This window comes from Stenotrophomonas sp. 2YAF26 (assembly GCF_052114625.1).
In the GTDB taxonomy this organism is placed as follows: Bacteria; Pseudomonadota; Gammaproteobacteria; order Xanthomonadales; family Xanthomonadaceae; genus Stenotrophomonas; species Stenotrophomonas indicatrix.
The window spans coordinates 113,028-169,221 of sequence record NZ_JBFRFC010000024.1; the positions used below are offsets into that span (position 1 = coordinate 113,028).

Sequence of the window (56,194 nt, forward strand, 5' to 3'; positions counted from 1 at the left end):
GTGCTGGTGCTGGGCGCGGGCGGCCTGGGCGCGCCGGCCGGGTTCTACCTGGCGGCCGCCGGGGTAGGGCACCTGCGTTTTGCCGACCACGACCGTGTCGAGCGCAGCAACCTGCACCGGCAGATCGTGCATACCGAGGCCAGCGTCGGCCAGCTGAAGGTTGATTCGGCACGTGAGCGGCTGCTGGCGTTGAACCCGTCCATCGAGGTCGAGGCCGTGCCCGAGCGGGTCACCTCGGAGAACGTGGACCGCCTGCTGCAGGACGTTGACGTGGTGCTGGATGGTTCGGACAACTTCCCGTTGCGCTACCTGCTCAACGACGCCTGCATCAAGCACGCCACGCCGATGGTCTACGCCGCCATCGAGCGTTTCGATGGCCAGGTGAGCGTGTTCGATGCCGGCCGCCAGCGTGGCGTGGCGCCGTGCTACCGCTGCCTGTTCCCGGAGCCGCCGCCGCCGGAATTCGCGCCCAACTGTTCCGAGGCCGGCGTGCTGGGCGTGCTGCCCGGCCTGGCAGGTGTGCTGCAGGCCACCGAGGTGCTGAAGCTGCTGCTCGGCATCGGCGAACCGTTGGTGGGCCGCCTGCTGCGCTTTGACGCGCTGGGCATGCGCTTCCGCGAGACCCGCATCAGCCCCGACCCGCAGTGCGCGGTGTGCGCGCCGGGCGTGCCGTTCCCGGGGTATATCGATTACGCCGCGTTCTGCCGGGGCGGGTGAACCGGTCGGCGCGTCATCCACGCATGGCGTGGATCTACTAATGCGTTGGTAGATCCACGCCATGTATGGATGGATGCGTCCGGTTTCGGGATGATGCCCAGGGCCACTCCCGCTATCGTTCCATCTCCAAGACAATAAAACGCAACACACGTGCTATTGCCGTCATCGGTGTTGCTCTATCGTTGAGGCCGATTTCGATTTCCGGGGAACCCACCGCATGGCGGTAGAAGCAGCGACCAGCGAGCTGGTCAAGGTCGTCGCCCTGTTGGGCGCAGCGGTGGTGATGGTGCCGCTGTTCCGTCGGCTCGGCCTGGGCTCGGTGCTGGGCTACTTCGCCGCCGGCCTGGCGATCGGCCCGTTCGGGCTGGGCTGGTTCTCCGACCCGCAGGCGATCCTGCATACCGCCGAACTCGGCGTGGTCATGTTCCTGTTCGTCATCGGCCTGGAAATGCGGCCCTCGCACCTGTGGAGCCTGCGCAAGGAAATCTTCGGGCTGGGCACGCTGCAGATCGTCACCTGCGCGCTGGTGCTGACCAGCATCGCCAAGCTGTTCGGGCTGCCGTGGCAGATCGCCTTCATCGGCGCCACCGGTTTCGTGCTGACTTCCACTGCGGTGGTGATGCAACTGCTGGCCGAGCGCGGCGACATCGCGCTGCCGTCGGGGCAGAAGATCGTCTCGATCCTGTTGTTCGAGGACCTGCTGATCGTGCCGTTGCTGGCGCTTGTCGCGTGGATGGCACCGGCTGCCGGCAGTGCCGATGGCGAGGGCTCACGCTGGATGTCGGTGGCGATCGGCGTGGGTGCCATCGTCGGCCTGGTGCTGGTGGGCCGCTTCCTGCTCAATCCGCTGTTCCGCGTGCTGGCCGAATCGAAGGCGCGCGAAGTGATGACCGCTGCCGCACTGCTGGTGGTGCTGGGCGCGGCGCTGCTGATGCAGCTGTCCGGGTTGTCGATGGCGATGGGCGCGTTCCTGGCCGGCGTGCTGCTGAGCGAATCGACCTTCCGCCACCAGATCGAAGCAGACATCGAACCGTTCCGCGGCATCCTGCTGGGCCTGTTCTTCCTCAGCGTGGGCATGGCGCTGGACCTGGGCGTGGTGGCCGGCAACTGGCCGATGATCCTCGGCCTGGTGGTCGCGCTGATGGCGGCCAAGGCGCTGTGCATCTACGTGGTGGCGCGCCTGATGGGCAGCGACCACGCGCAGGCACTGGACCGTGGCGTGCTGATGGCGCAGGGCGGCGAGTTCGCCTTCGTGCTGTTCTCGGCCGCAGCCAGTGCCGGGGTGATCAGCCTGGACATCAATGCCAACTTCACCGCCGTGGTGGTGCTGTCGATGGCGCTGACGCCGCTGGTGGTGCTGGTCTACAAGCGCGTGGCGCCCACGCCGACCGTCAGCCTGGAAGGCGTGGATACCGCCGATGGCCTGTCCGGCAGCGTGCTGCTGATCGGCTTCGGCCGCTTCGGCCAGGTGGCCAGCCAGTCGCTGCTGGCCCGCGACGTGGACGTGACCATCATCGACAACGATGTGGAGATGATCCACAACGCCGAGCGCTTCGGTTTCAAGATCTATTACGGCGACGGCACCCGCCTGGACGTACTGCATGCCTCCGGCGCGGGCAGTGCGCGGGCGATTGCGGTGTGCGTGAACAATGCCGAGGACGCCGACCGCATCGTCGAACTGGTGGCCCATCAGTTCCCGCAGGCCAAGCTGCTGGTGCGCTCGTTCGACCGCGAACATTCGCTGCGGCTGATCCATGCCGGCGTGGATTTCCAGATCCGCGAAACCTTCGAGTCGGCGCTGCTGTTCGGGCAGGCGGCACTGGTGGAGCTGGGCGCGGACGAAGACGATGCGCGCGAGATCGCCGAGCAGATCCGCGAGCGCGATGCCGAGCGCTTCGAGCTGGAAATGGCCGGTGGCAGCCTGAGGGCCGGCGCGCACATGGTGTTCGGCAGCGCGCTGCCGGGTGTGCCGACGCCGACGCCGTTTACCGCGCCCAAGCGCAAGGCGCGCACGCTCAATGCGGATGAAGTGCCGGAAGAAGAAGAGGAATGATCTGAAGCATGGTAGTGCCGGCCGCTGGCCGGCAACTGCACGGTGCTTCCTGCGCTCATGAGGTGGGTCAGAGCCCTTTGCCTTTGGCAAAGGGATCCGACCCCGTCCGTGCCGGTGGGCGAGGGGGCGTGAATCGGGGACAATAGCGTCCCCGCCGCCCCACGCCCGCACCCGATGACCGACTCCGCCCCCCAGCTTCCTGCCCGCATCCTCGATGGCCGCCGTATCGCCGAGGACCTGCTCGACAGCCTGAAGGTGCGGGTCGATGCCCGTGTCGCCGCCGGTGGCAGCCGCCCTGGCCTGGCCGTGGTGCTGGTGGGGGGCGACCCGGCCTCGACCGTGTACGTGCGCAACAAGCGCCGCGCAGCCGAGAAGGTGGGCATCGAAGCCTATGACTACGACCTGCCGGCCGGCACCACCGAGGCCGAGCTGCTCGACCTGATCGACCAGCTCAACGCCGACCCGAAGATCAACGGCATCCTGATCCAGCTGCCGCTGCCGGGCATTCCCGATGCGCGCCGGTTGATCCAGCGCATCGACCCGCGCAAGGACGTGGATGGTTTCCATCCGGAAAACGTCGGCCACCTGGCCCTGCGCGAGTTCGGCCTGCGCCCGTGCACCCCGCGTGGCATCACCACGCTGCTGGGCCACACCGACCAGCCGGTGCGCGGCCGCAACGCCACCATCGTCGGCGTCAGCAACCACGTCGGCCGGCCGATGGGCCTGGAGCTGCTGATCGCCGGCTGTACCGTGACCAGCTGCCACAAGTTCACGCCCAAGGACGTGCTGGAACAGGCCGTGCGCAACGCCGACATCCTGGTGGTGGCGGTGGGCCGCCCGGGTATCGTGCCGGGCGAGTGGGTGAAGCCGGGTGCGGTGGTGATCGACGTGGGCATCAACCGCTTGGATGACGGCCGGTTGGTGGGCGATGTCGGGTTCGAGGCCGCAGCGCAGCGGGCGAGCTGGATCACCCCTGTGCCGGGTGGCGTGGGCCCGATGACCGTGGCCACGCTGATGCAGAACACGTTGGAAGCGGCGGAAGCTGGGGTTTGACGGTAGTGCCGGCCGCTGGCCGGCAACCCGGTATGCCATCCGAAGGTTCATGAGGCAGGGTAAAATGTCGCGCTTCCCCACATCTCGGGTATGCCGATGCTGCGCATCCAGGCTGAAGCTCTCACCTACGACGACGTCTCGCTCGTCCCCGCTCATTCGACCATCCTGCCCAAGGACGTCAACCTCGAAACGCGGTTGACGCGCGACCTGAAGCTCAAGCTTCCGATCCTGTCCGCCGCCATGGATACCGTCACCGAAGCACGCCTGGCCATCGCCATGGCACAGCTGGGCGGCATGGGCATCATCCACAAGAACCTGAGCGTGGAGCAGCAGGCCGCTGAAGTGGCCAAGGTCAAGAAGTTCGAGGCCGGTGTCATCCGCGACCCGATCACCGTCGGCCCGGAAACCACCATCCGCGACGTGCTGGCCCTGACCCAGGCGCACAACATCTCCGGCGTGCCGGTGGTGGGCAGCGACGGCCTGCTGGCCGGCATCGTGACCCATCGCGACATGCGCTTCGAGACCGAGCTGGACGATCCGGTCCGCCACATCATGACCAAGAAGGATCGCCTGATCACGGTCAAGGAAGGCGCCGCGTCTGATGAAGTGCTGCAGCTGCTGCACCGCAACCGCATCGAAAAGGTGCTGGTGGTCAACGATGATTTCGCCCTGCGTGGCCTGATCACCGTCAAGGACATCCAGAAGAACACCGACTTCCCGAACGCTGCCAAGGACATCGCCACCCGCCTGCTGGTCGGCGCCGCCGTCGGCGTGGGTGGCGACACCGATCGCCGCGTTGAAGCGCTGGTCGCTGCCGGCGTGGACGTGATCGTGGTTGATACCGCGCACGGCCATTCGCAGGGCGTGCTGGACCGCGTCAGCTGGGTCAAGAAGAACTTCCCGAACGTGCAGGTCATCGGCGGCAACATCTGCACCGGTGAAGCCGCGCTGGCGCTGCTGGACAGCGGCGCGGACGCAGTGAAGGTGGGCATCGGCCCGGGCTCGATCTGCACCACTCGCGTGGTGGCTGGCGTGGGCGTGCCGCAGATCACCGCGATCGACCTGGTAGCCGAAGCGCTGCAGGACCGCATCCCGCTGATCGCCGACGGTGGCATCCGCTACTCCGGCGACATCGGCAAGGCGCTGGCCGCCGGTGCCTCGACCATCATGATTGGTGGCCTGCTGGCCGGTACCGAGGAATCGCCGGGCGAAACCGAGCTGTTCCAGGGCCGTTCGTACAAGAGCTACCGCGGCATGGGCTCGCTGGCTGCGATGGAGAAGGGGTCCAAGGACCGCTACTTCCAGGACGCCGCCACCGCCGACAAGCTGGTGCCCGAAGGCATCGAAGGCCGCGTGCCGTACCGCGGCCCGGTGGGCGGCATCATCCACCAGCTGATGGGCGGCCTGCGCGCCACCATGGGCTACGTGGGTTGCGCCACCGTCGAGGACATGCGCAGCAAGCCCAAGTTCGTGAAGATCAGCGGCGCCGGCCAGCGCGAGAGCCACGTCCATGACGTGACGATCACCAAAGAGCCGCCGAACTACCGCTCCTGATGCGGGACGAGCAAAGAGGAACGAGGAAGCTGATTCCCGTTCCTCTTTCTCCATCTGCCGCTGAAAAATTCTGACGTTTTCGTTTTCCCTACTGCATTGCCGGGGCGCCATGACCAACATCCATAACGACAAGATCCTCATCCTTGATTTCGGCGCGCAGTACACGCAGCTGATCGCCCGCCGCATCCGCGAGCTGGGCGTCTACTGCGAAATCTGGGCGTGGGACCACAACCCGGGCGAGATCGCCGCGTTCGGCGCCAAGGGCATCATCCTGTCCGGTGGCCCGGAATCGACCACGCTGCCGGGTGCGCCGGCCGCGCCGCAGGAAGTGTTCGACAGCGGCCTGCCGATCTTCGGCATCTGCTACGGCATGCAGACCMTGGCCGYCCAGCTGGGCGGTGCCACCGAAGCCGCTGACCAGCGCGAATTCGGCCACGCCGAAGTGAACGTGATCAACCCCGATGCACTGTTCAAGGGCCTGAGCGACCACGGCGGCGAGCCGAAGTTGAATGTCTGGATGAGCCACGGCGACCACGTCTCCGTTGCACCGCCGGGCTTCACCATCACCGCCACCACCGACCGCATTCCGGTGGCCGCCATGGCCAACGAAGAAAAGCGCTGGTATGGCGTGCAGTTCCACCCGGAAGTGACCCACACCCTGCAGGGCCAGGCGCTGCTGCGCCGCTTCGTGGTGGACGTGTGCGGCTGCCAGACCCTGTGGACCGCCGCCAACATCATCGACGACCAGATCGCCCGCGTGCGCGAACAGGTGGGCGATGACGAAGTGATCCTGGGCCTGTCCGGCGGCGTCGACTCGTCCGTGGTGGCTGCACTGCTGCACAAGGCCATCGGCGAGAAGCTGACCTGCGTGTTCGTGGATACCGGCCTGCTGCGCTGGCAGGAAGGCGACCAGGTGATGGCGATGTTCGCCGAGCACATGGGCGTAAAGGTCGTTCGTGTGAATGCCGCCGACCGATACTTCGCCGCGCTGGAAGGCGTGAGCGACCCGGAAGCCAAGCGCAAGATCATCGGCAACCTGTTTGTTGAGATCTTCGACGAAGAGTCGAACAAGCTGAAGAACGCCAAGTGGCTGGCGCAGGGCACCATCTACCCGGACGTGATCGAGTCGGCCGGCAGCAAGACCGGCAAGGCGCATGTGATCAAGAGCCACCACAACGTGGGCGGCCTGCCGGAGCACATGAAGCTGGGCCTGGTGGAGCCGCTGCGCGAGCTGTTCAAGGACGAAGTGCGCCGCCTGGGTGTTGAGCTGGGCCTGCCGCGCACCATGGTCTACCGCCACCCGTTCCCGGGCCCGGGCCTGGGCGTGCGTATCCTGGGTGAAGTGAAGCGCGAATACGCCGAGCTGCTGGCCAAGGCTGATGCCATCTTCATTGATGAGCTGCGCAAGGCGGATCTGTACGACAAGACCAGCCAGGCGTTTGCCGTGTTCCTGCCGGTGAAGTCGGTGGGCGTGGTGGGCGATGCGCGCGCTTATGAGTGGGTGATTGCGCTGCGGGCCGTGGAGACGATTGACTTCATGACGGCGCATTGGGCGCATCTGCCGTATGAGTTCCTGGGTACGGTGAGTAACCGGATCATCAATGAGTTGCGGGGGGTTTCAAGGGTTGTCTATGACATCTCGGGGAAGCCGCCGGCGACTATTGAGTGGGAGTGAGTTGAGGGAATGAGGGCGCCGAGAGGCGCCCTTTTTGTTTGTGATGGCTTTCGCTGATGCCCACTCAAAGGAGCGAGGCGTGGTGAGAGTTCTGTGAGCTACAGGCCGGCTCAATATGATCATCAGGCGTCTAGGTTGTAATTGGTGGCGGTAGTATGGTTGCTTGGTATGAAGCTATTCTTTGCGGTGCGTTATCGTGATCAACTATCTTGATGATCTGGCTGTCGTATCCGATTGATCGCTCAAAGAGATTCTCCGCAACGCGCTGCAAGTTGAGTATCATGAAAATCTTAAGTCGCCCTTGCTGATCTGGAGGTCAGTTGGAGATTCTAAGGCGGCGAACTGCATTTTTGCGTCCTGCTTCAATATTTGCGTAATTCACGAACTTCATGGCTAGACTGAGGATCAGATTAAATCATGGCAGATATTCTAATTTCTCATCTGAAGGCGAAGTCTGATGAGCATGGGGCTCTCAGGACCTTGGTGAGCCAATGGGACTTCGATGTGAAGCTCATTCCTAAGGCACTTCAGGCGGTCGGTAATCTTTTCCCGCACTATAGTCGCCATGACGAGTCCCATAGCCGACAAATTCTTGTGAATATTGAAAGGTTGCTGGGGGAGTCCGTGTCTCTGCTGACGGCGACCGATACTTGGCTTATCCTTGAGGCGGCCTACTGGCATGACATTGGGATGGTGGTGCCCAAGGAAGACATTATTAAGGAGCTCCAGAGCGACGATTTTAAGGACTTTATTGCATCGTTGAGGCAGTCGCCTCATCATGATCTTTTTCGTTTCGCATCATCGTTCGACCCATCAAGTCTCGCGAACTGCTTTACTGGTGCTGATAGCCCTGCAGATGCTGTAAGCCGCTTTAATGAGCTGATGGCCGAATGGTTTCGGCGGAAACATCCTGTGCGAGCAGAAGCTATGGTTAGGGAGCCGTGGTCTACTGCTGGCATTTCTTCGCCGCGCACCGAGCTTATGCCTGCCCGACTTTTTCGTGTGCTAGGGCGAATCTGCCAGATGCATGGCGCATCGTTTGAAGACCTATTGTCAGTTGACGGCTTGCCTTTTAAGGAGGCAGGAATGGCCAACGAAGACTGTCATCCACGCTTTGTAGCCTGTCTTTTGAGAATGGGTGACCTACTGGACCTGGATGACAATAGATTCTGTCCAGTACTTCAGCGCATGGCTGGCAATGATCGTTCTTCAATGAGTAAAGCTCATGAAGATAAGCATCAGGCAATCCGTCATCTGCGTATTGATCGAGATCGAATCGAAGTTAGTGCCGAGTGCCGAACAATCCCCGGCTACCTGGAGACATTTCGCTGGTTTGACTGGCTAAAAGAAGAAACTCAGAATCAGATGGCACATTGGCAGGAGATCGCGCCGAGTCGTGAGCTTGGACTGCTGCCAACGCTGGGGAATCTTTCCGTGAGCCTTAGCGGGGACCTTCAGATTCTGCAGAAAGGGGAGCGCCCGCAATTCGGTGTTGACGAGAAAAGTGTGGTCAGCTTGCTGCAGGGCAGCAACTTATATGGCAGCGCCTTTCCCTGCGTTCGTGAATTGCTGCAGAACGCGGTAGATGCCACGCTCCTCAGTTTATGGGCGAAAGAGTCGCAAAACACAACTGTAGATGATTGGGAATCACCAGTGTCATGTGGTCAACTCCGCGCTGCCCCGCCGGTAAGAATTGAGCTCATTGAGAGAGAGGAGGCTGTCGGCGAGGGTGGGAAGGCCGGATGGTTGTTGCGGATTATCGATGGTGGCACAGGTATTAGCAGCGCTGATTTATTGCATATGCTCCGTATTGGCGGCTCCCAAAAGAACGCATCACGGCAGCGACTGATACGGGCTATGCCAGAGTGGATGAAACCTTCAGGCGCATTTGGGATTGGGTTTCAAAGTGCTTTTCTCCTTAGCGACTGCATTCGCATAGTAACGAAAAGCATTTTCAGTAACGAGACGTTGGAGCTTGAGCTGCATAGCCCGCTGGGGCCTAATGAGGGGCTTGTCTTGGTGCGTCGCATGCCGAATAATGTCGCCCAAACCTACGGCACCACGGTCGAGGTTGAATTTGAGCTAGATCGATTCTCCAAGAGTTGGAAAGCTCATCCTTTTCGGGATGACGGCAAAAGCGTTGCTGCTAAATTGGCTATGTCCATGGACCCGCTCTTGGATGATGCCTTTCCATACGAGGCGGGGAGGATCGTTGATGAGGCAGTGGCTTTTGGTAGGAACTCGCCAATTCGTGTGGCATGCTCATTTCTGCCGCTGAGTAAAGAGCGCGTGTCAGTATTGGTAGAGCGTGAGGCTGAAGATGGCTGGCACTTTCTGCCGAACGTCTTGGGGCATTGCGTAGATTTTAGGTACCGGCCGCATCGTGATCAGTTTATGGGTCACCAGTCCCGATTCTTATATCGGGGGCAGCACTTCAAATGCGACGCTGCTTATCTTCCACATGTAATAATTGAAATTAATCTGTTGTCAGGAGGGGCTGGTACTTGGCTGTCTGCGAATCGAGACGGACTGGCGCCAAAGGCGGAGGTGGAGATTAGGGCTGTTGTGCAGGAGGCGCTGAGGCAGGTGGTCGAGGCTGACATGAAATCTTATGGTGAGATCGTTTCAGGTTCTGCGGAATATCTCGCTGACCTTTCGCTCTTTCTTCATGCTATGGCTCTTAGCGCAGGCGAGCCTTGGAATAGATTTGCGTCACAAACTGGCGATGCTTGGAAGGATGTGGAAGTGATCGGCTCCTCCATCCGTGAGTGTTTCGAAAAGTCAGAGTGGCTTTTTGGAAAAGGGTTGGAAACAAGTAGAGAAGTACTTCAGCAATGCGATGTGTCCATTGGTGGTCGTCATGCTGAGGCCCTCTTGGTACTGGCGCTGCTCGCTTGGAGAAAGGAAAAGAACGGTTCTGTTCAAGTTCTCTCCGTAGACGATCTCGGACGACCATCCCTGATCGAAGCTGAAGGCGTGGTTCCACTCGAGGGAGGGCCTCAGCGGCCGCTTGACACTCAAAGACGAAATCCGGTGCTGAAGTTCTCTCTCGACTCTCAGCCTCGCTACAGCAAGGCAGCATTCCTGGAGCACCTCATCCAAGCCACCAATTCGTATCAAACCTGTCGATATCTCGTGACAATTGAAGACGAAAAGTGGCAAAACTTGGCGCTTCGGAAAGACTTCCAGTTGCAAGCAAGATGGTTAATATCGCCGTGTGAAGATGGTCCGTCAGTGATGCTTTTGCCTTATCTATTTTCAAATGGACGAGCGCAGGCAACGGAAAGTCAGATTGATCGAATTTCTGAATGTATGCAGCCACTACTTGCAAAATATTTGCCCGTTGACGAGGTCAAGGGGTTGTATAGGGAGCTAATTTCGAATATTGACGACGAGATGTTTGCCTCCTCTTCTGAATATAAAGATAGATGGCATGCGGCGCGGACGATGTAGCTTTTAGCAATTGCTGACGGAGTGCGTATCCATCCAGTGCTAGGTGCGCTCTCCAGTCTTGGTGTGGGTGTGGGTCGGAATCAGTGGCAAATTGGTATTTGGTATCTGGTGGTAAGGATCCGAGTATTGGTTTGGCCAGAGATGGTCATTCAGACCTCAGCTTCCGTCAGGCACATTGAATTGGCGTGCGGCAAACCAGTAACAATCCGTCAACACCTCCCCACACATCCAAATGCCGCTCCGGGTCCACTCCTATTAGGGATCGGTCCGGCGAATACAGCAATCTCTGCGCTGTCAGTAGCCCCGCTGAGGAAAAAAGTATGACGACCAAGTTTGACCTTGATGCCATTGTACAGATGAACCATCTTCTCCAGGGGTTGGAAACGGTCGATCAGATCGGCATGGTGCTGAGGCTTCATCTTCAGATTGAGCAAAGCCTAGAGGTTTACTTAAAGGGGATGCTGACTGATGAAATGTTGGAAGTTTTTAAGATTCCACAGAATTTTACGCATAAAGTGATGCTTGCGACGGCGTTGGGTTTTCCAAAGGAACTCGCAATCGCATCCCTGGCAATGAATTCTTTGCGAAACAAGTTTGCGCACGAGGCAGGGAAGACGCTGGCACCGGAGGATGTAAAGCTGCTCGAACAGAAGTACGAGGCAGCCAGAGTGGTGGTCGATCCGACTCTTTATGCCTTACAGGGATCGGCCATACGGGTTGCCTCCCTTTCTGAGGACAAGTTTGAGTATGGAAAGGCAGGGCCCGAGTGGGACCTGAAGATGGTCGGCGGCGCATTGAGTGGACTGATGTTGCGGTACCTTCTGAGCTTGAACTCACATTACGTGGCGATTGCTGTCGCAGCGAAAGAGGGGGCTCCTGATTGCTGAATGCGGTCCATGATCTGCGCTTTGCACGGTTGGCACCGGTATTGACGAGCTAGCTGCAGTGTTCTCCGGCCTCCGGCGGGAGCATACGCTGGAGCTGCAAAATGGTACATACGGCTTCAGAGGGGAGAGTATTAGAGTTACTCCGGCCGAACTTCATGACAGGCCCACTCAACCAACCCCCGGCAAGCCAGAAATAACCCATCAACCACTCCCTCATCCAGATGTCGCTCCGGCTCCGCTGCCACCCGGCAGCGGTCTGCCGCGTGCAACACCTCCAGCACTGTAAGCGCCCTCACCATCGCGCGTTCGCTCTTCGCCAGGCTCACGCGGCGGCCGGGTGAGACGTCGTTCTCCGGCCAGGGCAGTCCATCGGCGCCCTCGCAGCCGCGTATGCGCTCGAGGATGCCGAGCAGGGAATTCAGGTCGGGCAGGGGGGTGTCGTCATTGATGGGTTCAACAACGGTGTACGAAGAGAAGGTGTCGGATTCGTTCATGGCGTCGGCTTCCGTGGCTGTGCTTAACAGCGCCACCGCGAGGAGGTGGCGGACGATGCGTGGCTGCAAACCGGTTGATGCAGCGCTATTGGCCGGTGAGTCCGAAGACTCCCACGCACCGCCCGCCAGAAAGGCCGACGGATTGCCCGCCGGCACCGGTTAAGGACGGTGCCGACGGGCAAGCGTAAACAACTTGCGCGTGCATCAAACGGGTTTGCAGACCCGGAGCCACCCGTTGTCGGTGGCACGTCATGGTGTTTACGCAGCCGCTTCGAATGCCAATAGAAATTCGCGAAGGAATCGCGGAATCCGAGAGCGAAGAACTATTGTTGCACGCACCATTCGTGCAACACGCGACGCCATCAGACGCATTCGCGCAGCTGCTCTGTCAATTGCGATTCAAAGTGGCGCAATCGTCCATGCCACAAGCGAATAGCGCGATGGCCTTCTTTGCAACAGTTCTTATTCCGCCTCGCCAAGCAACGGCGCGCGATCAGCCGCACACCCCGAAAAGCGGTTCAAACCCGACACCGTTAACAAGCTCGCGGCTTCAACCAACGCCATCCTCAGCCGCATTCCCCACCAGCAACTCAATCATCGCCCGCGCCGCCGCCGACTGCCGCCGATGCGGCGCATAGATCACCGAGAACTGCCGCGATCTACCCCGCAGCTGCGGCAGCACTTCCACCAGCTGCCCACGCTGCAACCGCTCACGCACGATGAACTCATAGCTCTGGCAGATGCCGATCCCCTGTTCTGCCAGCGACACCACGCCCAGCACATCGTCGGAGGTCTCGATGGACGAACGCGGCAGCCAGTCCACGTCGTGCCCGCCGTCGTGGAAGATCCACGGCGCCAGCCGCCCGGTACGCGGCATCACGAACGGCAGGCACAGGTGCTGCTGCAGGTCGTCCAGCGTCTGCGGCGTGCCACGGCGTTGCAGGTAGTCCGGCGCGGCCACCAGCAGCAACCGGGCGTCTTCCAGTTTGCGCGCCACCAGTCCGCTGTCCGGCAGCTGGCCCAGGCGGATGGCTAGGTCGAAGCCTTCGGCCACCAGGTCCACGTTGCGGTTGGTGATGTTCAGTTCCACCTGCACCTGCGGGTACTGCTGCGCAAACCGCGCCAGCACGGGCGGCAGCCGGTAGTGGCCATAGGTGGTGGGCACGCTCAGGCGCACGCGGCCGGCCAGCGCGCCTTCCTGGGCCAGTACGTCGCGCTCGGCGTCGTCCAGCAGGCCGAAGGCGGTGCGCACCTGTTCCAGATAGAGCCGCCCAGCATCGGTCAGGCCCACGCGGCGGGTGGTCCGCTGCAGCAGCTGTCGGCCCAGCCGCGCTTCCAGACGGGTGACCGCGCGGCTCAGCACCGAGGGTGTGGTGGATAGCGCCACGGCGCCGGCGGTGAACGAGCCGTGCTCGACCACCGCCAGGAACACCTCCACATCGCCCAGGTAGTCGAACTTGCGGCTCATTTGGCTCTCCGGGGAACAGATGTTTTGCGATGGGGCCAATTTATCGCCGCTGGGGCGATGAATAAAGTGGCGGACATTCCCCGAATAGGAGCTCCCCATGAACCTGATGACCCGGCTGGCCGCAGCGCTGGCCCTGACCCTGGCCGCGACCGGCGCGCATGCCGCCAACGTGCTGGTGGTGCTGTCCGACGAAAACCACCTGGACCTGAAGGACGGCAAGGTGCTGTCCACCGGCTTCTATCTCAACGAGCTGATGCAGCCGGTCAAGCTGCTGCTGGACGCGGGCCACGAGGTGACCTTCGCCACGCCGCAGGGGCGGGCGCCGACGGTGGATGCGTCCTCGGTGACGCCGGCGTACTTCGGTAACGATGCCGCGCAGCTGACGCTGCACAAGGACCTGCTGGAGAAGCTGGCGCTGACCTCGCCGACGGCCTCGCCGGTGGTCAGCCTGGCGCGCGTCGAGCAGCAGGGCTACGCGCGTTTCGATGCCGTCTACATTCCCGGTGGCCACGCACCGATGCAGGACCTGCTGAAGAGCCCGGCACTGGGCCGGCTGCTGGCCGACTTCCACCAGCGCAACAAGACCACCGCGCTGGTCTGCCATGGGCCGATCGCGCTGCTGTCCACGCTGCCGGATGCGGATGGTTTCGTGGCGAAGCTGGAAGCGGGTGCGACGCCGGCTACGCCGAAGTGGATCTACAGCGGCTACCAGATGACGGTGATCAGCAACCAGGAAGAAGAGCAGGCCAAGCCGCTGCTGGGCGGTGGTGAGATGAAGTTCTACCCGCAGACCGCGTTGCAGCGAGCGGGTGCGCGGTTCAGCAGCAATGCCACGCCGTGGACGGGGCATGTGGTGGTGGATCGCGAGCTGATTACCGGGCAGAACCCGGCTTCGGCGCTGGAGGTGGGGCGGCGGTTGGTTGAGCGGTTGAAGTAAGGCGGGTTCTGCATCGCATGCGGCGCCGTGGCACCATGTTGGATCGGCCTCGTTCTTATCGGCGAGGCCGGTTACCCAGGGAAGCCATTCACTACGACATGCGAACGTCCGTCCTCTTCATTCTCTCCGCCTTGTGTCTGACCCTGTTGTCTGGCTGCGCCAGCGGGCCGGAGTATCACCATTACAGTCGCGAGATCACCAGCGCGTTCGTGGCCGACGACGGCAAGCTGTATCTGCTGCCTGTCTATGACGAGCCGATGCGCTTTGATGCAGCACCTTTCCGTGATTACCGCGCTCTGATGGACAGCCCGCTGCGCGAGGCCGTGGTGTGCGCGCAGATTTACATCCGTGAGGACTGGCGCGTGCCGGCTGACCGGACCAAGGTGCATGGCAGCTACGCGCTGCTGCTGCGGCCGGAGCAGGTGACGCCGGAACAGGCGGCGCAGTTCAAGCTGGAGCGGTTGGAGATCAGCCCGCGGGTGGCCAAGGCCATCGACGAGTTGACGCGCCGGCCGTACATCCTTGAAGCCCGGACCCGCTACGAACTGGCGGCCGACCCGGACTGCAATCTTTCCAGGAAGGGCGGCAGCTATTACAGCGCGCTGTTCGAGGGTGACGGCGAGCGGGTGCAATTGCCGGACGCTGCTGCGCTGACCGCGAAGGCGAAGCTGCCGCAGTCGATTACCGCGCGGGCTGAGCGGATTCGGCCGGACGATACGGACAAGCCGGGGGTTGGGACGACGGCCGGGAAGGTGCTGGGGGCTGCGTTGGTGCCTGTGGCCGTTCCGGTGTTTGTGTTGAGCCTGCCGTTTTTGGGGCCGGATCATTGGAAGTGATGGGGCGTTGAAGCCGAAGCATCCACGCGTGGCGTGGATCTACCTGGGCGTCGCCAATGCCTGAAAGTTCATCGTGGAGATCTGTGTGGCAAGCGCATTGGAAGGTGTTTTGAAGACCGTGGGCTTCATTGTCCTTGCGGCGCTTCCGTTGGTGATCCTTTGGTTCATCCTTCGGCGAATGTCAGCGACTGCCCGTTCTACTGTGAAAACAGGGCTGCGTTTGCATCCCCCTCGCCGGATTTCCGGTACGTCCATGACCTTGGTGATGGTGGATGGGAAAGAGGATCGGGAGCACTACTTCTTTGATGCGGAGTCCTTCTACCTGCGGCGTGGCCCGGTGCCCACGGCCGTTCCGCTCTCGCAGATCACCTCCGTCACCCGAACCTCCGATGTCATCTACGGGCGCTATGTCTGGCAGGTGTGCTTCAGTAAAGCATCGGGAAGAAAGTGCGTGACGTTCACCAACAATCTGACGCTGTTCAACCGCGATTTCCTGCTGTTCCTGGAGGCGGTGCGGAAGGCTAGCCCGGTGGCGACCGTTGATCGGGCGAGCGTTCTCTTCTAGAGCGTGTTTGAAGTTTGGTATGAACAGTGTCACTGCAATGGCATGACTGCGCGCAGCCCCTGTTCGACCGATGTGATCGATGAGAGATGGGCGTTTGTTGCGCAATCGACGTGCGGGAGTGGCCCGCGCGCAGGCTATGACGGCAATAAACGCAAGAATGGAAGCAAGGTTCACATTGCCGTGGACACGCTCGGCCATATATTGCCCGCACAGGTGATGCTGGCGAATGAGCAGGAGCGCGCGCAGGTTGGCACTCTGGCTCGGAAGGTCCAGCATGTGACCGGTCAGGCTGTGAAGCCGGCCTGCGTCAGCGAGGGGTATATCTGCTTCAAAGTTCGTAACGCGCTCTAGACGAATATCTCCGCTTGCTTGCGACCCGTTTCCAACCAAGAATCGCAGCCACCTCTCGAGCACGCGTTGACCTCCGTACCCGCATGCATCCATGATGGCGTCATTCAGGATGAACTGCGTATGCGCTGCCTCGACTCAACGAATCCGCCAGAACTGGGTTGGTGAGCGCTATCACGTCGACGCTGACTGCCTCTGTTGGGCAGCGTCAAGATGGAGCTATAACATTGAAGAAGCGCATTGGGATGTTGATCTTGTCGCTAACGATGCTTGTTCATTCAGCGGTCGCAGCAGAGCCTGAGCAAGTGGCGGCCCGCTTGCTCGATCACCTGGAGGCTGGGCGCATCGCTGAAGCCGAAGCAATGTTCACTCCACAAATGGCCCAAGCGGTACCGGCGGAATCTCTCAGCACCCTGTGGAACTCATTGGGGACTTTGAAGAGTCGTGGCCTGGCAGCGATCAGCACTCATGAAGGCATGCAGCTGGTGTTGGTGCCATTGCAGTTCAGCAACGGTCGATTTGTTGCACAAGTTGTGGTCGACAAACAGGAGAAAGTCGCCGGGTTAATGTTGCGGCCCGCCACGCCCGAACAAGCGGCGCCGGCCCCGGCCAATGCCAGCTACCATGAGATCGATTTCGTCGTTCCACAGGCACGCGGTGCGCTTCCAGGCACGCTATCGCTTCCCAAAGGAGAAGGCCCATTTCCCGCCGTTGTGCTGGTGCATGGTTCAGGACCGCAGGATCGTGACGAAACCGTTGGACCCAATCGGCCCTTCCTGGACGTCGCGCGCGGTCTCGCAGCGCAGGGTATCGCCGTACTTCGATACGACAAGCGAAGCCGTGCGCGCCCCCAAGATCTTGATTGCGACTTCAGCATTGATGATGAAACAACCGACGATGCGGTTGCCGCGCTCACGGCGTTGGGCGCTGATCGAAGCATAGATGGCAAGCGTCTATTTGTGCTGGGCCATAGCCAAGGCGCGATGCTGGCGCCGCGCATCGCCCAGCGATCACCTGAAGTGAGAGGGGTTGTCCTATGGGCCGCACCCGCGCGCAGCCTGTTGCAGATTATTCCAGAGCAGACCCGCCGCCTCCTTTCGGTAGACGGGCAGCTTGGGCCGAAAGCGGAAGAGCAGCTGGCCATGCTGGATACACAAATCGCGGCTGCTTTGGGTGATCAGGAAGTTGAGGCCAGCAAGCTCCCGCTGGGTGCACCCCAATCCTTCTGGAAGAGCATCGAAGCAGTTGACGCGCGCGGCGACGCGAGGTCACTCCGGAAACCATTGCTGCTATTGCATGGTGGCCGCGATTTTCAGGTAACAGCGATTGACTGGCGCATGTGGAACGAATCGCTGGAGGGGCAGCAGGAAGTGCAACTGAGAGAGTATCCCGCACTCAACCACCTCGGCATTGCTGGTGATGGCCCGGCTTCCCCCCAGGAATACATGCAGCCCGGAAACGTGGATCCGGTAATGATCAGCGATCTCGCACGTTGGCTTAAAGCCCAGAAGTAATGAGGCTGTCGGGCCATGAAGCGCCCGTAGGGGTTCTCCCGTCAAATATGCAATCGAAGATCTGCGGGGTTTCAATCTTCCGAAATATTCCTTATGGTGGTTCTGCTGTTTGGACCCGCCGTAGTGTCCACAGGCGGCCCGGATTGGCCCTTGCCAGTAACATGGAGAAGCAAAAATGGATTTATGCGCTACCCAGGTGCTATCGCCCAGGACGCTGACGTTTATCACAACCTATCGCTGCACTGCGGCATGCGTTCAGTGCTGTTTCGAGTCGAGCCCGACGGTCAAAGGAAGGCTCAGTCGCGATGAGATGATCACAGCGCTTCATGATGCCAAAAGCTCCTTCCCCTCGCTGTCTGTCATCGTCTTCACTGGCGGCGAGGCGACACTTCTCAAAGACGATTTGATCAGTGTGATAGCCGAAGCGACATCGCTAGGGCTCGGCACGCGGATGGTATCGAATGGCTCCTGGGCGAAGACCCGATCCACCGCGAAGCGTTGGGCTGAAAAGCTTTCAACCGCGGGTTTGAAAGAGCTCAATATCAGCTCCGGCAAAGATCATCAGGAGTGGGTACCTCATTCTTCCGTGGTCAATGCTGCCGAGGCCGGCCTCACTGCGGGGCTGCACGTCCTCGTGACGGTGGAGGCAGACACGGAAGACGGTCGAACAATGGCGACCTTCGCCGAGGATTCGACAATACGGATGCTTCTGAAGAAGGGCTTGCAACTGCAGTCAAACAGCTGGATGGAGTTCAAAAGCGATCAGATCAAGCGCGAGAATACGGTTCCACAGCACCTGCGAATAGCCCCGTGCCACCAGATTCATGACAACATCGTTGTCACGCCCTACAAGGAAGTCGCTGCCTGTTGCGGACTGACACTTGAGCACATCCCAGAGATGAAAGTTGGGCGTCTCGAGGATGGCGTCAGCAACGCCTATCTCTCTCAAACGGACGATTTCCTCAAGTTCTGGATCAGAGTGGACGGCCCTGCGGAGATCATCAGGCGCGTGATGGGCGAAGAGAAAGCCGATGAACTACTGAATGGATCGGTGCACATGTGCCACGACTGCGCGGTGCTTCACAAGAACAGTGAAGTGCGCGCAAGACTTGAATCGGATTACCAGAAGTTCATTCCAGAGGTAATGAGTCGCCACGCACTCGGTAAGGCAGTAGACACCCTTTCCCGGCAACAAGGAGCGTTCAAATGAAGCGGCGTAAGTTCATCCAGTCCACACTCGCAGCCAGTGCTGCTGCATCAATCTCCGGGGCGGCGGCTGCCGCGGGCGACAAACGGGTGTTCGGGACACCTGCGAGCCTTACCGGCGGCACGGATGTCAACGCAACACGCATGCTTCTTCCACTCTCGCGTAGCGGCATGCCTGCAGCCGGCTGGGATCACTGGTCAAAGTTGAGTGCCGCTGCTGTCGATATGTTTTCTGACGAGAAGAAGCGTTCGCTCTTCAACACCAATCCCGGTCGATATCTTTCCACGCTTGGGTTCGACACCAGCAAAGAGACACTGAACGCACCATCTCTGGCTCTGCTGGTTGCTCTGTCGGACAGGGATGTACAAGACGCGGCCAAACGTCGTGACTATACGCAAATGTTGAGCTATCTCCAGGCATCTGGTGCGTTGGCGCGTCCAAAGGAAGACGTGCTCACCATGAAGATGCAGCACGCACTCCAGAGCAATATAGACATGATCCGCGGCGTGATGGAGCTTTCTGGGCACGAGTCTCCCGATGCCGAATCGGTACTCGCTTTCATCAAAGCTACTGACAAGCCTCCTACAACGGCAGACCTCGCGGCCCTCGCCAGTGTGGCGGAGCTTCTGCGGACAGCCCCTGGTCAAGCGGTTGTTGGCGCGGCTGTGATTGTGGTTGCGGCTGTTGACGCCATTGTTGGTGTGACCGTAGCCGTGGCTGCATTCACCATGGTTGCCGTTGTGAACAAGGTGGTGGTTGCCGGAAACGAGACCCAGTTACCGTCATACAATCATGTGTTCAACGGCCAGCTGAGTCGGCTGGACGGTGACATCTGCGACAGTTGCGACGTTGCACATCGTGCAGCTTCCATCCTGGGAGCCCCTGGCCTTTACGACGAACATGCAAAACTCGTAATAAAGAACGAGGTTCGCTCGTTCCTGTGCGCGATGCGAAACGTCGGCCTTGTCACCTATGAAGAAGATGCATTTGAGACGATTGTCGAGGCGACTTACGTTTACGGCATGCGGTCAATCTCTGCGGAGTAGTTCATGATGATGTGCCGATCCACGCTGGACGTATCCCTGATTCATGCCTATGCGCTTCCTCTCGGCATATGCGTGGCAGCAGCCGTGGTTCTGATCGCCGTATGGCTGGCACCCCGCTCTGGCGGGGTGCCAGCCAGGAATACTGTGCTTGGCTCGGCGCTGGCCGTTGTTGTCGTTGTCGCCTTTGGCCTCGTATATCAAGCGCGGACAGCGTACATCGCCGTTACAGATGGCCAGCTGATTGGGTCAGCAGCGTTTGTCCGACTGCAGCTCCCGCTTTCCAGTGTCTCGTGGCAGGACGCTTCCGATGCTTCAAGGATCACGCTGCCTCACCGGCAACTTGGGACGAGCACAGGGGGCGTTGAACTTGGCAAGTTCCGCATGCAGAACGGTCGCAACGTCTTCGTGCTGCGCACGGACCGTAGCTCTGTTCTCGTCACAGCCAGAGGGGATACTGACTTGATTCTGGACCGACGTCTTCATGAACAGTTCAAAGCATGCCTGGATCAGGTACGTGAGACCGGCGGCCATCGAGGAAGATTGCAATGATCAGCAGGAAGTACTGGTTTGCCAGGAAAAAGTACGGATGGGGTTGGGGGATGCCGTGCGCGTGGCAGGGCTGGCTTGTGTACGCAATCGCATTCGGCCTGCTGCTGGCGGGTCCGTTTCTGTTCTCTCCATTTCGCGAGCCCATCGCGTTTCAGCTCTACACGTGGGCCGTAGTGTTGGTCCTTGTCCTTGTCTGCTGGATGAAAGGCGCTCCGCCCGGTTGGAGGTGGGGGGAGTAGAACGGCCGCAGAAGCTATTTTCGGACGTGTTCGATCCGCCGGGCAAAGCATGGATGCATTGCCCTTGTGGGAGTCGGACAGTATCGCCAGCAGGCCACGGCTGCGCCCCCTCTGAGGTGTACCGTCCGTTTTGAATGAACGCTGGACACTTCCCTCGGCGGGTACCCAACGCGTTCTAACCGTTGATTGACCAAGGTAGCGTCGCTTAAAGGGGCGCGCCGGTGAAGCTACACTGGCCACCTACGCCCAATGGAAGCTCGCCCATGTTCTCTGGAATGGTTGCGGTGGTCACCGGCTCCACCAGCGGTATCGGTCTTGGCATTGCCACCGCGCTGGCGCGGCAAGGCGCCGACATCGTGTTGAATGGATTTGGCGATCCGCAGGAGATCGAACGCATCCGCTCCGGTCTGGAAGCCGAGTTCGGTGTACGTGTGGCGCATGATGGTGCCGACCTCTCCCGTGGTGAGGCGGTGCGGGACATGATCGCCCGCGCCGTTGCGAAGATGGGGCGCATCGATATTCTGGTGAACAATGCGGGCATCCAGCACACCGCGTCGATCGAGGAATTTCCTGTCGAAAAGTGGGATGCGATCCTCGCGCTGAATCTCTCGGCGGTGTTCCACTCAACGGCGGCGGCCTTGCCTTACATGAAGCAGCAGGGATCCGGCCGCATCATCAACATCGCGTCGGTGCATGGATTGGTTGGGTCGGTGAACAAGTCGGCCTATGTGGCGGCCAAGCACGGCGTGGTGGGCTTCACCAAGGTGACGGCGCTGGAGAACGCGGGCACTGGCATCACCGCCAACGCCATCTGCCCGGGGTGGGTGCGAACGGCGCTGGTCGAGCAGCAGATCACCGCGTTGGCGGAGCGCGAGGGAACGGACCAGGAGTCCGCCGCTCGCGCGCTGCTGGCCGAGAAACAGCCCTCGTTGCAGTTCGTGACGCCCGAGCAGCTGGGGGAGATGGTGGTGTTCCTGGCCTCGGATGCTGCGGCTCAGATTACGGGTACGGCGCTGCCGGTGGATGGGGGCTGGACGGCGCGCTAGCTGGCCGGCTGCCCGCCGGGCATGGCCCGGCGCTACCGGGAGATCGGTGCGGGGTCCAGTGCTACCGGGAGATCGGTGTGGGTCCGGTGTTACCGGGAGATCGGTGAGGGTCCGGTGTTACCGGGAGGTCGGTGCGGTGGTTCGGCGTTATCGAAGCCGGCTGGGATCGATCAGGGGAATCTCGCCCAGCGCATCCAGCGTGACGTGATTGCTGCAGAACCCGAACGGGCTATCCGCGGCGGGCCGCACGTTGTGGCGTGGCACGCTTTCGATGTCCCGTACCTCGTCTACGGCCAAGGCAAAGGTCTCCGTGCCGGCCTGCACCAGCAGCATGGCCGGGCAGCCATGGGCAAACCCGCTCAAGCCGCTGGCCTGGCGCAGGTCGACCACCGGCAGTGCGTGGCCGCGCACGGTGAGGTGCGGGCGCGCGCCACTGCCGTGGCGATCAAAGGTTTCCGGGCCGCGGATTTCAATCGCGGCTTCGACATCGATGGCAAACAGGTGGGTACCGGCCCGCACAACAACAACTTCAATGAAGGCCGGCGACGACGGGGCCGGTTCACCGGCCGAAGGGGAAGAGGGCTGCAAGAGGAACCTGTGGAAGGGTATTGAAACTGCAACGCAATGATGCCGTGTTGACGTGACGTAACGCGTACTTTGCGGGTGAGCGGCCAGCACGCGTTGCATGCGTCGTTCAGCGGGATCAAGGCGCCTTCACGGGTTGGCTTGGGCCGTGGGCGGATTGCCAGCCATGGGCTGGCACTACTGGGGTTTGGCGAAGACGTCCAGGCCTTTGCCGGTTTCCAGCAGCGATTTCAGGCTCGACAGCACGATCGGCCAGCCTTGGCGGATGCCGGTATCCATGCCGCTGCCCGGTTCCAGCTCGTCATGGGTCACCGTCAGCTTGACCATGTCCTCATACGGCACGATCTCGAACGTCACCCGGCTGTAGGCCTTCGGGTTGTCCGCCTGCGAGGCGGCGGCCCAGGTGATCACCAGTCGCGAGGGTGGGGTGTTTTCCACCACTTCGCCCACCAGTTCGACCTTGCGCTCGTCATTGGCACGCACGTGCTGCCAGCGCGAGCCGGATTTCCAGTCCGATACGTTTTCGTGCCCCCAGTAGGTGCGGGCAATCTCCGGCCGGGTGATGGCTTCGAACACCTTCTGCGGCGTGGAGGCGATATAGATCACGTGGATGAAACGGGTGGATTCAGCGCTCATCGTCATTGTCCTTCCAGTTCCTGTTTGAGGTCATGCAGCAGGCTCAGGCGCTGCTGCTCGAACTTGCTTACCCAGCGTGTATAGACATCGTGCAGCGGCACCGAGTTGATGAAGTGCAGCTTTTCGCGGCCACGCCTGACGGTGCTGATCAGGTTGGCGTCTTCCAGTAGGCCCAGGTGCTGGGTAACCGATTGCCGGGCCATCTGCAGGTGCTCGCAGAGCTGCCCCAGCGTCTGTCCGTTGCGCTCGCACAGCAGGTCCAACAACGTGCGGCGCGTGGGGTCGGCCAGTGCCTTGAACACCTTGTCTGCATCCATGGGGTGCCTTCAGTTCCAGTTGTCGATCTTGACGTCGTGCGGGCTGGGCTGGCCGCGGCCGGTTTCCAGCAGGGATTTCAGGCTCATCAGGAAGATGGCCCACTTGGTGCTGCAGTGGTGCATGAATTCCACGCGTTCCTTCCAGCCTTCATGGCTGAACAGCACGATGCAGTAGTCGCCGTCCTGGTGCAGGGCGAAGCGCGCGGTGGTGCCGATCCATTCCGGTGGGCCGTCGACGAATTCCCACAGCACCCGCTCGTTCGGCTGCAGCTGCAGCAGCTTCATCTGCATGGCGCCGATTTCCTGGCCGTTGGCGGTAAAGCGGGCGGCGACGGTGCCGCCGGGGTGGCGGTCGCCGGTGGTGTCCTCGGCCCACCAGGCGGCGATACCTTCGGGGGTGGCCAGGGCCTGGTAGACCTGGGCCGATGGGGCGTTGATGCCGACTCTGTGTGCGATATCCACCATGACTGCGGCTCCACGGTGGGCGGCGGGGTGCCGTCCGTGGGATCACAATAGGCAGGTAAATGCCTGCATGTCAACTCCGCCGCCGTGGAGCCTTGGCCGGTGGATGCAGCGCCATGGATTTTCGCTGTGGTAGTGCCGGCCGCTGGCCGGCAGCCTGGGGGAATGTGGGTGATTGCAGCTGCCGGCCAGCGGCCGGCACTACCAGTCAATGCGGCGCCATGGGTTTTCGCCGTGGTCATGCCGGACCGGTCAGTGCAGCGCCATGGAGTTTCAACCGCGGTAGTGCCGGCCGCTGGCCGGCAACCAGGGAGGCGTGGGATGATTGCAGTTGCCGGCCAGCGGCCGGCACTACCGGTTAGCGGCGCGCAATGGACTTTTGGCCGTGGTGATGCCTGGTGCGCGGCGGCATTCTGGGCGGAGCCGGGTGATTGCAGCCGTTCGGGTTCGTTGAATGAAAGGAGTACTACGCGTGAGTGATGCTGGAAAAGAGGCGCTGACGATTCGTCGCGCCAGCGTGGCCGATGCGCCTGCGGTGCTGGAGCTGTTCGATGAAGTGATTGCGTGGTTCGTGGCCATCGGCAATCCGCAGCAGTGGGGTACCGAGGCGTGGTCGTCCATTCCGCGGCGCATCACCCAGGTGACCGATGCCTGCGCACTGCCCGGTGCGTGGGTGGCGGAAACCGCGCAGGGTGAGGTGCGTGCGTTCCTGGCGTTGGGCGAGGCCATGCCCTATGTGCCTGCGGCGACCGAGCCGGAGCTGTACGTACGCGTGCTGATTGCTTCGCGCGATGCGCGGGTGCGTGGTATCGGCCGTCGATTGATGGCATTCGCCGACGAGCAGGCACGCGCGGCGGGATTGGATTACCTGCGCGTGGATTGCTATGGCGGTGGCAGCGGCGAGCTGGTGCGGTTCTACGAATCGTGCGGTTACGAAAGGTTGTCGACCTTCAACGTGGATGGCTGGCCGGGGCAGGTGTTGGGCCGCCGTCTGTGACCTGGCGGCGTCTCAGTTCTCTGCGTCCTGTAGTGCTGCATGCAGTTTGTCGGTGATCTGCTGCAGCGCGGCCAGGTCATCGGCTGAAAGATGATCGAGGAAATTCCGGCGCACGCTGGCGACGTGTACCGGCCGCGCTGCGCCTAGCTGCGTGCGGCCTTCTGCGGTCATGCGGATCACCACCACGTTGTCACTGTCGGTGTCGCGCTCGATCAGGCCACGGCCAGCCATGCGGGTGAGTTGGTGCGAGAGCCGGGTCTTGTCCCATTCCAGGTAGTCCAGCAGTTCGCGCTGGCGGCGGCAGCGGTCCTTGGCTTTGCTCAGTTCCATCAGCACGACAAAGTCGGCACTGGAAAGCCCGGTGCTGCGGGTGATGTCGTGGACGATGCGGCCGGAGGTGATCTCGGCCATGCGCCGGAAGCCGCGCCAAGCGGCCCACTCGTCAGGGGTGATGGTGGGTGGGGTCATGCGCCCACGTTGCCCGTGGTTGGTTGACGTGTCAACTCGAAAATTCTACGGTTGATATATCAACCGACCAACAGGCCGCCTCATGCCGCACCCTCCGCGTATTGCCATCATCGGTGGAGGCCCCGCCGGCCTGACCGCCGCGCTCATCCTGCATCGCGGCGGTCATCGCGTGAGCGTGTACGAGGGCGAATCATCGGGGCAGCAGCGTACCCAGGGCGGCACGCTGGACCTGCACGAGGATTCCGGCCAGGTGGCGTTGCAGCGCGCCGGTCTGCTGGAGGCGTTCCGGGCGGTGGCGCGCCATGAAGGCCAGGAGGCGCGGGTGGGTGATCCGTGGTCCGGGGCGATTACCGCAGGTGGGTTCGGGCCGGAGGGCAGCATGGACAAGCCGGAGATCGACCGCGGCGACCTGCGCCAGCTGCTGCTGGATGCGTTGCCGGCCGACGCGGTGCAGTGGGGTCACTGCCTGAGCGCGATGGAACCTGCAGATGCGGGCCGCCACAGCCTGCGCTTCGCCAATGGTGTGCAGGCCGAGGCGGACATCGTGATCGGTGCCGATGGTGCGTGGTCGAAAGTCCGCGCTGCGTTGAGTGCGTGCCAGCCGCTGCCGACGGGCATTACCTTCTTTGAAGGATGGATCGCGCAGCCTGCGGCGGATATCGCGGCCATGGTGGGGCAGGGCAGCCTGTTCTGCTTTGGCGGCGAGGAGGCGCTGTTCGTGCAGCGCAACAGCGGCGATCGATTCTGCGTGTATGCGGCGCTGAAGCGCCCTTCTGATTGGCTCGATGCGCAGATCACGCAGCAAGGCATGCGCGCGCTGGTGACAGGCAGCTACACCGGCTGGGCACCGAACCTGCGGCGGCTGCTGGAGGCGTGCACCGACTTCGTGCGGCGGCCGATCTACAGCCTGCCGGCGGATTTCCGTTGGACACCACGCAACGGCGTGACGCTGATCGGCGATGCTGCCCATCTGATGCCGCCGGTGGGCGTGGGCGTGAACCTGGCGATGCTGGACGCGTCGGATTTGGCGATGGCGTTGTGCGCGCAGCCGGATGCAGTGAGTGCCATTCGCCACGCCGAATCCATTGTGCGTGAGCGCGCCAGCGCGCTGATGCCGGACGCCATCGACGGGTTCCAGCGCTGGTTCACTACCGAGGCGACGGCTGACGGCGGTTGAGGCCGCTTGCAACGCGGGGACGGGAAGCACCTGCGTCACTGCGTCGCAGCCTCTCTGCAGGATGCGGTACATCGGTTCAGAGCTAGAGTGGGGGCTACCCCATCCAGGAAGGAGACGCGCATGTACTACAGCAGTGGCAACTACGAGGCCTTCGCGCGCCCGCGCAAGCCAGCGGGCGTGGACAACAAGACGGCCTGGTTCGTAGGCTCGGGCCTCGCTTCGCTGGCCGGTGCGGCGTTCCTGGTGCGCGATGGGCGCATGCCCGGCGAGCGCATCACCATCCTGGAACAGCAGCAGATTGCCGGCGGCGCGCTGGATGGCCTGAAGGTGCCGGAGAAGGGTTTCGTGATCCGTGGTGGCCGCGAGATGGAAGACCATTTCGAGTGCCTGTGGGATCTGTTCCGCTCGATTCCATCGTTGGAAATCGACGATGCCAGTGTGCTGGACGAGTTCTACTGGTTGAACAAGGACGACCCGAACTATTCGCTGCAGCGTGCCACGATCAATCGCGGCGAAGATGCGCATACCGATGGCTTGTTCACCCTGAGCGAGCAGGCGCAGAAGGACGTCATCGCGCTGTTCCTGGCCACCCGGCAGGAGATGGAGAACAAGCGCATCAACGAGGTACTGGGCCGCGATTTCCTCGACAGCAATTTCTGGTTGTACTGGCGCACGATGTTCGCGTTCGAGGAGTGGCACTCGGCGCTGGAGATGAAGCTGTACCTGCATCGCTTCATCCACCATATCGGCGGGCTGCCGGATTTCTCGGCGCTGAAGTTCACCAAGTACAACCAGTACGAATCGCTGGTGCTGCCGCTGGTGAAGTGGCTGCAGGAGCGCGGCGTGCGTTTCCAGTACGGCACTGAAGTGACCGATGTGGACTTCGCGCTGCAGGAGGGCCGCAAGCAGGCCACGCGCATCCACTGGACGCGGGACGGCCAGGCCGGTGGCGTGGACCTGGGCGCGGACGATCTGGTGTTCATGACGATCGGCTCGCTGACCGAGAATTCCGACAACGGCGACCATCACACCGCCGCACGCTTGAATGAAGGCCCTGCACCGGCGTGGGACCTGTGGCGACGGATCGCGGCCAAGGATGCGGCGTTCGGGCGCCCGGATGTATTCGGTGCGCATATACCGGAAACCAAGTGGGAATCGGCGACGGTAACCACGTTGGACGCGCGCATTCCAGCGTACATCGAGAAGATTGCCAAGCGCGATCCGTTCAGCGGCAAGGTGGTGACCGGCGGCATCGTGAGCGTGCGCGATTCGCGCTGGTTGATGAGCTGGACGGTGAACCGCCAGCCGCACTTCAAGAACCAGCCGAAGGACCAGATCGTGGTGTGGGTGTATTCGCTGTTCGTGGATACGCCCGGCGATTACGTGAACAAGCCGATGCAGGACTGCACGGGCGAGGAGATCACTTGCGAGTGGCTGTACCACCTGGGTGTGCCGATGGAGGAGATCGACGAACTGGCGGCGACCGGGGCGAAGACAGTGCCGGTGATGATGCCGTACATCACCGCGTTCTTCATGCCGCGCCAGGCCGGTGACCGCCCGGACGTGGTGCCGGAGGGCGCGGTGAACTTTGCCTTCATCGGCCAGTTCGCCGAATCGAAGCAGCGCGACTGCATCTTCACCACCGAGTATTCGGTGCGCACGCCGATGGAAGCGGTGTACACGCTGCTGGGCATCGAGCGCGGCGTGCCGGAGGTGTTCAATTCGACCTACGACGTGCGCACGCTGCTGGCCGCGACCGGCCGCTTGCGCGATGGCAAGGAGCTGGACATTCCGGGGCCGGTGTTCCTGCGCAACCTGCTGATGAACAAGCTGGACAAGACCCAGATTGGTGGGCTGCTGCGCGAGTTCGGGCTGGTGCAGGACGACTGAGCGAGCGGGGCGTCGGGGGGCGCCGGGCCATGCCCGGCGTCTCGCGCTGCAGTGGCCGCCCAACAGCAGATGCGTGGGTGGGTTGGGGGTGTCGATCACCTGCAGCATGGCTTGCGCGGCCTTGATCGGGTCGCCCAGCTGATGGCCGCTCTTTTCCTCGCGGGCGTTGCGGATCGGATCGAACAGCGCGTCGTAGTCGCCGATGCTGCGCGAGGCCCGCACCATCGAACGGCCAGCCCAATCGGTGCGGAACGAGCCCGGCGCGATCGCGGTCACATGGATGCCGAATGACGCCACTTCCTTGCCCAGCACCTCGCTGATGCCTTCCAGCGCAAACTTGCTGCCGCAGTACCAGGCGATGCCCGGCAAGGTGATGAAGCCGCCCATGGAGGTGATGTTGAGGATGTGACCGCGGCGGCGCGCGCGCATGTGCGGCAGCACGGCTTTGATCAGCGCGGCGGGACCGAACACGTTCACTTCGAACTGATGGCGCAGTTCGTCCAGCGTGGATTCTTCGAGGATGCCTTCGTGGCCGTAGCCGGCGTTGTTGACCAGCACGTCGATGGCGCCGATGTCGGCTTCGACGGTGGCTACCAGTGCATCGATGGCCGCAGCGTCGGTGACGTCCAGCAGGCGGCCGAAGGCGCGACCGGGTGCGAGGGCCGCAAATTGCTGGCGGGCAGATTCGCTGCGTACGGTGCCGACCACGCGATGGCCGGCCAACAGGGCCTGCTGGGCCAGGGCACGGCCGAAGCCGCTGCTGACGCCGGTGATGACGAGGAGGCGGGATTCGGTCATGGCCGAGGGCTCGTGGCTGGGGAGTTGCACGTTAGTGATTGAGTGCGCGGCCGCCCAGGCCTAAGCTTCGGGCTTTCTTGCCTATTCCTATGGGGCGCCCGATGCGGTCGGCCGATGATCCGCTGCAACATCCCGCACAGGCACGCATGGTGGGTCTGTTGCAGGCGTTGGCCGTGGACGAGGGCTACACGCTGACGGCAGTGCCCGGGGTGCGGCTGCTGCGCTCCAACCGTCCCTTGGCGCGCACGCCGGTGCTGTACGACCCCGGCATCGTGATCGTCTGCCAGGGGGTGAAGCGCGGCTATCTGGGCGGGGAGGTCTACCAGTACGACGCGCAGCACTACCTGGCAGTGTCGGTGCCGGTGCCCTTCACCATGGAGACCGAGGCCACGGCCGAGGCGCCGCTGCTGGCGATCTACCTGCATCTGGATCTGCAGCTGGCCGCAGATCTGCTGATAGAACTGGGCGAGCGCACTGCCAGCACCGAAGCGCCGGCAAGAAGCATGACGTCCAGCCCGATGCAGCCTGCGATGCAGGCCACGGTGCTGCGATTACTGGAAGCGCTGGCCGATCCATTGGAGGCCGACGTGCTGGGGCCCTCACTGGTGCGCGAGCTGTATTTCCGGGTGCTGAGCGGCGCACAGGGTGGGGCGCTGCGCGAGGCGCTGGCGATGCGCGGGCGCTTCGGCCGCATCGGCAAGGTGCTGCGGCATATCCACGCGGCCTATTCGACGGCGTTGGATGTGGATGCGCTGGCAGCGCAGGCGGAGATGAGCGTGGCCACGTTCCATGATCACTTCCGCAGCATTACCGGTACCTCGCCGATGCAGTATGTGAAGTCCACGCGGCTGCATCAGGCGCGGCTGCTGATGCTGCGGCAGGGCATGACGGCCGAGGCGGCATCGTTGGCGGTGGGGTACGCCAGCCCGTCGCAGTTCAATCGGGAGTTCAAGCGTTTGTTCGGGTTGCCGCCGGCGTCCGAGGTGGCGCGCATGCGGCGAAGTTTTGCGCTGCCGCCGGCGCCGGCCGATGCGCTGTATGTGTCTTCGCATTGATTGCGGCATTCGCCGGGCATGGCCCGGCGCTACCAGGGAAGCCCCTGTCAGGTTGCGCCCGGCCCTGCCCCGCTGGAAGCCGGTGGCTACAACGGTTTCAGCTATGCCGACGTGTCCGCGCGGGTGAACATCAGCAAGGCCAGCATCCACCACCATTTCCCCAGCAAGGCGGATCTGGTGCGGACGGTGGTGGAGCTGTACCGGGCAGAGGCACGGGAAGGCCTGGCGCTGCTGGACCGGCAGCTGGGCGATCCTTTGTTGGCGCTCAACGCCTACGTGGATTACTGGTCCAGCTGCATTGCCGGTGGCACCTCGTCGTTCTGCATCTGCGCGATGCTGGCGGCCGAAGCGCCGATGATCCCCGACGAGATTGCCGATGAAGTGCGCGGGCATTTCGAGGATCTGAGCGGCTGGCTGACGATCACGCTGGAAAAGGGTGCGGCGCAGGGGCGGCTGAGGCTGCAGGGCACGCCTGCGGATGAGGCCAAGGCGTTCATGGCCTCGGTGCACGGCGCGATGCTGGCCGCGCGTGGGTTTGGTGATGCGGCGACGTTCGCGGCGCTCGCACGGTTGTCGATTGCCCGGCTGGTGCCGGCGGTCTGAATGTTTCGACGAAGGCCTGCGTGGAGCGGGCCTTCTTTTTGTCCGTGAAGCCTACCTACTAGTAGGTTCAAAACTCCAGCAGAGGTCGTCATGAGTCATCCGCTTTCTTCCTTGGGCATCGTGCACACCGCGATCAGCCTGGTTCCCATCGCTGCCGGCCTGTTCGGTTTCATCCGGTATCGGGCCATTGATCCGGCTACGCGCGCCGGCAAGCTCTATCTGCTGGGGTTGGTGCTGTCGGTGGTGACCTCGTTCACCGTCTCCAGCACCGGGGGCCTCAATCCTGGCCACGCGTTTGGTGTGGTGATTCTGCTGATTGCGTTCGGTGGGGTGTCGGCGGCTCGGTTGCGGTTCCTTGGGCGATTGGCACCCTATCTGTCCACGTTCGCGCTGTCTTTCAGCTTCCTGCTGTCGCTGGTGCCAGGCGTGAATGAAACGCTGACACGCTTGCCGGTGGCGCACCCGATTGCGCCTGCACCGTTGGCGCCGGTGATCCTGCAGACGTTGCTGGGGTGCGCGGTGGTGTTTGCGATCGGATTCGTGGCGCAGTGCTGGCGGATACATGCGGGCAACGCACGCGCTCGCGTCTGACGCTGCAAGGGACAGTCCGGATGATCAGTCCGCCAGCGGCGCTGGTGCGTCTTCGCCGTAAGTGGCGTAGGCGCTGCCACACGTCGCGTGTGCCGCCGCATTGGCAGGCAGGCCGGTGGCCTTGATGCCACGCCGGGAATTGCCCGCGAGCACTTCCACGTAGCGCTCTGCTGCCATCGTGCCGTCGGGCAGAACATAGAGCAGCACGCGCTGCAGGGTGGATTGACCATCCAGTGGCTGTGGCTGGCGGAATGCAGGAACCTGCACGCGTGCGCGATGCCATACCTGCGGTGCGGCGGCAGTCTGCCAGCGAACCTGCAACGGCTGGTCGAGATTCAACAGCGCGACGCCGGTGGTGTGGTTGGACGCCGTGCACGCGGCCGGGGGCGCAGGAATGGGCGCGATGGCGTCGTCGCCGATGTCCAGCGTCGCGCCATTGATTTCCAGGCGCACGATCGGCGCGGCGCCGTAGTTGTGCGTCTTGAACTGCACCAGCCCTTCCACGCGGCTGCGCTCGAGCTCGTATTCGGTAGCGCCGGCCAGACGCGCCAGCGCGGGGGCAACCTCGACGTGGTCTGCATAGTGGTAGTAGAGGTGCGCGATGCCTGGCCCCCCCGATGTGCCCCACACGCGGGTGAGCGCTGTGGTATCCGGATAGGACTGGCGACGCAGTGGCAGGGTGCTTGCAGTGCCTTCGGAGGGCGCGCCATAGCGGTAGCGGTCGATGCCCGGCTTCAGTCGTGCGTTGTCGTAGGGGAAGGCGTTGTCTGCATCGGACTGCGCGTTCGGATAGCGGTGGAAGGCAACGAAGCGCTGGGGGTTGTCGCCTTGCATGGGCAGGTCCGGTCCCGCGCCGGAGTAGGTGGAGGCATAGGGTGAGGTGTCCAGCCACAGTGCATGGCCACTGAGGTTGATGTGCGTTTCTGCGATGGCCGCACGCGAGCCACCGGTGGCGGCATCCAAGCGCCCGCGCAGTGAATCACCCAGCGGATAGATGAGCAGGGCGAGGACAGTGGGCACGAACATCAGGGCATGCACCCGGCCCGGGACGTGCCCGCGCTCGCGCACCATGTAGCGGCCCCAGGCCAGCAGGAGCAGCACCAGTAGCGGCACCCCGATCCACAGCGCAAGGGTGATCAACGCCACCACGCCCCAGCCGAGATTCGGGGTGCAGACCGCGATCAGGCCAAGCGCGGCGAGCAGGCTGGCCAGGAACAGCGAGACGCCGATACCGAAGCGGTAGTTCCTGTACGGGGTAGCAGTCATCACCGTTCCATCGGCAGGCCGGGGCGTGCCTGCATCTTGCCGGTTGGGTGGCTGCGTGGAAAGACGGAGGTGCTGTCAGCAACCCACCAGCCGGTCGGCGCTGAGGCCACTGCGGTGCTGGTTGCGGTATTCGATGGGGCTGGCATCGACCATGCCGCGGAAGTGCCGGCGGAACGATTCCTGCGATCCGAACCCCGCCTGTTCGGCCACCCATTGCAGCGGACGGTCGGTGGTTTCCAGCAGTTCGCGTGCGTAGGCCACGCGTTCGCGGATGAGCCAGTCGATGGGCGACAGGCCGGTGGCTTCAAGGAACTGCCGCTGCAGGGTGCGCTGGCTGAGTGCGGCCTGTTCGGCCAGGCTGCCCAGCGAATGCGGCTCGCGCAGGTTGCGGCGCATCCATTCCATCAGTTTCGCCAGCCGCGTGGGCTCGCCCAGCGGAATCGCGCGGCTGACCCGCTGGCTGCGTTCGGCATCACGCCAAGGTGCCAGCACCAGCCGTTCGGCCACCAGATTGGCCACGCGCGCGCCGTAATCCTTGCGCACCATGTGCAGCATCATGTCCATGCCGGTGGCCGAGCCGGCCGAGGTGATGATGCTGCCGGCGTCCACGTACAGCACATCGTCGCGCACGTGGATCCGCGGAAATTCGCGCGCCAGCGTTTCGGTGAGGCGCCAGTGGGTGGTGGCTTGGCGACCATCGAGCAATCCAGCCCAGGCGAGCACGAATGCACCGGAGCAGATGGACGTGATGCGTGCGCCGCGCGCGTGGGCGCGGGTGAGGGCATCAAGCAACGCCTGCGGCGGGCGCTCGCTGGGTTCGCGCCAACCGGGAATGACGATGATGTCGGCGTCGTCGACGGCGCTCAGATCGTAGGGCAGCTGCACCTGCGCACTGCCGAGCATGCGCAGTGCACCGGGCTCGCCAGCGCAGAGCTGGGTGCGGTACCAGGCCACGCCCAGTTCAGGGCGGATGGGTGCGAACAGGCCGACCGCGCAGCCGAATTCGAACAGGCCCTGGCCGTGGCAGGCCACGATGGCGACGGTGGGCGCGGTCGGATCGGCAGACAGGGTGGGCATGGCTTGATGCTACCGACGCAGGCACGTGCCGCTGAGTGGCGCGCGGGCATGAGGTGATGCCCGCAGGGTATATGGAGACCGGGGTCAGATCCTTTCCGCAGGAAGGGCTCTGACCCTGCGGATTCGCGTGTATGGGGTCAGAGCCCTTTCCTTTGGAAAGGGATCCGACCCGGTGTGTGCAGGCTGCGTAAGGTCATTACCAGCGGTCATGTGGCTGGCGCGATGTGACGGTCACATGACGCGATATCCGCTGTTGCGTGTTGGGCGTGGGCTCTTGAATGGAGGCGTGTCTCCGGCCCACCCCCACGAGCCCCCATGCCTGCTGCCCACATTCCTGCGCTGTCCACGCTCTCCCTGCTGATTGCCGCCACTCTTGCCGCTGCCCCGGCGTATGCGGCTGAGGCCGATGCACCGTCGGCGGCCACCGCTACTTCTGCCAACCTTGCTGCGTCCACGCTGGATGCGGTGGTGGTGACCGGTTCACGCACCAGCACGCGCACGGTGAAGAACAGCTCGACACCGATCGACGTGATCTCCGCCGAGGACCTGGCCGCGACCGGCCAGGCCAACCTGCTGGAAGCGCTGCAGCGCAGCCTGCCATCGCTGAGCCAGATCGGCGGTTACCAGAGCGACCAGGAAAGCCTGATCCGCGGTTACCAGCTGCGCAACCTGTCGCCGGGTTACACGCTGGTGCTGGTGAACGGCAAGCGCCGCAACGCCAGCGCGTATGTCAGTGGCGCCAACGGTGGCGGCTACCCCGGCCATGCCTGGGCCGATCTGGCGCTGATTCCGGTGTCGGCCATCGACCATGTGGAGGTGCTGCGCGATGGTGCTTCGGCCATCTACGGTTCGGACGCGATCACCGGAGTGATCAACGTGATCCTGAAATCGCAGGCGCACGGTGGCGATGTCTCGGTGGAGAGCGGGCAGAGCACCGATGGCGACGGCAGCCGCACCAGCGTGCGCGCCAACATCGGCCTGCCGTGGAGCGAGGATGGCTTCATCAACCTGTCCGGCGAGAGCACGCGCCAGCACCATGCGATCCGCACGCGGCGCTACATCGACGGCTACCTGAGTTATCCCGCCGTGGATGGCAACGGCAACCTGGTGGCGCTGCGTCCAAACAACCGCTTGCCGGCTGGAGCGACGCCGAACCCGGCCGAGGCCGGGCGCGATGCCGAGGCCAACATCATCCTGAGCTCGCCGTCGTATGCGCTGAAGGCCTTCGCGGTGAACGTGGGCCATGGCTTGGGCGAGAACGCCCAGTTCTACGCCAATGCGACTGCCAGCGACCGCACCGCGCAGGCGATCCAGAACTTCCGCCTGCCGGCAACGATCTTTACCACCTACAAGGCACCGGGCGTGCTGAGCGTGTTTCCCGATGGCTTCCTGCCAGTGCTGGAAACCAAGGAGAAGCAGTACACCGGCACGGCCGGGGTGAAGGGCCAGGTTGCGGGGTGGGACTACGACTTCAGCCTGACCGGCAACCGCAACACGGTGCGCACCTACACCCGCAATTCGGTGAACTACTCGCTGCCGTACCCGGGCTCGCCGACCGACTTCTATGACGGCAAGCTGGATTACCAGCAGGGCATCGCCAACCTTGATCTGCGTCGCGGCTTCGAGGTGGCGGCCTTCGCATCGCCACTGGAAGTGAGTGCCGGTGCCGAGTACCAGCACGAACAATACGAACGCGGGGCAGGGCAGTGGGAGTCATACACCGGTTTTGGTGCGGCTGCCTTTGTCGGCTATTCCACCGCCGATGCGGTTAAGGCCACCCGCAACAGCAAGGCGGTGTACGCCGGTGCAGCGACCAACATCACGTCGCGCTGGTACCTGGACGCCGCCGCGCGCTGGGAAGACCACTCGGACTTCGGCACGGTGTCGACCGGTCGGTTGACCACGCGCTTCGACTTCACCGATGCGCTGGGCGTACGTGCCACGGTCAGCAATGGCTTCCACGCGCCGAGCCTGGGCGCGCAGTTCTACCAAGCCACCGGCAGCTGCCCGTGCGGTACCACGCTGGTGGCGCAGGTCGCTTCGCCGGCAGCAGTGGCGCTGGGCGCTACGCCGCTGAAGCCGGAGAAGGCCACCAACTACAGCCTCGGCGTGACCTGGGACCCGAGCCCGGCCTTCCATCTGGCGGTGGATGCCTACCAGATCGACATCCGCGGCCAGCTTGGCCAGTCCAGCCAGATCGGCTACAACGCGCAGGACCCGGCGCGGGTGACCGACAACAGTGGCACCGTGCTGACCGCCGCGCAGAAGAACACCATCGACGCGCTGCTGGGCACGGCCGGCATCAGCATCCTGCCCGGTGATGCGTTCTATGCCAGCTACTTCACCAACGTGGGCGACACCCGCACGCGCGGCGTGGAGCTGACCCTGGAGGCGAACCAGGAAACGCAGTGGGGCAAGCTGCGCTGGAGCTACGCGGCCAATGTGGGCCGCACCACCATCCAGAAAGTGAGCGCGATTCCGCAGGCGTTGCAGGGGCTGCCGAACATCAACCTGCTGACCAAGTCGAGCGAGTACGCGCTGCGCTTCCGCACGCCGTCGTACACGCAGGTGGCGGGGCTGGGCTGGCAGAACGGGCGCTGGCGTTCGAACGTGGACTTCACCTACTACGGCCCGATCAAGCGCCTGAACAACGGCGTGCAGTACAAGCAGCCGCCGGTGCTGGTGACCAACCTGTCCGGTGGCGTCGAGCTGGGTGCCGGTTGGAGTGCGGCGCTGGGCATCAACAACGTGTTCGACAAGCGCACCCGCAAGGTGCCTGCGTACGCACGCAGCGCCACCGATGTGGCCAGCATCGAGACCACCTGGGACAGCGGTGATGTGCTGAGCAACGTCGGGGCGTTCTGGTACGGGCGCGTCAATTACCGGTTCTGAGGTTCATGTGAAACGTCGCCGGGCATGGCCCGGCGCTACCGAGGAGGGGGTCATGTCTTCTGCATTGAATGTGGTTGCGTTGATTGGTTCGCCGACGGCGTCGGCCAACTCGCGCACGTTGCTGCTGGTGCGGCATCTGCTGGAAGAACTGCGCGAGCGGGTCAACATCAGCGTGGAGCTGGTCGAGCTGGCGCCGATCGCGCGCTCGCTGGGGCAGGCGCTGCAGCGCAGCGAAGTGGAGCCGCAGGTAGAGCGCGCGCTGGCCACGATTGAATCTGCACAGCTGCTGGTGGCGGCCGCGCCGGTGTATCGCGGGTCCTATCCGGGCCTGTTCAAGCACCTGATCGACTTCATCGGGCTGGACGCTCTGGTGGATACGCCAGTGCTGCTGGCGGCTACCGGTGGCAGTGAGCGCCACGCGCTGGTGATCGACCATCAGCTGCGTCCACTCTTCAGCTTCCTGCAGGCGCATACGTTGCCGATCGGGGTGTATGCCACGCCGGCCGACTTCGACGGCGACCGGATCAACAGCGCTGCACTGCAGGCACGCATCCAACTGGCGGCCGAGCGTGCGGCGGGACACGTGGCGCACGTGGCGGCAGCGCTGCCCGCGCCGCTGCGCAGGATCGCCTAGGACGTGGCGGTGCAGCTGCGGCATCTGGCGTTCCTCACGCCGGGAAGCTATCTGCCGGAACAACCACGCGCGGGCCTGGACGCGACGCTGGCGCTGATCGCGTTTGCCGAACAGCTGGGCTATGACGGCGCGTGGGTGCGCCATCGCCACCTGGAACCGGGCATCAGCTCGGCAGCGGTGTTCCTGGCGGCGGCCAGCCAGCACACCACGCGCATCGAACTGGGCAGTGCGGTCATCCAGCTGGGCTACGAAACACCGTTCCGCCTGGCCGAGGATCTGTCCTTGCTGGATGCGCTGGCAGGTGGCCGGCTGCAGGTAGGCGTCAGTACCGGCGCGCCGCCACACGGCGGGCTGGTAGGGCCCTTGCTGTACGACAGCGACCCTGCGCGCATCGACTTTTCCCATGGCCGGGTGGCGCGGTTGCTGGAAGCGCTGCGTGGTGAACCGTTGGGCACCGCCGATGCCGAAGTCGGCAACGCCGCCACGCGCTATCGCCCGCGTCTGCAGCCACATGCGCCGGGGTTGGTGGACCGGGTCTGGTACGGCGCTGGCTCCCTGCAGTCGGCGCGTTCGGCGGGTGAGCAGGGGCTGCATCTGCTGCTGGGTAACGTCAACCGTGCCGAGCTGAGTGATGACTTCTTCGGCGCGCAGTTGCAGCACCTGCAGGCCTATCGTGCGGCATTGCCGGTGGGCAGCGCACGCCGCGTGGCGGTGGGGCGGGTGCTGGTGCCCACCGAGGGTGTGGATGCGGCCACGCGGCAGCGGATCGAGGCCTTCAGTGCGCAGCGGCATGCGCGCACCCTGGCCCCGCAAGGGCCGCGACGCACGATGTTCGCACCCGACGTGGTCGGCAGCACGGCGCAGATCATCGCGCGGTTGCAGGCCGATCCGCTGCTGCAGCAGGTGGACGAGCTGCGGGTGGAGCTGCCTTATGAACTGCCCGAGCAGGACTACCGGCGCATCCTCAGCACGGTGATCGAGGACATCGCGCCGGCGCTGGGCTGGCGCGCACCTGCGCAAGCGGCGTGATGCCGCCCGTGCCCATAACGGCCGGCAGTCTGCTTATTGCCAACCTGCATCTGCATGGCCGGATCCGACCGTGGATTGTCGAGTTCCGGCGCTGGCATCGGGCCGTCCTTCTCTAGCATCGATATCGAAGCGGCAGTGCATTGCCGGCCCCTACGAGGACGATCCCGTGGCTGTAGACGCAACCCACAAACCCATCCTGTTCCTGCTGGACCGCGAGTTCGAGGACGGCCAGCTGCCCGGCCAACGCTTCTTCTGCCGGCACAGCCTGCTGCTGGAAGGTGCGCTGTCGAGCATCGAGGGCCTGGACGCACAGCTGGATGTGCGCCGCATCGGCTTCAGCCGGCCGCGCCGCGAGGTGATCGCCGAGATCGGTGAGCAGGACCAGTCGCTGCCGAAGCTGGTGCTGCCGCAGGGCGTGGTCAATGAGCACGCCAGTGGTGAATACCAGCAGCGCCAGTACATCTCCGGTGCCGAGCCGATCCTGGCGGCACTGAATGGCCTGCTCGGCATTCCCGTGGCCCATCCCTGAGCGAGGACGTGACGATGAGCTACCTCACCAGCGTGTTGGACAAGAGCCCAGTGGCCGACGGCAGCACGCCCGAACAGGCGCTGCGCAACAGCCTGCAGTTGGCGCAGCGCGCCGAGCAACTGGGTTACCACCGCTACTGGTTTGCCGAACACCATGCCGCGCCGGCGCTGGCCAGCCCGGCACCGGAAGTGCTGGCGGCGTGGGTGCTGGCGCAGACCCGGCGCATCCGCATCGGCAGTGGCGGGGTGATGCTGCGCCACTACGCCCCCTACAAGGTGGCCGAGAATTTCAATCTGCTGGCCGCCCTTGCGCCCGGACGCGTGGATCTGGGCGTGGGCAAGGCGCCGGGTGGTCTGCCGGCATCGACTGCCGCACTGGCCGCCGGTCGCCCGGCGTTCGCCGATTTCGACCAGCAGTTGCGCGACCTGGAAGGCTATCTGTCCGATGCGCAGGCCGACGCTCAGGCGCGGCCGATTCCGCAGACGCCACCGGAGCGCTTCCTGCTGGGCGCGAGTCCACAGAGTGCGCGGCAGGCCGCAGAGCTTGGCTGGCGCTTCGTCTACGCCGCGCACTTCGATGGCGACCCGAAGCACATCGAGGCCGCCTTCGAGGCCTATCGCGCGGTGTCCGCGCACGCCCCGTTGCTGGCAACGGTGGCCTTCGCCGCGCCCACCAGCGAGGCCGCCGCCCGCTATATCGGCGCGCTGCGGGTCTACAAGCTGCACCTGGCCCCAGGGCAGACGGTGAACCTGCCCAGTCCCGAAGCCGCTGCCGAATACGCGCGGCAGGTGGGGGTTGCTGATTTCCGCATCGAAGAAACACGCCCCAGCGTGCTCTCTGGCGATGCGCAGCATGTACGCAGCGAGCTGGATGCGCTGCACCGCCGCTTCGGCGTCGGTGAATTCATCCTCGACGCGCCGGTGGCCGACCTCGACGCACGCCTGACGTCCCTTGAACTGCTGTCGCCCGCGCCCCGCGCGGCGGTGGCCTGACTGCTGGAGCCACCCCATGAGCACGACCCCGCGTCCCATCCCGTTCGGCATCATGCTGCAGGGCCCCGGCAGCCACATGCATGCGTGGAAGCACCCGTCCAACGTGCCCGATGCCAGCGTCAACCTGGGCTACTACATCGACATCGCGCGTACCGCCGAGGATAACGGCATTGCCTTTGGCTTCGTTGCCGATGGGCTGTACATCAACGAGAAGTCGATCCCGCATTTCCTCAACCGCTTCGAGCCGATCTCGCTGCTGTCGGCGCTGGCGACGGCGACGAAGAAGATCGGCCTGGCCGGCACGCTCTCCACCTCGTACAGCGACCCGTTCACCGTGGCGCGCCAGTTCGCTTCGCTTGATCTGCTCAGCGGTGGCCGTGCAGGGTGGAACGTGGTGACCTCGCCGCTGGAAGGCTCGGGACGAAATTACGGGCGTCCGCATCCTGAGCATGCGCTGCGCTACCAGATTGCCGATGAGTACCTGGAAGTGGTGCAGGGGCTGTGGGATTCTTGGGATGACGATGCGTTCGTGCGTGACCGCGACAGCGGCACGTTCTTTGCGCCGGAGAAGTTCCGCCGCCTCGACCACAAGGGCCGCTTTTTCCAGGTGGAAGGCCCACTCAACATCCAGCGCTCGCCGCAGGGCCAGCCGGTGATCTTCCAGGCCGGTTCGTCCGACGATGGCATTGCGTTGGCTGGCAAGTACGCCGATGCGGTGTTCACCCACGCGCCGTCACTGGAGGAGACCCGTACGTTCACCCAGAAGGTGAAGAACTCGGCGATCGCCCATGGCCGCAGCGCTGGTGACATCAAGATCTTCCCGGGCATCGGCCCGATCGTTGGCCGTACGGCGGAAGAAGCCGAGGCCAAGTACCAGGCGATTGCCGCGCTGGCCGGGCTGGACGATGCCCTGGCGTATCTCGGCCGTTTCTTCGACCACCATGATTTCAGCCAGTACGACCCGGATGCGCCGTTCCCTGAGCTGGGCGACATCGGCGCCAACTCCTTCCGCTCCACCACCGACCGCATCAAGCAGGATGCGCGCGAGCAGGGCCTGAGCCTGCGCCAGGTGGCGCTGCAGGCGGTGAGCCCGCGGCCGAACTTCATCGGCACGCCGGAACATGTGGCCGACGAACTGATCCGCTGGTTCGACGCCGGCGCCAGCGATGGATTCATCCTCGGCTTCGCCGCGCAGCGCGAAGGCCTGGATGATTTCGTAACGCTGGTGCTGCCCCTGCTGGAAGCACGCGGTTACCACCGCAGTGCGCTGGAAGGAGAGACCCTGCGCGACCACCTGGGCCTGCCACGCAAGGCGAGCCGTTATGCGACCGACGCCGAGCCGGCGCGGAAGGTGGGATAAGGCGATGAGCGGAGACACTTCGGTAGCGCCGGGCCATGCCCAGCGGAATTCGCCGACAACGGGCGTACTGCCCGAGATCGCGGCACGTGTCGACGACGCCATCGCGATCCGCCATGACCTGCACCAGCACCCGGAACTGGCCTTCGAAGAACACCGCACCAGTGCCCGCGTGGCCGAGCTGCTGCAGCAATGGGGCTATGCGGTCAGCACCGGCATCGGTGGCACCGGCGTGGTCGGTACGCTGCAGCGCGGGCAGGGCCGTCGCCGATTGGGTCTGCGCGCCGACATCGATGCGCTGCCGATCCATGAAGAATCCGGGCTGGCCTATGCAAGCCAGCGCGAAGGCCTGATGCACGCCTGCGGCCACGATGGCCACACCGCCATCCTGCTCTCGGCTGCCCACTACCTTGCGCACCACGGGCATTTCGATGGCACGTTGCAGCTGGTGTTCCAGCCGGCCGAGGAAACCGGCTCGGGCGCTTCGAAGATGATCGCCGATGGCCTGTTCGAACGCTTCCCGGTCGATGCCATCTATGGCCTGCACAACTGGCCGGGCGTGCCGGTGGGGCACTTCGGCTTCGTCGACGGACCGGCGATGGCATCGGTGGACTGGGCGCGTCTGCGGGTGATCGGCAAGGGCGGCCACGGCGCCGAGCCGCAGGGCAGCGTCGATCCGATCCTGGCTGCCGCGCACATCATCACCGCGCTGCAGAGCGTGGTGTCGCGCAATGTCGATCCGCGGCAGATGGGCGTGGTCACCGTCGGCTCGATCCACGGTGGGCAGGCGGCCAATGTCATCCCCGATGTGGTGGAGCTGAAGCTGACAGTGCGCGCGTACCTGCCGGAGGTGCGCGATACGCTGCGCCGACGGGTGACCGACATTGCCGAGCAGACTGCCGCTGCCTTCGGTGCGCGTGCCGAGATCGAATTCCCGCGCGGCTTCCCCAGCGTGATCAACCACCCCGAGCAGACGGCCTACGTCCGCGAGGTGGCGGTACAGGGGTTCGGTGCAGGGCAGGTGGTGGAGGCCTTCGCACCGCGTACCGCCAGCGAGGACTTCGCCTTCCTGCTGCAGGCACGGCCGGGCAGTTTCGTGTTCGTCGGCAACGGCGACAGCGCGCCGCTGCACAGCCCGCGCTATGTGTTCAACGACGCGGCCATCGCCCCGGCGGCCAGCCTGTGGGCGCGTCTGGCCGAGCACTATCTGGTGGAGGACGTGGCATGAGCGTGCGGTACGACAACGATCGGTTCCTGTACACCTCGGTGGACGACCCGCTGGCGCGCCCGTTGTTCGACGGCCTGGAGCAGGAGTACGACAACCGCTATGCGGACGTGCGCCGGCGTATCGGTGGCAGTGCCCGCGAGGAACTGCAGCGCTATCCGGCCGAAGCCTTCGCTGCCCCGGTCGGTGCGTTCGTGCTGCTGCTGCGCGACGGCGTGGCGATTTCCGGTGGAGCGTTCATGCCGCATCGCGATGAGGACACCGCTGAGTTCAAACGCATCTGGACGCTGCCTGGCCTGCGTCGGCAGGGCATCGCCCGGCGCGTGCTGCAGGAACTGGAAGACCAGGCTGCGCGTCAGGGCTATCGGCGCGTGTTCCTGACCACCGGCTTCCGCCAGCCCGAGGCGGTCGGCCTGTATCTCAGCCACGGCTACACCGCGTTGTTCGATCTGGATGCGGACCCGGAAACCATCGCGCATCTGCCGTTCGAGAAGCATCTGGTGCCACAGTCACAGGCGGGCGACACAGCTACCCTCGCACTGCATGGAGCGGCGGCATGAGTACGCCTTCCACTGCCATCGAGGGCATTGTCCGCCAGCCGGCCACGGCGCTGAAGATCGTGCCGGCGCGGCATCCGCTGCAGGTGATCGGCACGGTGTTGGCACTCGCGCTGATCCTGATCGGCCTGCAGTCGGTGCTGGGCAATCCGCGCTGGGGCTGGGGCACGTTCGCCGAGTGGTTCTTTGCCCGGCCGGTACTGGACGGGTTGGGGCGAACGCTGCTGCTGACCGCACTCGGTACCGGCCTCGGCTTCGCGCTGGGCACCTTGCTGGCCTTGGCCCGCGTCTCCGGCTCACCACTGCTATCGGCGGTGTCGTGGGGCTACGTGTGGCTGTTCCGTTCGATTCCGCTGCTGGTGCTGTTGCTGCTGCTGAACAACCTGGGTTACCTGTACAGCACCATCGAACTGGGCGTTCCCTTCACCGGCATCAGCCTGTTCTCGTACCCGACCACGCAGCTGATCGGCGTGTTCACTGCCGCCGTGCTCGGCCTCACCTTGAACCAGGCGGCGTTCTCGGCCGAGGTGATCCGTGGTGGCATCCTGTCGGTCGACCACGGCCAGTACGAGGCGGCCGCAGCGTTGGGCCTGCCGCGTGGGCGCCAGGTGCGCCGCATCATCCTGCCGCAGGCGATGCGTTCGATCCTGCCTGCAGCGTTCAATGATGTGATCGGCCTAGCCAAGAGCACCTCGGTGGTCTACGTGCTGGCGTTGCCGGAGCTGTTCTACACCGTGCAGGTGATCTACCGGCGCAACCTGGAGGTGGTGCCGCTGCTGATGGTGGCTACCGTCTGGTACCTGGTGATCCTGACGGTGCTGTCGCTGCTGCAACGGCGGGTGGAGCAGCGCTTTGCCCGCGGCCAGCTGCAGCATGAACGCAACGTGTCGCGGGTATCGTCTGCAGCACCGCGGGCGGCGGCGACCGTTGCACGCGTGCCCAGCCGCGCGGCATTTGCCGTGCCGATCGAGGCCGGAACGGGCGCGGCTGTGTCCCTGCAGGGCGTGGGCAAGGCCTTCGGAGAGCAGACGGTGCTTGATGACGTGCATCTGGAACTGAGGGCCGGCAGCGTGACGGTGCTGATCGGTCCGTCCGGTGCGGGCAAGTCCACGCTGCTGCGGCTGATCAATCATCTTGAACGCGCTGACAGCGGCTTCGTCACCGTGGGCGGCCAGCTGATCGGTTACCGCCGCGACGGCGACACCCTGTACGAGTTGCCGGAAGGCGAGATCCGCCGTCGCCGCGCGGAAGTCGGCATGGTGTTCCAGGGCTTCAACCTGTTCCCGCACATGACCGCACTGGAGAACATCATCGAAGCGCCCATCGCGGTGCGCGGCATTTCGCGCGCCCAGGCCGAGCAGCAGGCACGCACCCTGCTGGAGCGGGTGGGGCTGGCCGACAAGGCCGATGCTTTCCCGCGCCAGCTGTCTGGCGGCCAGCAGCAGCGTGTGGCCATCGCCCGCGCGCTGGCCCTGCAGCCGAAGGTACTGCTGTTCGACGAGCCGACCTCCGCGTTGGACCCGGAGCTGGTGTCGGAGGTGCTGAGCGTGATCGAGGAACTGGCCAGTTCCGGCACCACGCTGGTGATCGTCACCCACGAACTGGGCTTCGCCCGCCGCGTGGCCGACCACGTGGTGATGATGGACCAGGGCCGGGTGATCGAGCAGGGCACGCCAGACGCGCTGTTTGAACACCCGCGCCAGCAACGCACCGCCGATTTCCTGGCCAAGACCCTGTAACCCCTTTCGAGAACCGCCATGAGCCCAGCATCGCAGCGACGTCCCGCACGCAGCACCCTGTTGATCATCGGTGTGCTGGTCATCGGCATTGCCGGCATCGTCTATTCGCGCGTGCGCCAGGACCCCGACGGTGTGCCCGTTGCGGCGACCTCGCTGGCGGCCAGCAACGCGCAGATACTGAAGGGCACGCCCGATCCGAAGGCGCAGGCGCTGATTCCGGCCGGCTATCGCTTCGTCACCCCGGGCGCGTTCACCATCGCCACCCATCCCGGCCAGCTGCCGTTGGCCGACTACGGTGCCGACAGCAAGGAAGTGGTGGGCGTGGAGCCGGACATCGCAAGATTGATCGCCGATGGCCTGGGCCTGAAGCTGGTGGTGGTGCCGGTGGCCTGGGCCGACTGGCCGCTGGGGCTGGAATCGGGCAAGTACGATGCGGTGCTGTCGAACGTGACGGTCACTGAAGAACGCAAGAAGAAGTTCGATTTCTCCAGCTATCGTTTCGACCTGCTGGGCATCTATACCCGCACCGATGGACCGATCCAGAAGATCGCCACACCGGCCGATGTTGCAGGGCTGAAAGTGGTGGTGGGGGCCAGCACCAACCAGGACCAGATCCTGCGCCAATGGGACAAGCAGAACATCGCCGCAGGCCTGAAACCGGTGGAGTACCAGTACTTCGATGATGCGGTGATCGGGCGGTTGGCAGTGATCACCGGCCGCGCCGACGTGTCGTTCGAGCCGAATGCCACCGGCGCCTATTCGGCGCGTGATGGCAAGGTGCGCCGGGTCGGCCTGTTCCCGGGTGGCTGGCCGGACGCAGCGGCGATTTCGGTGACCACCCGCAAGGGCAGTGGCCTGGCCGATGCGGTGACCCAGGCATTGAACACCCAGATCAGCAGCGGCACCTACGCAAAGGTGCTGGCGCGCTGGAATGTGGCCGAAGAAGCGGTGCCGCAGTCGCAGACCAATCCGCCGGGGTTGCCAGGGTTCTGAAGCAGGCGTGCCAACCAACGGTTGGCACCCACCGGAATGCGAGGCGGGGCATGCCGACCAAGGTCGGCATCTACCGGAGGGCAGCCACCGGAATGCGAGGCGGGGCATGCCGACCAAGGTCGGCCTCTACCGGGGTCAGGGCTGCCAATCGATGTGTTCCAGGCGGGCGCCTCCATTGCCGTGAAAGAAACTGAGCGCGGCGAAGCACGCCTCGATGCCGATGCACCACGCCAGGGGATAGCCATCCACCTGGCCATTGTCGAGCCGGAAATAAGCGTTGCCGGCGCGGTGTTCGTTTCCGCAGGAGTGGAAGCCGCCGTCGCCGGGCTCGCGCAGGTACATCAGCCATGCATGCTCCGCATTGCGCAGCATGCACAGCGATGGACCGTCGGGCACCGATGCCCACAGTTCGAACTGGGGCATGGATGCGGCCAGCGCCAGTGCGCTGGCCAGCTGATCGTCGGTAGCGGCGGCGACAGGGCTGCCATCGAGTACAAGTTCGATCACTTCGGTTCCTGCATCGGCATTACTGCCAACGTGCCTCCAGGGTGCGGAACGGGCCATCGAGCAGCACGCCGTCCTTGTCGAAGTTCCGTACCGATCGCCCATCCACGCGCACGTCCTTGGGCAGGGTACGGCTCGGCCACCATACGCGTACCGGCGTGCCCTTGCGCAGCCCCTTGCCGAGCGAGACCTGCAGAGTTCCATCGCGCTGGCGTGCCTGCATCTGCAGGGTGCCATAGGCGGTGGGCAGGCGGTCCACGGCCAGGCCCTCGCCAGCGACCCACGAAGGGGGCGTACCCGGCAGCAGCGACAACGCGTCGTCGTCCTCGCGCATCAGCATGCCGAACAGGGTGCGGCCGTATTCGGCGCCGATCCAGGTGTGCGGCATGTCGCCCAGGTAGCGCGGGAAGCGCAACCGCGAGTGCACGACCTCGGCCAGCACCTGCCATTCCAGCGGCCTGCGATCGTGCAGCAGGCCCTGCAGCAGCTCGTCGGCCGCTTCGGGCTGGCCCAGGTGCACGTAGCTCAGCACGTTGCGGATTTCATACGGCGTGTAGGCATACAGCGCACCGGGCTGGTTGCGCTTGCGCACATCGTCCAGGTAGCGGGCGAAGGTGGTGCGCAGGGCCTCGGCCGGCAGCACGCTCTGCGCACCGGTGGGATCCAGCGCGATCGATACACCGGTGGGATCGCCATCGCCGAGGTCGGCCGATGACGGAATGAAGTCGATGCCCTTCCATGCCATCGTTGCGCGGATCGAGGCATGCAGTGCGTCATACAGCGCCTTGTACTGTTCGCGCGCCCACGTGGCGGTTTCGTGGTCGCCCAGCGATTCGGCCAACCACGCGCCGTCATGCCAACCCTTCAGGCCCCAGTAGTCGTCCCAGTAGCTGTGGGTGGGTGAGGGATAGCCCTCGTGGCTGATCGACGGCGCAAGGATGCCGGCGAAGCGCTCCGGCGATGGCTGGTCGGCCATGTAGCCCGGCACCAGCGTGCGTTCGCGCAGTTCCTGCAGGAAGCGCAGCGCGGCCTTCACCTTGGGCAGGTAGGCACGCACGCTTTCCGGCCCGCCATCGAGCCGGGCGACGTCGGCAACGAGGGTGACGTACTGGCCCTGGCTGTCGTACTCGATGTCCGAGCCGAAGCCGGTATTGACGCTGCCATCGTCGTTGAGGATGGGCGACACCAGGCCATTGCCGTGCACGCCGTGTTCGCTGTACCAGGCCAGGTAGTCGCGTGCCACTTTGGCTTCGCCCATGCGCAGCAGCACGGCCGAGGTGGCCATGCCATCGCGGATGAAGGAGCGGTTGTAGTTGCGCGGGCCGGGCTGCATGGCCGGGCCGGTCTGGTTGATCAGCATGTAGGCGGCCTGTGCGCGCAGCATGTCCACCAGTGAAGGGTCGGGCAGGCGCAGGCCGACCTGGCCCAGCCGCGCCTGCCAATCGGCGGAGGCGCGGCTGGCCAGCGTGTCGAACGCCTTGTCGCCGTCGCGCGGCAGCGACGCGAGGTTGAGGGCCGGCGCTTCCGGCAGCACGCCATTGGCATCGGCAGTGGCGGTACCGAGCGGGAAGGCCACCACCACCGCGTCGCTGGCACCAGGGGCCAGGGTGACGCGGTAGCTCAACGCCGCCGATGCCAGGCCTGCGGCATCGCTGGACTGCTGTGCGGCAGGCAGTTGTCCGCTGGCGATGGCCGTGGTGATCTCGGTGTCGCCTTCGTTGCCGAAGGGGGCGGTGCCAGCGGCATCCACGGCGCTGAGGGACTGCAGCAGCGTGCGGCCATTGACGCGCACGCTGTTGCCTTCGACGGCCACCTGGCGGATCGGCGACAGGCCACCGTTCTGCCACGGCGGATTCATCTGCATCGGTCGCACTGCGAGGGTCAGCGTGCCTTCGATGGCCGAACTGCCGGTGTTGCGCAGGCGATGGCGCACGAAGGTGACCGGTTGCCCGTCGCGCTCGATGGCAAAGGCTTCGCTGCGCAGTTCCAGCCCGGGCTGCGGTGACCACGTGGCAGACGGCATCGGCTTCCAGCCATCGCGCAGTGCGTGCTGCACCGGTTGTTCGGCGGCACCGGTCGCGCGGCCATCGGCACTGCGCCAGATCGGCTGCACCAGCGGTGCGCCCTTGTAGGCTTCGATGTTGCCGTATTCGTCGAAGATCGATTTCTGCCGGCCCGCATGCACGCCGACCGCGGTCCAGTAGGTCTGCTGCATGTGCAGCGAGGCCGGGAACAACGCGCGCTGCGCGCCACTGGCGGCGATCTGGTAGCGCTTCATCGGCGTCATCACCGCCTTCGGGCCGAGCAGGCGGATGCGTTTGACCTGGGGGGCATCGCCTTCCACGGTCAGCCGCAGTGCCTTGATGTCCAGTGGCGCGTCGGCCGCCAGCCAGCTCTGCTGCCGGTTCGCCGCCTGCGCGTCGCGCGCCAGTTCGTGCCAGCGGCCCTGTGCGTCCTGCGCCTGCAGGCGTGCAGCGCCGTGCACGTTGGCCCAGTCCACTGCCAGCCCGGTACTGGGCTGGGCGCGGGGCAGGGTGATGTCGAGCGTGTGGATGCCGCCTTTGCCTGCGGGGATGGCAACCGTGCCGCCGCCCTGCCACAGCGCAGCGGACTGGGTGGCGTCCAGCCCGGTCACCCGTGCGCTGAGCGCGGTGTCGAGCGGTTCCATTTCGAAGATGGATACGCCCCAGTCAGAGGTGCGCTGCGGGCTGGCCAGACGCAGGTAGCGGGCCTGTCGCGGCGCGAAGTACAGGGTTTCGACGCCACCCAGCGAATCGCCCATGACGTAGGCGCTTTGCCACTGCTTGCCGTCGAGCGAGGTCTGCAGCGAATAGCCTTCGGGGTTGGAGACATCCCAGGTGAGGCGTGCACCGGCCAGCATCGCAGGCTTGCCGAGATCGACCTGGAACCAGTGGCCGGGACTGAACGCGCCGCCGGTCACCGTCTTCGGATCGTTGTCGATCAGGTGGCTGATCGCCATCGCCGGAACCTGCTGCGACGACGCGCTGGCCTGCCATTGCGCGCGCGGTGGCAGGTTCTGTGCGGTGGCGGTGGCGGCCAGTGACAGGCCGAGCAGCAGGGCCGCGGCAAGGCGCCGGTTCGGCAGGCAGGGAGCGGTCCAGCGGTCAGCGCACAACGTCATTGCGAAGGCCTCACATCGGCAGGGCCCGGGAACGGGCGGGCCTACGCTAGCAAGGGATGTAACCGGTTACATGACGCGTCGCAATATTTCCCGGACGGGTCCTGGCACGAGGTTTCATGAATGCGCACAGATACGCTCGCGCAGCCAGCGATGTGCCGGATCGCGATGCACGCGTTCGTGCCAGAGCATCACCATCTCGAACCCGGGCACATCAATGGGCGCCGCAACCGCCTTCAAGGCCGGGTCCTGCGCGACCAGGCGCGAGGGCATCATCGCCACCAGGTCCGTGCGCAGCAGCACGCTGCGCAGGAACAGGAAGTGCGGCACCGACAGCACCACGTTGCGACGCGCGCCTACATGCGCCAACGCGCTGTCGGTGCCGCCATGGAAACCGCCGCCATCCGGTGACACGATCACATGGTCCAGCGCGCAGAACTGCTTGAGCGTCGGCCGCCGCTTCAGTCGTGGATGGTCGCGACGCCCGGCCAGCACGTAGCGTTCCTGGAACAGCGGACGATGGTGCAGCGAGGGAGGCGCGTCGGAGGTGATGTGGAGGGCGAGATCGATCTCGCCGCGTTCGCTCTGCGCCACCATCTGCGCCGGCGCCAGGCTGACCACGGCCAGGCGCGTGCCGGGTGCGCGCACGCGCAGGTCAGCCAATGCCGGCAGGACGATCGTGGTTTCGCCGAAGTCCGACGCCATGATCCGCCAGGTCTGCGTAGCCTGGGCGGGATCGAACGCCTGCATCGGTGCGACCGCACGCTGCAGTGCAGCCAGTGCCTCGGCCAGCGGTTCGCGCAGCGCATCGGCGCGGGCGGTGGCGCGCATGCCGCGCGGCCCCGGCAGCAGCAGCGGATCATCGAACAGGTGGCGCAGGCGCGCCAGCTGCACGCTGACCGTGGGCTGGGCCAGATGCAGGCGTTCGGCCGCGCGGGTGACGTTCTGCTCTTCCAGCAAGGCCTGCAGGGTTACCAGCAGGTTGAGGTCGATGCGACGCAGGGTATTGTCCATGGCAATGCCGGGGATTGCAGGAATTCATTTCAACTATAGCGTGGCGGCACCCAACATGGCTGGCATTCCCTCCCTGGTACCACCATGAACGTTCTGCTTGTCTACGCCCACCCCGAACCCACCTCGCTCAATGGCACCCTGAAGGCCTTCACGGTTGAGCACCTGCAACGCGCCGGCCACACCGTGCAGGTGTCCGACCTGCATGCCATGCAATGGAAGGCGCAGATCGATGCCGACGATCACCCCGGGCGGGATCCTTCGGTGCCGTTCCACGCGTCACTGGATTCGCGCGACGCCTTCAGGACCGGCCGGCAGAGCGCCGACATCGCCGCCGAACAGGAAAAGCTGCGCTGGGCCGATGCGGTCATCCTGCAGTTCCCGCTGTGGTGGTTCTCGATGCCGGCCATCCTGAAGGGTTGGGTGGATCGCGTGTATGCCTATGGTTTTGCCTATGGCGTGGGCGAACACTCCGACCGGCATTGGGGCGACCGCTACGGCGAGGGCGCGATGTCCGGCAAGCGCGCGATGCTGGTGGTAACCACCGGTGGCTGGGAGTCGCATTACGGTCCGCGCGGCATCAATGGGCCAATCGACGATGTGCTGTTCCCGATCCAGCACGGCATCCTGTTCTATCCCGGCTTTGACGTTCTGCCCGCGCATGTGATCTACCGCAGCAGCCGTATCGATGAGGCGTCGTTGCCTGGCGTGCTGGAGGGGCTGGGCGCGCGGCTGGATGGGCTGGCAAGCGATCCGGTGATTGCCTACCGGCGACAGAACGGCGGTGATTATCTGATCCCTGCACTGAGCCTGCGGCCTGAGTTGGCAGAGGGTGAGGCAGGGTTGGGAGTTCACCTCGAACTGTGAGTGGCGCATTCGCCTCTGGAAACGCGACGGAGATTCTGTAGGTTCGGCAATCCAGCGGCGCTCGCGGTAGCCGCCCTTGCTGACTCAGGGAGAGGCAGGTCCTTTGAAGACGGAATTCAACTTCACCCTGAGATACCGCCTGCCCGATACCTCGGGTGATCCTGGCGTCCTCGAACGGCACCTGCTCGATGCTGGATGTGGAGATGCACTGCTGGGCGTAGGGAGCCCGGCAAGGTTGGCGCTTGAATTCTGCCGTGAGGCGAGCAGTGCCGCTGAGGCGATGCGCTCCGCGCTGGGAGACGTCCAGCGTGCCGTACCCGACGCAGAGCTGATCGAAGTCAGTCCCGATCTGGTTGGGCTGACGGATATCGCTGATCTGCTGGGCATGTCACGGCAGAACATGCGCAAGTTGTTGCTCGCGCACCCGCAGACGTTTCCGGCACCGGTGCACGAAGGCAGCGCGTCGATCTGGCATCTGGCCGATATTCTTTCGTGGATGCAGGCGCGCGGCAGCCAGAAGGTCAGCAGCGAGCTGGCGGAGCTCGCTGCTGCGGCGCTGCAGATCAATGTAGCCAAGGAGCAGGAACGGCTGGTTCAGCCTCCCGGCTGAGGGGCGCTGCGCCACAGGCCGTTACAGTTGCACACGCTCCCACCAGCGCGTACCAGCGGTCGGTGATTGCATGTCCAGCGCCTCGCCCATCATCGGCGTGGCCACCGGCACGTTCTTCGCTGCAGCCAATGCGCTGATGCGTTCGAACGGTTGCTGCCACTCGTGCAGGGCCAGGTCGAAGGTGCCGTTGTGGATCGGCAGCAGCCACTTGCCACGCAGGTCCAGGTGCGCCTGCAGGGTCTGTTCGGGCTGCATGTGCACGAACGCCCAGCGTTGATCGTAGGCACCGGTTTCGATCATCGTCAGGTCGAACGGACCGTACTTCTCGCCGATGGCCTTGAAGCCGTCGAAGTAGCCGGTGTCGCCGCTGAAGAAGATGCGGAAGTCGCCGTCCTGGATCACCCACGACGCCCACAGGCTGCGATCGCTGTCACCCAGGCCGCGGCCGGAGAAATGCTGGCCGGGGGTTGCGGTCAGGCGCAGGCCAGCGGCTTCGGTGGACTGCCACCAGTCCAGTTGCTCGACCTTGGCCGCATCCACGCCCCAGGCAATCAGCTGGTCGCCCACGCCCAGCGGTGCGATGAAGCGCGCGGTCTTGCCGGCCAGCTTCATTACCGCCGCGTGGTCGAGGTGGTCGTAGTGATTGTGCGAGAGGATGACGCCGGCGATCGGCGGCAGTTCGTCGATGCTGATCGGCGGCGCATGGAAGCGTGCCGGGCCCATCCATTGCACCGGTGAGGCGCGTTCGGAGAACACCGGATCGGTCAGCCAGTACTGCCCGCGCAGCTTCAGCAGGATCGTCGAATGCCCCAGGCGGAACAGGCTGCGGTCGGGCGCCGCGTCCAGGGTGGCACGGTCCAGCGCCTGCACCGGAATGGGGTGGTCGGGCACGGTGCCCTTGGGCTTGTTGAACAGGAAGGTCCACCAGATCTCCAGGCCATCACGGAAGCCCATTGCCGGTTTCGGCAGGGCATTGCGGAACTTGCCTTCGCGGTACTGCGGCGAATCGGGGAAGTCGGGGAGGGACCAGGATTTGCAGAAGGTATAGGCGGTCACGGCGAGGATTCCGAGCAGGAGGACAAGGAGCAGGCGCTTCATGGGTGACGTCCGCAGGGTACACTGCACAGTGTAGTTTCCGGATTTCAGAAAGTACACTGCTGGGTGTAAAATGGCGGCATCCGTTCAGCTGTCTGGTTCCGCCATGCCCCGTGCCCCGCAACGCCTTACCGATCGCAAACGCGAGGCCATCGTCCGCGCGGCGGTGGAAGAGTTCCGTTCGGCCGGCTACGAGGCGACCAGCATGGACCGCATCGCGGCGGTGGCTGGCGTCTCCAAGCGAACCGTATACAACCACTTCCCGAGCAAGGAAGAACTGTTCGCGCTGATCCTGGAAGAGCTGTGGCAGAGCAGCGTGGCCAGCGTCGAGCTGCCGTACCGCGCCGACCAGCCGCTGGATGTGCAGCTGCTGCAGCTGCTGCGGCAGAAGCTGGACCTGCTGGGTGATGCCAACTTCATCGATCTGGCGCGGGTGGCGATGGCCGAGATCATCCATTCACCCGAGCGCGCGCAGGCGATCGTCTGCCGCATGGGCGAGAAGGAGAGCGGCGTCAGCGCGTGGATCCGTGCAGCCATTGCCGATGGGCGGCTGCGCGAGATCGATCCGGAATTCGCCGGCCATCAGCTGCAGGGGCTGGTGAAGAGCTTCGCGTTCTGGCCGCAGGTGACGATGGGCCAGGCGCCGCTGGCGCAGGCCGAACGCACGCGCGTGGCCGAGTCGGCCGTGGCGATGTTCCTGGGCTTCTACGCGGTGTAAGCCGGCGGCTGCACGTCAGCGCGCGCCCAGCTGCCTGAGATAGGCGCAGAACATATCCGCGACCGCATCGGCATAGACGCGCATCTCGGCGACAGTGCGCGGTTCACTGGAGAATTCGCGACCGGTGGCACCCAGCGTGGTATCGATCAGATCCACCGCCAGCTGGCGCGTGCCCGCCGAGGCCTGCGGCAGCAGCTCGGCCATGAACAGGAGCATCGCTTCGTCGGACTCGCTGCGTGCTTCCTGCGCCTCCGGCGCATCACGGTACAGCGGCGCGGCATCGTTCAACGCGCCACGGGTCTGCGCTTCTTCGCATTCCGACACGATGAAGGCATGCACCAACGTGCGCAGGCGCTGCAGGTGCGGTTGTCGTGTGTCCTGCAGGATGTCGCGCAGCATCGCGCCGGTCTGCTGCCACTCGTCGCGCTGCAGGCGGAACAGAATTGCTGCCTTGTTGGGAAAGTACTGGTACAGCGAGCCGACGCTGACGCCGGCGCGTTCGGCCACCCGCGCGGTTGTGAACCGAGTGGCACCTTCGTGCTTCAAAACCTGAGCAGCGGCTTCCAGGATGGCTGCGACCAGGTCGTTCGATCGTGACTGGCGAGGCTGTTTTCTCGAGGAAATCTGCGGCGGACGACGTTCGGACATGAGGCTTTTCCAATGCGAATAGGCGGAACCGGGGATCGTCCGTATTCTTGATTGCGACGAATTATTCGCATTCTAACCCCGCCAACGAAAGGAACACCCGTCCATGTCCACCCTAATCTCCGCCCCGGTCGCGCCCCTGCTTGCGCGCCTGTTCACCGAAGCCGACAGCGCGCTCAGCCCCGCCTTGACCTCCGTTTCCCCCGAAGAGCGGCAGCGCCTGCTGGGCAGCCGCACCGAATACCGGCGCCTGTATGGCGAGCTGCTGAAGGACCTGTGGCTGCCGGTGTCGCCGGAAACCGGCCGCCTGCTGTACCTGCTGGCGCGCAGCAGTGGCGCGCGCAGCATCGTTGAGTTCGGTACGTCGTTCGGCATCTCCAGCATCCATCTGGCTGCGGCGTTGCGTGACAACGGCGGCGGCCGCCTGATCACCACCGAGTTCGAGCCGGAGAAGGCGCGCCGTGCCGCCGGCCACCTGCGTGAAGCGGGCCTGGACGATCTGGTGGAGATCCGCGTGGGCGATGCGCTGGAGACGCTGGCGGTGGACCTGCCCGATACGATCGATCTGGTGCTGCTCGATGGTGCCAAGGTGCTGTACGACGACGTGCTGGACCTGCTGCAGGAACGCCTGAGTCCGGGCGCACTGGTGGTGGCCGACAATGCCGACGACAGCCCGCGCTACCAGCAGCGCATGCGCTCGGGCAACGCAGGCTATCTGTCGGTACCGTTCGCCGAGGACGTGGAACTGTCGATGCGTCTCGCCTGAAAGGCCCTCATGCCAGCTGCCGGAACTGTTCCGGCGGCAGGGCGTGTGCATACAGATAGCCCTGGCCCACATCCACTCCCAGCGCACGCAGCATCTGTTCCTGTGCCGAGGTCTCAGTGCCTTCGGCGACGACGACGGCACCGCAGCGGTGCGCCACTTCCACGATGAAGCGGACGATGGACTGCGACTTGGCATCGGACAGCGTGGCGATCAGCGCCCGCTCGATCTTGACCTCGGCCACCGACAGTTGTGACAGCAGGATCAGCGTCGAATAACCGGCGCCGAAGTCGTCCAATGACAGGCTCATGCCAGCGGCCAGCAGAACGACGACGTTGGCGTCGACAACGTCGCGCTCGACGATTTCGGTCCATTCGACAATCTCCAGCCGCAGCATCGCGCCGGGTATGCGCTGCTGCTCCAGCAAGGTGCACAGGCGCACGCCGAAGTCCGGTTGGCGCAGCGATTCGGCGGATACATTCACTGCGATCGTCAGCGTGTGCCCGTCATCCCTGYAGTGGCCAAGGAAGGCGGTGGCCGCCTGCAGCGTGGCCCATTCCAGTTCGGCCAGGCGACCGCGGCGGCGCAGCAGCGAAACCACCCGCATCGGTGCAATCAGGTGGCCATCGCCATCGCGCATGCGCAACAGTGCTTCGGCGCCGACCAGGTGGCGGTCCTGCAGGCGGAACTTGGGCTGGTAGTACAGCGGTGCATCGGCGTGCTGCAGCCAGTGGTCCAGCGCGGTCTCGATCAATGCATCCACTTCACTGTCGCGCTGGATCGGATCATCGAAGAACACCACGCCGGACTCGATCGCATTCAAGGCCAGGGTGACGGCGCGGAACGGGATGGAGCTGTCGTCCTGCGTGGGCGGTTGCAGCTCGACCACCGCGCAGCGGAATACCGGGCGGAAGCCCGGCCAGTCATCGCCGATCACCGTGGTCAACCGGTCGGCCAATGCTGGCAGTTCGGTATCCGCGCGGAGATCGGCAAGGCTTGCGTCCAACAGCAGGATCGCCAGCGCGCTGTCACCGAACTGATAGACCTCCATCGTGCCGGTTGGCCTTGCATGCAGCAGGGTGCGATGCACGGCTTCGGCGTTGTGCCGGTTCCACAGGCCGCTGTCATTCAGCGGACCATAGCGCAGCAGCAGGTCCTGCAGGTTGCTCATCTCGGTCACGATCAGGCACGCATTGCCGCGATCTTCGCTGCTGCGCCAGTGACGTTGCAGGCGCTCGTCGAGGGCGCGCAGGTTGGGCAGGCCACTGACCGGATCGATGCGCATCCAGGCATGTTCGCGTTGGCGCTGGGCATCGATCTGCGCATCGTTGT

51 protein-coding genes and 1 pseudogene (2 of these 52 only partly in view) are annotated in these 56,194 nt (G+C 64.2%); 36 read left to right on the plus strand and 16 right to left on the minus strand.

Going from position 1 to position 56,194, the window contains the following annotated elements; all coding sequences use genetic code 11:
* From moeB to AB4Y98_RS19225, 7 genes are all read left to right on the plus strand, one after another.
* A protein-coding gene (gene moeB / locus AB4Y98_RS19195) for a molybdopterin-synthase adenylyltransferase MoeB (RefSeq protein ID WP_442244939.1) crosses the window boundary here: on the plus strand, positions 1-717 show its 3' portion. Its footprint begins 420 nt before the window's first position; only the last 717 of its 1,137 coding nucleotides appear in the window; the start codon falls outside the window, past its left edge; it ends in the stop codon at positions 715-717.
* A gap of 217 nt (positions 718-934) precedes the next feature.
* Positions 935-2,770 carry a monovalent cation:proton antiporter-2 (CPA2) family protein gene (locus AB4Y98_RS19200; RefSeq protein ID WP_059063917.1) on the plus strand — a complete coding sequence of 612 codons (1,836 nt, stop codon included), beginning with the start codon at positions 935-937 and terminating at the stop codon, positions 2,768-2,770.
* A gap of 174 nt (positions 2,771-2,944) precedes the next feature.
* A complete protein-coding gene (gene folD, locus AB4Y98_RS19205) occupies positions 2,945-3,823 on the plus strand; it encodes a bifunctional methylenetetrahydrofolate dehydrogenase/methenyltetrahydrofolate cyclohydrolase FolD (RefSeq protein ID WP_100552320.1) in 879 nt (292 codons plus the stop codon).
* A gap of 96 nt (positions 3,824-3,919) precedes the next feature.
* Positions 3,920-5,377 (plus strand): IMP dehydrogenase, encoded by a 1,458-nt coding sequence (gene guaB, locus AB4Y98_RS19210; RefSeq protein WP_032976170.1) that lies wholly within the window; start codon positions 3,920-3,922, stop codon positions 5,375-5,377.
* 109 nt (positions 5,378-5,486) lie between these two features.
* Entirely contained in the window at positions 5,487-7,052 is a 1,566-nt protein-coding gene (gene guaA, locus AB4Y98_RS19215; RefSeq protein WP_442244940.1) for a glutamine-hydrolyzing GMP synthase, read from the plus strand.
* Between the two features lie 417 nt (positions 7,053-7,469).
* Positions 7,470-10,505, plus strand: a complete 3,036-nt coding sequence (locus AB4Y98_RS19220; protein WP_442244941.1) for an HD domain-containing protein — start codon at positions 7,470-7,472, stop codon at positions 10,503-10,505.
* Between the two features lie 320 nt (positions 10,506-10,825).
* On the plus strand, positions 10,826-11,392 hold the full coding sequence (locus AB4Y98_RS19225; protein WP_442244942.1) for a hypothetical protein: 567 nt from the start codon (positions 10,826-10,828) through the stop codon (positions 11,390-11,392).
* A 137-nt stretch (positions 11,393-11,529) separates the two neighbouring features.
* On the opposite strand, the gene AB4Y98_RS19230 is transcribed toward AB4Y98_RS19225, so the two are convergent.
* On the minus strand, positions 11,530-11,886 hold the full coding sequence (locus tag AB4Y98_RS19230) for a hypothetical protein (RefSeq protein ID WP_442244943.1): 357 nt from the start codon (positions 11,884-11,886) through the stop codon (positions 11,530-11,532).
* Positions 11,887-12,436: 550 nt separating this feature from the next.
* A complete protein-coding gene (locus tag AB4Y98_RS19235) occupies positions 12,437-13,354 on the minus strand; it encodes a LysR family transcriptional regulator (protein WP_442244944.1) in 918 nt (305 codons plus the stop codon).
* 97 nt (positions 13,355-13,451) lie between these two features.
* Here AB4Y98_RS19235 and AB4Y98_RS19240 point away from each other — a divergent pair, with 97 nt between their 5' ends.
* The 9 genes from AB4Y98_RS19240 (at position 13,452) to AB4Y98_RS19280 (ending at position 21,641) form a co-directional block, all read left to right on the plus strand.
* Positions 13,452-14,291 carry a type 1 glutamine amidotransferase domain-containing protein gene (locus AB4Y98_RS19240; RefSeq protein ID WP_442244945.1) on the plus strand — a complete coding sequence of 280 codons (840 nt, stop codon included), beginning with the start codon at positions 13,452-13,454 and terminating at the stop codon, positions 14,289-14,291.
* Positions 14,292-14,389: 98 nt separating this feature from the next.
* Positions 14,390-15,127, plus strand: a complete 738-nt coding sequence (locus AB4Y98_RS19245; RefSeq protein ID WP_442244946.1) for a hypothetical protein — start codon at positions 14,390-14,392, stop codon at positions 15,125-15,127.
* Between the two features lie 85 nt (positions 15,128-15,212).
* The gene (locus AB4Y98_RS19250) at positions 15,213-15,692 is read left to right on the plus strand and encodes a hypothetical protein (RefSeq protein ID WP_442244947.1); all 480 of its coding nucleotides are present in this window, start codon (positions 15,213-15,215) and stop codon (positions 15,690-15,692) included.
* Positions 15,693-15,734: 42 nt separating this feature from the next.
* The gene (locus tag AB4Y98_RS19255) at positions 15,735-16,043 is read left to right on the plus strand and encodes a transposase (protein ID WP_442244948.1); all 309 of its coding nucleotides are present in this window, start codon (positions 15,735-15,737) and stop codon (positions 16,041-16,043) included.
* A gap of 224 nt (positions 16,044-16,267) precedes the next feature.
* Positions 16,268-17,554, plus strand: a complete 1,287-nt coding sequence (locus AB4Y98_RS19260; protein WP_442244949.1) for an alpha/beta hydrolase — start codon at positions 16,268-16,270, stop codon at positions 17,552-17,554.
* 175 nt (positions 17,555-17,729) lie between these two features.
* Entirely contained in the window at positions 17,730-18,764 is a 1,035-nt protein-coding gene (locus AB4Y98_RS19265) for a radical SAM protein (protein WP_442244950.1), read from the plus strand.
* Positions 18,761-19,807: a hypothetical protein gene (locus tag AB4Y98_RS19270; protein ID WP_442244951.1), complete on the plus strand. Its 1,047-nt coding sequence runs from the start codon at positions 18,761-18,763 to the stop codon at positions 19,805-19,807. Before AB4Y98_RS19265 ends, AB4Y98_RS19270 begins: the two co-directional genes overlap by 4 nt.
* Before the next feature lie 3 nt (positions 19,808-19,810).
* Positions 19,811-20,356 (plus strand): hypothetical protein, encoded by a 546-nt coding sequence (locus tag AB4Y98_RS19275; protein ID WP_442244952.1) that lies wholly within the window; start codon positions 19,811-19,813, stop codon positions 20,354-20,356.
* A 502-nt stretch (positions 20,357-20,858) separates the two neighbouring features.
* Entirely contained in the window at positions 20,859-21,641 is a 783-nt protein-coding gene (locus AB4Y98_RS19280; protein ID WP_442244953.1) for a 3-hydroxybutyrate dehydrogenase, read from the plus strand.
* A 147-nt stretch (positions 21,642-21,788) separates the two neighbouring features.
* On the opposite strand, the gene AB4Y98_RS19285 is transcribed toward AB4Y98_RS19280, so the two are convergent.
* The 4 genes from AB4Y98_RS19285 to AB4Y98_RS19300 form a co-directional block, all read right to left on the minus strand.
* A complete protein-coding gene (locus tag AB4Y98_RS19285; RefSeq protein WP_442244954.1) occupies positions 21,789-22,328 on the minus strand; it encodes a chemotaxis protein CheW in 540 nt (179 codons plus the stop codon).
* A 75-nt stretch (positions 22,329-22,403) separates the two neighbouring features.
* Complete coding sequence (locus AB4Y98_RS19290) at positions 22,404-22,862, minus strand: SRPBCC family protein (protein WP_312108482.1); 459 nt, start codon at positions 22,860-22,862, stop codon at positions 22,404-22,406.
* A gap of 2 nt (positions 22,863-22,864) precedes the next feature.
* On the minus strand, positions 22,865-23,179 hold the full coding sequence (locus AB4Y98_RS19295; RefSeq protein ID WP_442244955.1) for an ArsR/SmtB family transcription factor: 315 nt from the start codon (positions 23,177-23,179) through the stop codon (positions 22,865-22,867).
* A 9-nt stretch (positions 23,180-23,188) separates the two neighbouring features.
* Positions 23,189-23,644 carry an SRPBCC family protein gene (locus tag AB4Y98_RS19300; protein WP_312108479.1) on the minus strand — a complete coding sequence of 152 codons (456 nt, stop codon included), beginning with the start codon at positions 23,642-23,644 and terminating at the stop codon, positions 23,189-23,191.
* Positions 23,645-24,113: 469 nt separating this feature from the next.
* Here AB4Y98_RS19300 and AB4Y98_RS19305 point away from each other — a divergent pair, with 469 nt between their 5' ends.
* The gene (locus AB4Y98_RS19305; RefSeq protein WP_442244956.1) at positions 24,114-24,638 is read left to right on the plus strand and encodes a GNAT family N-acetyltransferase; all 525 of its coding nucleotides are present in this window, start codon (positions 24,114-24,116) and stop codon (positions 24,636-24,638) included.
* A gap of 12 nt (positions 24,639-24,650) precedes the next feature.
* Here the strand turns inward: AB4Y98_RS19305 and AB4Y98_RS19310 are convergent, their stop codons facing one another.
* Positions 24,651-25,106 carry a MarR family winged helix-turn-helix transcriptional regulator gene (locus tag AB4Y98_RS19310; RefSeq protein WP_108264839.1) on the minus strand — a complete coding sequence of 152 codons (456 nt, stop codon included), beginning with the start codon at positions 25,104-25,106 and terminating at the stop codon, positions 24,651-24,653.
* 82 nt (positions 25,107-25,188) lie between these two features.
* Between AB4Y98_RS19310 and AB4Y98_RS19315 the strand changes: the two genes are divergently transcribed.
* Both AB4Y98_RS19315 and AB4Y98_RS19320 read left to right on the plus strand, forming a co-directional pair.
* Positions 25,189-26,283 (plus strand): FAD-dependent oxidoreductase, encoded by a 1,095-nt coding sequence (locus AB4Y98_RS19315; protein WP_442244957.1) that lies wholly within the window; start codon positions 25,189-25,191, stop codon positions 26,281-26,283.
* Positions 26,284-26,403: 120 nt separating this feature from the next.
* Entirely contained in the window at positions 26,404-28,173 is a 1,770-nt protein-coding gene (locus AB4Y98_RS19320; RefSeq protein ID WP_442244958.1) for an oleate hydratase, read from the plus strand.
* Between the two features lie 111 nt (positions 28,174-28,284).
* Here AB4Y98_RS19320 and AB4Y98_RS19325 read toward each other — a convergent pair.
* Positions 28,285-28,971: pseudogene (locus AB4Y98_RS19325) on the minus strand (oxidoreductase); the annotation flags it as partial.
* Between the two features lie 101 nt (positions 28,972-29,072).
* Between AB4Y98_RS19325 and AB4Y98_RS19330 the strand changes: the two are divergent.
* The 3 genes from AB4Y98_RS19330 to AB4Y98_RS19340 all read left to right on the plus strand — a co-directional run bounded on the left by AB4Y98_RS19330 (position 29,073) and on the right by AB4Y98_RS19340 (position 31,220).
* Entirely contained in the window at positions 29,073-30,026 is a 954-nt protein-coding gene (locus AB4Y98_RS19330; protein ID WP_442244959.1) for an AraC family transcriptional regulator, read from the plus strand.
* Between the two features lie 18 nt (positions 30,027-30,044).
* Positions 30,045-30,629, plus strand: coding sequence for a TetR/AcrR family transcriptional regulator (locus tag AB4Y98_RS19335; RefSeq protein ID WP_442244960.1), 585 nt, complete (start codon positions 30,045-30,047; stop codon positions 30,627-30,629).
* A gap of 90 nt (positions 30,630-30,719) precedes the next feature.
* Positions 30,720-31,220, plus strand: a complete 501-nt coding sequence (locus AB4Y98_RS19340) for a hypothetical protein (protein ID WP_442244961.1) — start codon at positions 30,720-30,722, stop codon at positions 31,218-31,220.
* A 24-nt stretch (positions 31,221-31,244) separates the two neighbouring features.
* Here AB4Y98_RS19340 and AB4Y98_RS19345 read toward each other — a convergent pair whose 3' ends face one another.
* The gene (locus AB4Y98_RS19345; RefSeq protein ID WP_442244962.1) at positions 31,245-32,486 is read right to left on the minus strand and encodes a hypothetical protein; all 1,242 of its coding nucleotides are present in this window, start codon (positions 32,484-32,486) and stop codon (positions 31,245-31,247) included.
* A gap of 75 nt (positions 32,487-32,561) precedes the next feature.
* On the minus strand, positions 32,562-33,563 hold the full coding sequence (locus AB4Y98_RS19350) for a helix-turn-helix domain-containing protein (protein ID WP_080148995.1): 1,002 nt from the start codon (positions 33,561-33,563) through the stop codon (positions 32,562-32,564).
* A gap of 315 nt (positions 33,564-33,878) precedes the next feature.
* Between AB4Y98_RS19350 and AB4Y98_RS19355 the strand changes: the two genes are divergently transcribed.
* The 10 genes from AB4Y98_RS19355 (at position 33,879) to AB4Y98_RS19400 (ending at position 45,510) form a co-directional block, all read left to right on the plus strand.
* Positions 33,879-36,455, plus strand: coding sequence for a TonB-dependent receptor plug domain-containing protein (locus tag AB4Y98_RS19355; RefSeq protein WP_442244963.1), 2,577 nt, complete (start codon positions 33,879-33,881; stop codon positions 36,453-36,455).
* A 52-nt stretch (positions 36,456-36,507) separates the two neighbouring features.
* Positions 36,508-37,089, plus strand: coding sequence for an FMN reductase (gene msuE / locus AB4Y98_RS19360; RefSeq protein ID WP_394196388.1), 582 nt, complete (start codon positions 36,508-36,510; stop codon positions 37,087-37,089).
* Positions 37,090-37,092: 3 nt separating this feature from the next.
* On the plus strand, positions 37,093-38,118 hold the full coding sequence (locus tag AB4Y98_RS19365; RefSeq protein WP_442244964.1) for an LLM class flavin-dependent oxidoreductase: 1,026 nt from the start codon (positions 37,093-37,095) through the stop codon (positions 38,116-38,118).
* 166 nt (positions 38,119-38,284) lie between these two features.
* Complete coding sequence (locus AB4Y98_RS19370) at positions 38,285-38,647, plus strand: DUF3088 family protein (RefSeq protein WP_025874933.1); 363 nt, start codon at positions 38,285-38,287, stop codon at positions 38,645-38,647.
* A gap of 14 nt (positions 38,648-38,661) precedes the next feature.
* Positions 38,662-39,639 carry an MsnO8 family LLM class oxidoreductase gene (locus AB4Y98_RS19375; RefSeq protein ID WP_442244965.1) on the plus strand — a complete coding sequence of 326 codons (978 nt, stop codon included), beginning with the start codon at positions 38,662-38,664 and terminating at the stop codon, positions 39,637-39,639.
* 16 nt (positions 39,640-39,655) lie between these two features.
* Entirely contained in the window at positions 39,656-40,999 is a 1,344-nt protein-coding gene (locus tag AB4Y98_RS19380; protein WP_442244966.1) for an LLM class flavin-dependent oxidoreductase, read from the plus strand.
* 4 nt (positions 41,000-41,003) lie between these two features.
* Entirely contained in the window at positions 41,004-42,224 is a 1,221-nt protein-coding gene (locus AB4Y98_RS19385; protein ID WP_442244967.1) for a M20 aminoacylase family protein, read from the plus strand.
* Positions 42,221-42,781 carry a GNAT family N-acetyltransferase gene (locus AB4Y98_RS19390; RefSeq protein WP_442244968.1) on the plus strand — a complete coding sequence of 187 codons (561 nt, stop codon included), beginning with the start codon at positions 42,221-42,223 and terminating at the stop codon, positions 42,779-42,781. Before AB4Y98_RS19385 ends, AB4Y98_RS19390 begins: the two co-directional genes overlap by 4 nt.
* Positions 42,778-44,517 carry an amino acid ABC transporter permease/ATP-binding protein gene (locus tag AB4Y98_RS19395; protein ID WP_442244969.1) on the plus strand — a complete coding sequence of 580 codons (1,740 nt, stop codon included), beginning with the start codon at positions 42,778-42,780 and terminating at the stop codon, positions 44,515-44,517. The genes AB4Y98_RS19390 and AB4Y98_RS19395 overlap by 4 nt, the downstream gene beginning before the upstream one ends.
* Positions 44,518-44,535: 18 nt before the next feature.
* Complete coding sequence (locus AB4Y98_RS19400; RefSeq protein WP_442244970.1) at positions 44,536-45,510, plus strand: ABC transporter substrate-binding protein; 975 nt, start codon at positions 44,536-44,538, stop codon at positions 45,508-45,510.
* A gap of 135 nt (positions 45,511-45,645) precedes the next feature.
* On the opposite strand, the gene AB4Y98_RS19405 is transcribed toward AB4Y98_RS19400, so the two are convergent.
* From AB4Y98_RS19405 to AB4Y98_RS19415, 3 genes are all read right to left on the minus strand, one after another.
* On the minus strand, positions 45,646-46,017 hold the full coding sequence (locus AB4Y98_RS19405; protein WP_442244971.1) for a hypothetical protein: 372 nt from the start codon (positions 46,015-46,017) through the stop codon (positions 45,646-45,648).
* Between the two features lie 19 nt (positions 46,018-46,036).
* Entirely contained in the window at positions 46,037-49,156 is a 3,120-nt protein-coding gene (locus AB4Y98_RS19410; RefSeq protein ID WP_442244972.1) for a discoidin domain-containing protein, read from the minus strand.
* 114 nt (positions 49,157-49,270) lie between these two features.
* Positions 49,271-50,167, minus strand: coding sequence for a LysR family transcriptional regulator (locus AB4Y98_RS19415; RefSeq protein WP_428704246.1), 897 nt, complete (start codon positions 50,165-50,167; stop codon positions 49,271-49,273).
* An 84-nt stretch (positions 50,168-50,251) separates the two neighbouring features.
* Here AB4Y98_RS19415 and AB4Y98_RS19420 point away from each other — a divergent pair, with 84 nt between their 5' ends.
* Together AB4Y98_RS19420 and AB4Y98_RS19425 are read left to right on the plus strand one after the other, a co-directional pair.
* Positions 50,252-51,031 carry an NAD(P)H-dependent oxidoreductase gene (locus tag AB4Y98_RS19420; RefSeq protein ID WP_088100665.1) on the plus strand — a complete coding sequence of 260 codons (780 nt, stop codon included), beginning with the start codon at positions 50,252-50,254 and terminating at the stop codon, positions 51,029-51,031.
* 103 nt (positions 51,032-51,134) lie between these two features.
* Positions 51,135-51,641, plus strand: a complete 507-nt coding sequence (locus AB4Y98_RS19425) for a helix-turn-helix transcriptional regulator (protein WP_442244973.1) — start codon at positions 51,135-51,137, stop codon at positions 51,639-51,641.
* Between the two features lie 21 nt (positions 51,642-51,662).
* Here AB4Y98_RS19425 and AB4Y98_RS19430 read toward each other — a convergent pair whose 3' ends face one another.
* A complete protein-coding gene (locus tag AB4Y98_RS19430; RefSeq protein WP_088100667.1) occupies positions 51,663-52,739 on the minus strand; it encodes an MBL fold metallo-hydrolase in 1,077 nt (358 codons plus the stop codon).
* 103 nt (positions 52,740-52,842) lie between these two features.
* On the opposite strand from AB4Y98_RS19430, the gene AB4Y98_RS19435 reads away from it, so the two are divergent.
* On the plus strand, positions 52,843-53,454 hold the full coding sequence (locus tag AB4Y98_RS19435; protein WP_312109195.1) for a TetR/AcrR family transcriptional regulator: 612 nt from the start codon (positions 52,843-52,845) through the stop codon (positions 53,452-53,454).
* Positions 53,455-53,469: 15 nt separating this feature from the next.
* Here AB4Y98_RS19435 and AB4Y98_RS19440 read toward each other — a convergent pair whose 3' ends face one another.
* Entirely contained in the window at positions 53,470-54,102 is a 633-nt protein-coding gene (locus AB4Y98_RS19440; protein ID WP_442244974.1) for a TetR family transcriptional regulator, read from the minus strand.
* A 103-nt stretch (positions 54,103-54,205) separates the two neighbouring features.
* On the opposite strand from AB4Y98_RS19440, the gene AB4Y98_RS19445 reads away from it, so the two are divergent.
* Positions 54,206-54,865 (plus strand): O-methyltransferase, encoded by a 660-nt coding sequence (locus AB4Y98_RS19445; protein WP_313249039.1) that lies wholly within the window; start codon positions 54,206-54,208, stop codon positions 54,863-54,865.
* 7 nt (positions 54,866-54,872) lie between these two features.
* Here AB4Y98_RS19445 and AB4Y98_RS19450 read toward each other — a convergent pair whose 3' ends face one another.
* Positions 54,873-56,194 carry the 3' portion of an EAL domain-containing protein gene (locus AB4Y98_RS19450; protein WP_442244975.1) on the minus strand. It continues 619 nt past the right edge of the window, so the window shows 1,322 of its 1,941 coding nt (coding positions 620-1,941); the start codon falls outside the window, past its right edge; it ends in the stop codon at positions 54,873-54,875.

Excerpts from the sequence above, each read along its gene's own strand:
- AB4Y98_RS19390 (WP_442244968.1), top strand. The coding sequence starts at position 42,221 with ATGAGCGTGCGGTACGACAACGATCGGTTCCTGTACACCTCGGTGGAC.
- AB4Y98_RS19290 (WP_312108482.1), bottom strand. The coding sequence starts at position 22,862 with ATGAGCGCTGAATCCACCCGTTTCATCCACGTGATCTATATCGCCTCC.
- AB4Y98_RS19270 (WP_442244951.1), top strand. The coding sequence starts at position 18,761 with ATGAAGCGGCGTAAGTTCATCCAGTCCACACTCGCAGCCAGTGCTGCT.
- AB4Y98_RS19235 (WP_442244944.1), bottom strand. The coding sequence starts at position 13,354 with ATGAGCCGCAAGTTCGACTACCTGGGCGATGTGGAGGTGTTCCTGGCG.
- AB4Y98_RS19400 (WP_442244970.1), top strand. The coding sequence starts at position 44,536 with ATGAGCCCAGCATCGCAGCGACGTCCCGCACGCAGCACCCTGTTGATC.
- AB4Y98_RS19380 (WP_442244966.1), top strand. The coding sequence starts at position 39,656 with ATGAGCACGACCCCGCGTCCCATCCCGTTCGGCATCATGCTGCAGGGC.
- AB4Y98_RS19230 (WP_442244943.1), bottom strand. The coding sequence starts at position 11,886 with ATGAACGAATCCGACACCTTCTCTTCGTACACCGTTGTTGAACCCATC.
- AB4Y98_RS19410 (WP_442244972.1), bottom strand. The coding sequence starts at position 49,156 with ATGACGTTGTGCGCTGACCGCTGGACCGCTCCCTGCCTGCCGAACCGG.
- AB4Y98_RS19300 (WP_312108479.1), bottom strand. The coding sequence starts at position 23,644 with ATGGTGGATATCGCACACAGAGTCGGCATCAACGCCCCATCGGCCCAG.
- AB4Y98_RS19240 (WP_442244945.1), top strand. The coding sequence starts at position 13,452 with ATGAACCTGATGACCCGGCTGGCCGCAGCGCTGGCCCTGACCCTGGCC.
- AB4Y98_RS19415 (WP_428704246.1), bottom strand. The coding sequence starts at position 50,167 with ATGGACAATACCCTGCGTCGCATCGACCTCAACCTGCTGGTAACCCTG.
- msuE (WP_394196388.1), top strand. The coding sequence starts at position 36,508 with ATGTCTTCTGCATTGAATGTGGTTGCGTTGATTGGTTCGCCGACGGCG.
- AB4Y98_RS19200 (WP_059063917.1), top strand. The coding sequence starts at position 935 with ATGGCGGTAGAAGCAGCGACCAGCGAGCTGGTCAAGGTCGTCGCCCTG.
- AB4Y98_RS19320 (WP_442244958.1), top strand. The coding sequence starts at position 26,404 with ATGTACTACAGCAGTGGCAACTACGAGGCCTTCGCGCGCCCGCGCAAG.
- AB4Y98_RS19220 (WP_442244941.1), top strand. The coding sequence starts at position 7,470 with ATGGCAGATATTCTAATTTCTCATCTGAAGGCGAAGTCTGATGAGCAT.
- AB4Y98_RS19255 (WP_442244948.1), top strand. The coding sequence starts at position 15,735 with ATGACTGCGCGCAGCCCCTGTTCGACCGATGTGATCGATGAGAGATGG.
- AB4Y98_RS19435 (WP_312109195.1), top strand. The coding sequence starts at position 52,843 with ATGCCCCGTGCCCCGCAACGCCTTACCGATCGCAAACGCGAGGCCATC.
- AB4Y98_RS19275 (WP_442244952.1), top strand. The coding sequence starts at position 19,811 with ATGATGATGTGCCGATCCACGCTGGACGTATCCCTGATTCATGCCTAT.
- AB4Y98_RS19280 (WP_442244953.1), top strand. The coding sequence starts at position 20,859 with ATGTTCTCTGGAATGGTTGCGGTGGTCACCGGCTCCACCAGCGGTATC.
- AB4Y98_RS19375 (WP_442244965.1), top strand. The coding sequence starts at position 38,662 with ATGAGCTACCTCACCAGCGTGTTGGACAAGAGCCCAGTGGCCGACGGC.
- guaB (WP_032976170.1), top strand. The coding sequence starts at position 3,920 with ATGCTGCGCATCCAGGCTGAAGCTCTCACCTACGACGACGTCTCGCTC.
- AB4Y98_RS19285 (WP_442244954.1), bottom strand. The coding sequence starts at position 22,328 with ATGCAACGCGTGCTGGCCGCTCACCCGCAAAGTACGCGTTACGTCACG.
- AB4Y98_RS19310 (WP_108264839.1), bottom strand. The coding sequence starts at position 25,106 with ATGACCCCACCCACCATCACCCCTGACGAGTGGGCCGCTTGGCGCGGC.
- AB4Y98_RS19430 (WP_088100667.1), bottom strand. The coding sequence starts at position 52,739 with ATGAAGCGCCTGCTCCTTGTCCTCCTGCTCGGAATCCTCGCCGTGACC.
- AB4Y98_RS19350 (WP_080148995.1), bottom strand. The coding sequence starts at position 33,563 with ATGCCCACCCTGTCTGCCGATCCGACCGCGCCCACCGTCGCCATCGTG.
- AB4Y98_RS19330 (WP_442244959.1), top strand. The coding sequence starts at position 29,073 with ATGCGGTCGGCCGATGATCCGCTGCAACATCCCGCACAGGCACGCATG.
- AB4Y98_RS19340 (WP_442244961.1), top strand. The coding sequence starts at position 30,720 with ATGAGTCATCCGCTTTCTTCCTTGGGCATCGTGCACACCGCGATCAGC.
- AB4Y98_RS19265 (WP_442244950.1), top strand. The coding sequence starts at position 17,730 with ATGGATTTATGCGCTACCCAGGTGCTATCGCCCAGGACGCTGACGTTT.
- AB4Y98_RS19335 (WP_442244960.1), top strand. The coding sequence starts at position 30,045 with ATGGCCCGGCGCTACCAGGGAAGCCCCTGTCAGGTTGCGCCCGGCCCT.
- AB4Y98_RS19295 (WP_442244955.1), bottom strand. The coding sequence starts at position 23,179 with ATGGATGCAGACAAGGTGTTCAAGGCACTGGCCGACCCCACGCGCCGC.
- AB4Y98_RS19445 (WP_313249039.1), top strand. The coding sequence starts at position 54,206 with ATGTCCACCCTAATCTCCGCCCCGGTCGCGCCCCTGCTTGCGCGCCTG.
- AB4Y98_RS19440 (WP_442244974.1), bottom strand. The coding sequence starts at position 54,102 with ATGTCCGAACGTCGTCCGCCGCAGATTTCCTCGAGAAAACAGCCTCGC.
- AB4Y98_RS19345 (WP_442244962.1), bottom strand. The coding sequence starts at position 32,486 with ATGACTGCTACCCCGTACAGGAACTACCGCTTCGGTATCGGCGTCTCG.
- AB4Y98_RS19385 (WP_442244967.1), top strand. The coding sequence starts at position 41,004 with ATGAGCGGAGACACTTCGGTAGCGCCGGGCCATGCCCAGCGGAATTCG.
- AB4Y98_RS19395 (WP_442244969.1), top strand. The coding sequence starts at position 42,778 with ATGAGTACGCCTTCCACTGCCATCGAGGGCATTGTCCGCCAGCCGGCC.
- folD (WP_100552320.1), top strand. The coding sequence starts at position 2,945 with ATGACCGACTCCGCCCCCCAGCTTCCTGCCCGCATCCTCGATGGCCGC.
- AB4Y98_RS19315 (WP_442244957.1), top strand. The coding sequence starts at position 25,189 with ATGCCGCACCCTCCGCGTATTGCCATCATCGGTGGAGGCCCCGCCGGC.
- AB4Y98_RS19245 (WP_442244946.1), top strand. The coding sequence starts at position 14,390 with ATGCGAACGTCCGTCCTCTTCATTCTCTCCGCCTTGTGTCTGACCCTG.
- AB4Y98_RS19225 (WP_442244942.1), top strand. The coding sequence starts at position 10,826 with ATGACGACCAAGTTTGACCTTGATGCCATTGTACAGATGAACCATCTT.
- AB4Y98_RS19355 (WP_442244963.1), top strand. The coding sequence starts at position 33,879 with ATGCCTGCTGCCCACATTCCTGCGCTGTCCACGCTCTCCCTGCTGATT.
- AB4Y98_RS19420 (WP_088100665.1), top strand. The coding sequence starts at position 50,252 with ATGAACGTTCTGCTTGTCTACGCCCACCCCGAACCCACCTCGCTCAAT.